This window comes from Mojavia sp., from assembly GCF_059505145.1.
Genome location: NZ_JCACKA010000063.1, coordinates 1 through 57,671 on the forward strand (window position 1 = coordinate 1; position 57,671 = coordinate 57,671).

The following is a 57,671-nucleotide window of genomic DNA, read 5'->3' on the forward strand; positions in this document are numbered from 1 at the left end:
CTCGTTCATCCACCTCAAAGACTCGTTCACGAGTATTAAAGACTCATTCATCCACCTCAAAGACTCATTAACGAGTATTAAAGACTCATCAGCCAGTAGAATGTGTTATATCATTTCACTTTAATAATGATACAAATACGCGGGGTAGGGGTTTAGCAGTGCTAAACCCCTACGAAAAATTTATGTCTACAGGATTTTCGTGAATTGGTATTAGCAACAGCGTAACGCACCATCTTTATTTGTGACAGTGCGTTAGACCTTCCTTAATTACGAATTATTATCAGTGTTGATGTACTCGCTCAAGTAGCCACAGTGAAGAGACAGTGCCTACAAAATGAGCTACGATTCCATTAAAGTTTGCTACCGCCACAAACACATCAAGCGCTCGAATAATTTTATAAGGGTCAGTGATTGCTACTCCTGGAGGTTGGGAGATAGATTTTGCTACCAGTACTCCTAATGTTGAACCACCACCCAAAATAGTTAATAATATACCCACCAAACCTACGATCACTCCTAGCCGAATAGCACTAACTGTATCTACCTTACTAGGATGAAGTGCCGGATTAGGATTTGCTAAACGCTTGCCTATCCGCGTGTAACGAAAATCCCAATAGACACTAAATAATAGCGCCACAATTCCACACGCGGCCCAAAATATACCTACCCCAAGACCTGCATTCTGTTGTTCGGTAAAACCACGACCAGTTGCAGCAAACAACAAAGCTATGCCACAAACTACGGCCAGTCCCAATTGTATCCAAAAGGCAATCCAGCCTGTGAAGTGAATAGTATTAGCAATTCCTTTAATTTCGGGTGCTGGCGATCGCACTTCTGATTCGGTTTGCATATTACTTTTTATCTAATTACCATATCCCTATTCACTAAGCATATTTCTACTACTACGCCTCATACCCCCATCTCCAGACAGAAACATCACAAAATCTGGGGGAATACAATCGCAACTAATAGGCCTGGGAACTCTCAAAGCGGCATTAATTTTTTATGGCTAAACAGCGGCAAAATATTAACCAAATTGCTCAACAAACCTTTGGCTACGATCACTTGCGTCCCGGACAGGAAGAAGTTATCAAAGCAATTCTTGAAGGATACGATACTTTAGCCGTAATGCCTACGGGTTCAGGTAAATCTGCAATCTACCAAATTGCTGCTTTGCTAATTCCCGGTGTCACAATAGTTATCTCCCCTCTACTGGCCCTGCAAAGTGACCAAGTAGAAAGTATTGCCGAACAGGATATCGCCGCAGCCGCAGCCGTCAACTCTACTATTTCCAATTCTCAACGCCAAGAAGTCTTTACTGATTTAGAACACCAACAGCTAGAATTTCTCTTTCTTTCTCCAGAACAATTCAATAATGAGGAAGTCCTAGCAAAACTGATAGATGCTAAACCTTCTTTATTTGTAGTTGATGAAGCTCACTGTATTAGTGAGTGGGGGCATGATTTCCGTCCCGACTACCTACGATTGGGTGCAGTCATTGCAGCACTTGGTCATCCCACTGTTTTAGCACTAACCGCCACCGCTTCTCCTTTAATTCGGGATGAGATTGTTGAACGCTTGGGGATGCGAGAAGCGCAGATATTTGTACGTGGTTTTGACAGACCAAATATTTGGCTGGGTGTTGAAAGATTCCACGAGGAAACCGAAAAACTTAAGGCTTTGCTCAAGTATGTTAGCGCCACCAAAAAACCAGGAATTATTTACGCAGCCACCCGAAAGCATACAGAAAAACTGGCGGCAATTTTGCGGAAGAAAGGTATAAAAGCTTTGCCCTACCATGCTGGCATGAAAACAGGAGAACGAGAGCAAGTACAAGCTGCATTCATGGCAGATCAAGCAGAAGTAATTGTAGCTACTTGCGCTTTTGGTATGGGTGTAGATAAACCAAATGTGCGCTTTGTTTTTCACTACGACATCAGCGATTCTCTGGACTCCTATTACCAAGAAATTGGGCGTTCTGGGCGAGATGGCGAGGAAGCACAAGCAATTTTGTTTTACCGTCCCGACGATTTGCAAATCCGCCGCTTTTTAGCTAGTGGCGGCAAAATAGATGTTGATGAAGTGTTGCAGGTAGTGGAAGCAGTACAACAAGCTGATGAACCAATTGATGTAGAAGATTTACAAGCAGCAACAGATTTATCCCAAAGCAAAGTCACAAAAGCTATCAGTCGCTTAGAAGAAGTAGACGCTGTGGAAGTTTTACCAACAGGTGAGGTAACAAAAAGCGAGGCAGAAGTTGACCAAACTACTTCAGTACAAGCAGCCACCTTAGCACATCAGCGCCGGCAACAATTCATGCGATCGCGTCTAGAAATGATGCGAAACTATGCAGAATTGCGTGATTGTCGTCGTGAGTATTTACTAAACTATTTTGGCGAACCCCTAGCTCAAAAATGCGGATTTTGTGACAACTGCCAAGCGGGAATCACCATTGAGGAAGATACATTTCAACCATTCCCCATCAATAGCTGTGTAATTCATACTCACTTTGGTAAAGGGCAAGTAATGCGCTATGAAGCAGACAAAATGGTGGTTTTATTTGAAAAAGTCGGCTACAAAACCCTCGCCATTGAACTAGTGCAGAGACTGTTAAAGCAGCTTTGAAAATAAAGGGGCTGGGGACTGGGGACAAGGGGACTGGGGACTGGGGACTAGGGACAAGGGGACTAGGGACAAGGGGACTGGGGACTGGGGACTGGGGAAGAAATGATGAGTGAGCATTAACTCTTAGCCTTTGGCTATTGCCCAATGCCCCTTACTGTAATATCCCCACCTGATAGCAAGTGATCAAACTCAGGGATGATGAGAAAACAGCGCCAAATTGCCAATATTGCAGTACATAGCTTGGTATTTAGATAATTGCTAGCGATCGCAAAGGATAAGGCGGCATGATTAAATCTTGGTTGGTAATTGGGGGTGTAGCTTTCGTAGTTGCCTTAGCAGCTAACTTAATTACACCCAGCGATCGTAAGTGGTTTGAGCGATTGCGAAGACCCAGATGGCTAATTTTTGAACCAGCAATTCCCATCATCTGGACTGTAATCTTTATTTGTGGTGCTTGGTCAGCTTATATTATTTGGGAAAGCAGCCCTGGAACTACTAATACTTGGTTGCTCATGGGTTTATACTTACTTCTAGAAATTGTGACTATTGCTTACACGCCTGTCATGTTCCGGCTTCGCAGTCTCAAGGTTGGTACGATTATTGGTGGCACAGGCTTTATTGTCGGTCTTTTACTAACACTTGCAGTCTTACGTACCTCTGCTTGGGCAGCATTATTATTAGTGCCTTATTTACTATGGAGTCCAATTGGTACTTATACCACTTGGGAGATGCTTAAGCTCAATCCTCAAGACGCTTAATTAACCAGAGATTCTCACCAGCGACTGATTAAACTTATACCTTAAATTGCCAAACTTGCATTGTACAAGCCTTCTTAAGGGTGAACAGCATGATTCAATCTTGGATGGTGATTGGGGCTGTAACATTCATAATCGCATTGGGAAGCTTTTTCATCACACCTCGTGATGTCAAATGGTTCGCATTGTTAAGCCGCCCCCGATGGCTAATTTTTGAGCCATTAATTCCCGTAATTTGGACTGTAATTTTTATTTGCGGTGCTGCTTCAGCTAATATTGTCTGGGAAAAAAACCCAGGAAGCATTATTACTTGGCTGCTAATGGGATTGTACATTTTAGTAGAAATTATCACCGTCGCCTACATACCTTTAATGCTGAGGTTACGCAGTCTCAAAGCAGGAGAGGTAGTTGGGCTAGTCGGGATAATTTTCGGTGCTATTCTCACTGTTTGTGTTGCACCAATTTCTGGTTGGGCAGCACTTTTGCTCGTTCCTTATTTAGTTTGGTATCCTGTTGGAACCTACACAACTGACGAGTTGAGACAACTAAATCCTGAAGATGCGTAGCATCGCACCTATAACAAACGTCCATAGCGGGCTGTGAAAGAATTATCTGGATGAGATTGATTATTCAACCAAGCCCACATTTGATCGCCATAGGAAAAATGCCACCATTCTCTGGGATTACGTTGAAATCCCGCTTTTAACATAACATCTTGTAATAACTGACGCTGGCTGTGATACTGTTTTGCCTCTGGGTACTCACTATTGGCATAGTAATCGGGAAGCGATCGCTCTGACAATTCATCAATCGGCGAACCCATATTTACGATTTGCCCTGTATCATCTACCAGCGTCACATCTACTGCTGCACCCGTACTATGGGGAGGGGGAGTTTTTTCATCCAAGCTGGGTACAGCCCAAATTTGATAAACCAACTCCCAAATTTCTTGGCGTTGGTTGGGTGATAACTCCGCCTCAATTAAACTCCTCTGCTGTAGCGCCTCTGCAAAGCTGTAATCTACCATAAACTGCTGCACAGCTACTGGGCGATAGGCATCAAAGATTTGAATGTACCAGTTAGGGTGCAATAGTTGCAGATAATTTTGTGCTGCGATCAAACGGTCAATCACACTTTGCCGCAGATAATAAGGAGAGTGTTCACCATAAGGCGCACCGAGTTTTTCATAAGGATGGGGAGATTCCACCGCAAATAGTTTTAAAGGAATCTCCACCAAGGGTTCACCACACTCGACAATCGGTATTTGATGATAAGGTCTCATCTTCTAGTTTTAAAATGGGAATTGGGAATTGGGAATTGGGAATTGGGCATCGGGCATTGGGCATTAAATATTGATTTTCATGCCTTAGTTGTGGGATTTTCCTGTGGGGGGCTGTCTTGAAAATAAGGCAGAGGCCAGAAGGAATAAAAATTTTAACGCGATCGTTTTGTAATTTATTACATGAGTTCTAACTTGAAAATACTACTTCGACCAATATTGATGTAGATAATTAAATGCCCCATGCCCATTTAATTTATGACTGCTACTTATCCGTTACTTTGTCTACAACCTCTGGTACTGGATCATAACCACCTGGATGAAATGGATGACAGCGCAAGATGCGTCGAATCCCCATCCAGCCACCACGCCAAGGGCCAAATCTTTCAACTGCTTGCAAGGTATACATCGAACAAGTTGGTTGAAAACGACAAGTTGGCGGAAACAACGGCGAAATAAACATTCGGTAGCCCCGAATCAGCCAAATCAATAATAATTTCATAGCAGTAACCCAAATCTAATAAAGTAGTAACAAAGACTCAAATTTCCTAGTGGCATCTTTATTAAGTAAATTTCCCGGTTTAGAGTCAATTCCCCCTTTATGGCTAAAAATTGCCATCGTTGCGATTTGGGTATTACTCATTCTGATCATCGCATGGGGGATTAATCGCTTTGCCAAGAATGACCCAGAAGTTGTACGAAAGGTAGTTCATATTGGCACTGGTAATGTAATATTGCTCGCCTGGTGGCTGGATATTCCTGCAAGCGTAGGCATTACAGCCTCAATTTTAGCGAGCGCTGTAACCTTATTGTCTTACCGCCTACCAATTCTCCCTGGAATTAATAGTGTTGGCCGTCAAAGTTTGGGAACCTTTTTTTACTCTGTCAGTTTCGGCATTTTAGTTGCCTACTTTTGGTATGTGCAACAACCCCAGTACGCAGCGCTAGGAATTTTAGTGATGACATGGGGAGATGGACTAGCCGCTTTGATTGGGCAACGCTTTGGTAAGCATAAGTATAAAGTCTTCGGGGGGCAAAAAAGCTGGGAAGGCTCCTTGACGATGGCCCTTGCTAGTTATCTCGCCAGTAGTTTAGTTTTACTCGGTGTGCAAGGGAATATTTGGCAAACTTGGGTAATATCATTGCTAGTTGCATTGGTGGCTACGGGTTTAGAAGCCTTTTCGTTTTTAGGAATTGATAATCTCACAGTTCCTTTAGGTAGCGCAGCCCTGGCATATACACTAATTCAGCTACTTTGATGTAACTCAATGAATTGACAATAGTAAAAATTAAAAATTAGCAATAATTACAATCTCAACTCCCAATAAATTTTAAGAACATTAATAGTTTATTAGTTAAGTTTTTTAAACACAAAGCTCAACTTCTACCAATCCAATATACATAGGCAAAATTAAAAGTTGCTTTTAAGCAATGCTGCCAACCTACTACCGAAACAGGCTTTAGCACAGCTTCAAAAATAAACGGTATTAGCCAATACTTTTAGCTAAAAATACTGCATTGGTAAGATAAGCATAATCTTTTTACCATCTCTTTAGATGAGTATTAGATAAGAGATAAAGCTAATCTCTAGTCTCAGTTAGCTGAAAAAAAGAAATCTGCACCTGTTATAGTGTTGCAATTTCAAAAAAAGTTGTGATTTTGGAATCTAAAATTAGCCCACGGAAGGAATCTTCTTCATTTGGGACTATTTATATTGATTGTACTTTTTCCGTAAAAATAACCACAGAATTACAACCAAATAGAGATTATAAAATAGCTAAGTTTAACACTAAAGAGAGAGTAGATAAAGGCGCAAATGAATTTATATATAAAACAAATACAATAATTTACTGTTAAAAAATTAAGTTTTTTAAATGACTTTTTTTAATTATTCAAATCCGCCTCTGCGTCGCAAGCAGCCATCTGTAGAAATTCAAGAACTAGAAGGAATTTGGTACATTAACTGGCAAGTTGGTAAACTTAAACTTTATTCAACTTTTTATACCTGTATAGATCAAGCTTGTATATTTTGGAGTTTGCTCCTAATTACAATATTTTGGACTGCTCAATTTTTCCCGATAAGTTGGAGTTTACAAGCTACTTGGTGGTCAATCCTTAGCTGTATTGGCATCATAGCAATGGTTAATTGGACTAGTTACTGGGTAAAGTCTAAACAAGTTAGCTGGGTCTTATATTGTTGGGTACTGCTGATGCTTTGCGGCCTAATATTAACTGACTTAGGCATTTTTCTTGGTTGGCCTTTGATACTGCTGAATTTATGTGCATTGTGGTTAGGATTAAGCACAATCGGATACATTTGTACTGGTTTAGCAGTGCGATCGCGTGCCCTAATCTTCGCTGGTATACTTCATCTACTGTTAATTTTCTTACTACCTTATATTGCAGCTTGGCAGTTTCTCACCACTGGCGCATTCATGGCTTTATGCTTATTAATGTTGGCTGAATTTCAGTGGGACGGCTTATAAATCTTATAAATATAGAATAGAAAATTTCCTACTCAAACCTTTATTTAATCTACTAAAAATTAAAATAATTAAATTTTCCGTCAATACTACTTGAGAGATAAATAAAACGCCTAAATCTTACAAAAATTATCCCCATAGGTAGAGGATACCATAAAAAAATTGTCCAACTGTTAACAGTATACTAACAGCCTATTTTTCAGTAAAATCAAGATACTAAGATTAATCTTACAAATTTTATAAGTATCAAAAAATGAGATTTAGGGACTGGGCGACTAGAGTAATGCTAATTTTTCTGATGTTCGCCGCTCTCATTTTGGCGCTGTTTGCAGGGAAAGCAAAAAACTTACAAAATAATACAACAGCATCAAATCCAGAGATGACAAATTGGATTCAATATCCAAACATGGAACTCCAATCAGTAGAAAAGCCGGAGAGCAAATCTCAGGATATGCTTAAATCTCAAACTAAAACGAATCGGGTTGCAGCAAAATACATTACCACTCAAGCTTTTGCAAGCTATAAGCCTAAATATGAAATTGCACAGATACACCCAAGCAATTATGGAGAGCGGTATCCCAAAGACATTAATGGCGTACCTGTAAATAATGAACCAATTATCGTACTCCATGAAACCGGCAATTCTGCATCAAGCGCACTCCATTTTTTTCAAACACCCCATGATAATGAAAATATTCAAGCAAGTTATCATTCCTTAATTAAGCTAGATGGAACTGTGGTCTATTTAATTCCGCCAGACAAGCGAGCCTTTGGTGCAGGTAACTCAGTGTTTGATGGCCCCAACGGGCTGGAAACCGTAAAAACTAATCCTAATTTGCCACCGTCTGTAAATAACTTTGCTTACCACGTTTCTTTAGAAACACCACCAGACGCTTGGGGCAATAATAATAATCAACAAACTCACAGCGGCTATACAGAAGCTCAATATGATTCTCTTGCTTGGTTAATTGCTCAAAGTCAAGTTCCAGAAGATAGAATTACTACTCATCAAGCAGTAGATCGCTCTGGTCAAAAAGTTGATCCAATAAATTTTGATTTTGACAAGTTTCTGAACTTACTTAATATTTATCGCCAATTAAGGCCAATCAGTTAGGTAAACATCAAAAAATCTCAGGTAAAGACTTAAACATTAAATAGACTTTAGGTCTTTACTTGAGATTTTAAAGAGAATTAGCTTGCCTTATTTACTAAAGCTATAGATTTTTTGAGTTTCTAAGCGATCGCATATAGAAGAAGGCAGTGTATCAGCTAAGAAAGTCTGGCGATCAAGTTGGACTTGTAAATTAGTTAGGGGGTCGCTACCAGAAGAAATCAAAAATTCTAACTTTTGGATGTAAGGCAAAGTAGCTAGCTTGTCCAAAATTTGGAAGATTGCTTCTAGGTAAGGATGACCGCTTTGTTGATACCAATCACAGGCAGCAATTTTTGCTTGATCAAAACCCAAGTGTACAGTCAAGGATGGCTTGTCAAATAAAGCGATCGCTAGCGGACGCGCTTCTTCTTGGAGCAATAAATGATGATCTTTCGCTAAATGGCGCAATTTCTCCAAGCGTTCATAGCGTTTTGTCACCAATTGCGGATCATCTTGCCAGTGAATCGCCACTGTCACCAGATAAGTCTGCAACAGCATATGGCCTAGCTTTTTCGCTTTCGTTTCCAGGTAATAGGAGTTGTGGTCATTAGCCTCAATCAATAGCGGTACGCGATCAACAACTTCCAAACCATAGCCTTTGACTCCGGCAATCTTGCGAGGATTATTAGTAATTAAGCGAATCTTTTTCATGCCCAAGTCCATGAGCATTTGCGCGCCCATACCATAATCTCGCAAGTCAGCGGGAAATCCCAAGCGCTCGTTTGCCTCGACGGTATCCAGTCCCATATCCTGCAACGAGTAAGCTTTGAGCTTATTAATCAATCCAATTCCCCGGCCTTCTTGCCGTAGGTAGACCACTACACCTTGACCAGCAGATTCAATCATTTTCAGTGCTGCTTCCAACTGCATTCGACAGTCACAGCGCAAAGAACCCAAAGCGTCGCCAGTTAAACATTCTGAATGCATCCGCACCATCACTGGCTCGTTTTTAAAACTTGCGGGATCGCCTTTGACAATGGCAACGTGTTCGGAATTATCTAAGGTGTGGCGGTAAGCGTAGATTTTGAAATGACCGAACTGGGTAGGCAGATCGGCAATAGTTTCGCGGGTAATTAAGCGATCATGTTGTAGGCGGTAACTGATTAAATCAGCAATACTAATAATTTTGAGATGGTGAAGGTGAGCATACTCAATTAGCTGAGGCAATCGCGCCATTGAACCATTGGAGTTTTGAATTTCACAAATTACCCCAGCTGGGTATAGTCCTGCTAACCGAGATAAGTCTACAGCCGCTTCTGTATGCCCTGCCCGTTTCAGTACGCCTCCCGCCTTCGCGCGAATCGGGAAAATGTGGCCAGGACGACGTAAATCTGTGGGTTTTGTAGCTGGGTTAAGAGCAACTTGGATAGTGCGAGCGCGGTCTTCTGCTGAGATCCCAGTAGTTACGCCCAAATCAGGGCCTGCGTCAATACTGACGGTGAAAGCAGTTTGGTTAGTATCTGTTATATTACTCACCATTAATGGCAAGTCTAGTTCATCTAGGCGATCGCCTGTCATCGCCAGACAAATTAGCCCTCTTGCCTCCACCGCCATGAAATTGATCATATCAGGCGTAGCAAATTGAGCAGCACAAATCAAGTCACCTTCATTCTCTCTATTTTCGTCATCTACTACTACGATGACACGACCAGCTTTCAACTCTGCTAAGGCAGCGTCAATAGAATCAAACTTAAAAGGTTGGTTTGAGACGTTAGTAACGTCTTGGGTCGATGCTGCGGGAACCTTTCCCGACCCAGACGATTTTTGAAAGGCTTTCCCTACTTGAGGAGCCACTCCAGTGCTCTGGTCGCCAGAGTTTAGGGGAGTGGCGTGCGGCTGCCGTCTAGTCTTAGGCTTTGACACAGAGAATTTCCAGCTTCCAAAAGTAAATTTTTTTAACAATTTCTTCTTTTAGATTGTAGCTCCTTTACAAGGCAGAGAAGTAGACTAGCAATGATTTGATAACATGGCGAAAATTTCTGCCTAAAATTGGGACTTAGTACTCAATTGCAGTAATAAGCCGTCAGCGAGGGTATACCGCGATCGCTCATTCCATCCCAAAGGATGAGGTATTTAGCGAAATTGGGATTTTCCCAATACCCTATTCCCAACGTTCTAAGCCGGTGGACAGCATTTTCTCCATATATTTGGAAGAAGCAAGCTCAAAAACCGACTTTTTCTGAAAGTGTAAAATCTATTTACTATTTAAGTGCGGAGTCACCTCCAGCTTAAGTTTGTGGTGATTGTGCGCTACGCGTCTGGTCGCTGATATTGTTGATAGCTAAGAACTGATTAAACAAAAGTGGATAAGGATCTCAAATCATGAGCGAATTTAGACGCGTACCCGTTGGGATTGTTGGCGCGTCAGGCTATGGCGGAGTGCAGCTAGTACGACTACTGATGGATCATCCAGAAGTCGAACTAGTTTATTTAGGCGGTGAGAGCAGTGCTGGCAAATCCTTTGGGGATCTCTACCCACATTTGGCTCATGCAGTTAAGCTGCCAATAGAGGCAGTAGAACCAGAACTCATTGCTCACCGTTGTGAAGTGGTGTTTCTCTCTTTACCAAATGGTCTGGCTTGCCAAATTACACCTAAACTCTTAGAAAAAGGATGTAAAGTACTAGATCTAAGTGCCGACTATCGATTTAGTGATTTGGCAACCTATACCACTTGGTATGGCACTGAAAGAAGCGATCAAACAACTGCTGCTACAGCAGTATACGGATTACCAGAACTTTACCGCGATCGCATTGCCGAATCACAGCTTGTTGGCTGTCCTGGTTGCTATCCTACCGCTAGCCTTCTGGCACTTTCACCACTCCTGAAGCAAGGCTTAATTGTGCCCGAAACTGCGATTATCGATGCTAAGTCTGGTACTTCCGGTGGTGGACGGCAAGCCAAAGTCAATTTTTTACTAGCTGAGGCAGATAACTCTCTGGCAGCATACGGTGTAGGACGTCACCGCCATACCCCGGAAATTGAGCAGGTTTGCAGCGATCTCGCAGGGCACGAAGTCACAATTCAATTTACACCACACTTAATCCCAATGGTGCGCGGAATTTTAGCCACTGTATATGCCACACTGCGAGATCCCGGTTTAGTGCGCGATGACCTGATCACAATTTTCACAGCCTTCTACCGTAACTCTCCTTGGGTGAAAATTTGCGATAGTGGTATTTACCCCCAAACCAAATGGGCTAGTGGCAGTAATCTTTGTTATATCGGTTTAGAAGTGGATCGGCGCACTGGTCGTGTGATTGCCATGTCAGCAATTGATAACTTAATCAAAGGACAGGCAGGCCAAGCAATTCAGTGTTTAAATCTTATGATGGGTTGGGATGAAACCTTGGGGTTGCCCAAGTTGGGATTTTATCCGTAGATCGGGATTGGGGATTAGGGATTGGGTATTGGGTATTGGGTATTGGATAAAGAAGACACGGAGCAAGAGTTAATCATGGTTCTTTCCCCTTGTCCCCTTGTCTCCCCTGCTCCCTGCACAAGCTGCTTTTTCCTAGTCCCCAGTCCCCAGTCCCTAGTCCCCAATTCCCAGTCCCTAGTCCCCAATTCCCAATCCCCAGCCTCTACTTCGGCCCTAAATTCACCGTACCAGCATAAAGGGCGCGATCGCCTAGTTCATCCTCAATTCGTAGCAAGCGATTGTATTTTGCTACTCTTTCACTACGACAGAGGGAACCTGTTTTGATTTGACCTGCACGGGTAGCTACAGCTAAATCGGCGATCGTTGTGTCCTCTGTTTCACCCGAACGATGGCTAATAACTGACCGGAAACCATTGCGAGTAGCCAAGTCAATTGTTTCCAAAGTTTCAGTCAAAGAACCAATTTGATTGAGCTTAATCAAAATGGCATTACCAGCTTTTTGCTCAATGCCTTTTTGCAAGCGGGTGGCGTTAGTGACAAACAAATCATCTCCTACCAACTGTACCCGCGAACCAATCTTCTGAGTTAGTAACTGCCAATTTTGCCAATCTTCCTCATGCAAGCCATCCTCAATTGATACAATGGGGTATTGGTCAACTAGTTGCGCTAAATAATCAATAAACTCTACAGGGGCATGGGGTTTCCCATCGTAGACGTATTGTCCATCTTTGTAAAACTCACTAGCTGCCACATCCAACGCCAAAGCCACTTGTTCCCCTGGCTTATAACCAGCCTTCTCAATGGCAGCAACCAGCAATTCCAAAGCTACCTGATTCGACTCTAGGTTAGGAGCAAAGCCGCCTTCATCGCCCACGCCAGTCAGTAAACCCTTGTCATCCAATACTTGGCTAAGGGTAGCAAACACCTCCGCACCCCAGCGCAATGCTTCTCGAAAAGAAGACGCCCCAACGGGAACAATCATAAACTCTTGAAAATCCACGTTGTTAGCTGCATGAGCACCGCCGTTAATTACGTTCATCAACGGTACTGGCAATAAATTCGCTAAAGGGCCACCCAAGTAGCGGTATAGGGGAATTCCCAAAGACTCAGCACCTGCTTTAGCTGCTGCTAGCGAAACCGCCAAAATCGCATTAGCACCCAAATTCGATTTGTTAGCAGAACCATCGAGGGCAATCATTGTGCGGTCTAGCAGTTCTTGGTTAAGGGCATCCAGGTTTAACAACTTTGGCGCTAATGCCTCTTTCACATTTTGCACCGCCTTCAGCACCCCTTTGCCCCCGTAACGGCTTTTATCCTGATCCCGAAGTTCATGCGCCTCAAAAGTGCCAGTAGACGCACCACTAGGAACCTGTGCCAGTCCCACAGCACCGTTGAGTAAATGCACTTCTGCTTCAATTGTTGGCCTGCCGCGGGAATCGAGAATTTCACGCGCAACAATTGCCTCAATAGCAGTATCTAGAATTGTACTCATGTGTTCTTTATCCTTTGTTTCCTTTGTATGAGTGCGTTCTTACGGTCGATCGCATCCAGACCAGTGGTTTAGCCCAATCGCTAGCATAGGCGTTTAGGGGACTTTGTTGGCTGAGATTAAAGAAGATTTTCAAAGATTTTAGAATTCAATTTTTAAATTCACTGTTTGATTAAACCTGTGGATAAATTTAGGATGCCTTCAATCTCCCTCCATCAGCCCCTTGTAAAATGTTGGCAGAAATAACTATTCAACAGAGCAAAAACAAAAGGTCATTATGCGCTTACTACACACGATGCTACGAGTGGGCAATCTTGAAGAGTCTCTGAAATTCTACGGTGATGTCCTGGGAATGAAATTGTTACGTCGAAAAGATTATCCAGAGGGAAAATTTACGCTAGCTTTTGTTGGCTATGGAGACGAAAGCGACAATACAGTTCTAGAACTAACCTACAACTGGGGGACAGAAAAGTATGAATTGGGTAATGCTTACGGTCACATTGCTATTGGTGTTGATGATATTTATGCAACCTGTGAAGAAATCCGAAATCGTGGCGGTAAAGTAGTGCGCGAACCAGGCCCAATGAAACACGGTTCAACGGTAATTGCTTTTGTGGAAGATCCAGATGGGTATAAAGTTGAACTTATTCAAGTAGGTACTCAAGGATCGGCTGTTAAACAGGAATCAGAAAAACTTGTGACGCAGTAAAGTTCAATAATCCCACAGGTGATCAAGTTAAGCGTGAAGCAATGCCTGCACTCCAAAATTTTTTTGAGCTATTTAATTTTAATTTCAAGCTAAGAGGCTGAGTTTGTCAGGCATTGCGATCGCTATCAAGGATCATGCTGGTGTAGTATTTGCTATTACTAGGCAAAAATCAACCAAATTCAATCATAGATAGTGGTTTATTTAGCCATATCCTTCCCAAACAAGTCTAAAAATAAAAGATTTATCAAGTAACAAATTCACCTGACATTTCCTAAGCTGGGCAATTGGTTTGATTCAATAACATTATCATCTGGCGAAGTAACCCCAGAATGCTGTTTTCGTTTTAGATTAGAAAATAGATGATGAGTCAAGCTATTAGCAATTACCGATTTTAAATTGCAACTACAGATACACGCGGATACATACCGAGAATGTTTGGATATTTATTGGGGGGGTGGAAACTAGCAACTTTGAAGTATGTAGCAGCATTTTCATTTTAGGCTAGAGCTATAAGAGTATCGCTACGCAACTTGTGCGTCTTGTGCCTTTATCCAGCCCCAATCGTCACTTCCTACAATAAAATCCCAAAATCTAAATTCCAAACTAAAAAATTCTAAAGATGCAACCTACAGATCCCAATAAATTTACTGATAAAGCCTGGGAAGCAATTGTAAAATCCCAAGATATAGTCCGTGCTTATCAACAACAGCAATTAGACGTTGAACATTTAATTATTGCTCTGTTAGAAGAACCAACTAGTCTAGCAATACGTATTCTCGCAAGAGCTGAGGTCGATCCGCTGCGCTTACAACAGCAACTAGAAGCATTTACCCAACGTCAGCCCAAAGTTGGCAAAAGCGATCAGCTCTACCTCGGTCGTAGTTTAGATGTGATGCTTGACCGCGCCGAGGAAATTAGAGTGCGGATGAAAGATTCCTACATTTCTGTAGAACATATACTCTTGGCTTTTGCCGATGATGAACGCATCGGGCGAAGGCTACTCAAGGGTTTTAACGCGGAACCCGCCAAACTAGAAGCTACGATTAAAAACGTTCGCGGTAGCCAAAAGGTTACAGATCAAAGTCCAGAGTCTCGTTATGAAGCCTTACAAAAATTTGGCAGAGACTTGACAGAACAGGCAAAAGCTGGAAAGCTCGACCCAGTAATTGGGCGTGATGACGAAATTCGTCGGGTAATCCAAGTATTATCCCGCCGTAGTAAAAATAATCCAGTATTAATTGGTGAACCTGGGGTAGGAAAAACAGCGATCGCTGAAGCTTTGGCACAACGTATGGTCAACGGGGACGTTCCTGAGTCCTTAAAAAACCGCCAGCTCATCTCTTTAGATATTGGGAGTTTAATTGCTGGAGCCAAATATCGAGGTGAATTTGAAGACCGCTTAAAAGCTGTCCTCCGGGAAGTTACGGAATCGAACGGTCAAATAGTTCTATTTATCGATGAACTGCACACCGTTGTTGGTACTGGTTCCAATCAGCAAGGGGCGATGGATGCGGGTAATTTACTTAAACCAATGCTGGCAAGAGGAGAATTGCGTTGTATTGGGGCTACTACCCTTGATGAATACCGCAAATATATCGAAAAAGATGCAGCCCTAGAACGTCGCTTTCAGCAAGTGTTTGTCGATCAGCCAAGTGTGGAAAATACTATTTCCATTCTTCGGGGATTGAAAGAACGTTATGAAGTTCATCACAACGTTAAAATTTCTGATTCCGCATTGGTAGCAGCAGCAACTCTATCAGCACGTTACATTTCTGACCGCTTCTTGCCAGATAAAGCCATTGACTTGGTGGATGAGGCAGCAGCACAGCTAAAAATGGAGATTACCTCCAAACCCGCAGAGTTGGAAACTATTGATCGCCGCCTGATGCAGCTAGAAATGGAAAAGCTGTCATTGGCGGGAGAAGACAAAGTGGCTGCGCCAACGAGAGAGCGTTTGCAGCGAATTGAAGATGAAATCGCCAATCTAACCGAAAAGCAGCAAGATTTAAATGGACAATGGCAAGGTGAAAAGCAGCTATTGGAAGCGATCAGTGCCTTAAAGAAAGAAGAAGATGCACTGCGAGTCCAAATTGAGCAAGCAGAACGAGCCTATGATTTAAATAAAGCTGCCCAGCTGAAGTATGGCAAATTGGAGGGAGTGCAGCGCGATCGCGAAGCCAAAGAAGCGGAACTTTTAGAAATTCAAAGCGCAGGTTCGACTCTACTTAGGGAACAAGTCACCGAAGCTGATATTGCCGAAATCGTCGCTAAGTGGACAGGAATCCCTGTCAATCGCCTACTAGAGTCAGAACGGCAAAAATTGCTGCAACTAGAAAGCCATTTGCATCAACGAGTCATTGGACAACAAGAAGCCGTAGCAGCCGTAGCAGCGGCAATTCGACGCGCCCGTGCTGGAATGAAAGACCCCGGCCGCCCGATTGGTTCATTTCTGTTTATGGGTCCCACAGGTGTAGGCAAAACCGAACTAGCCCGTGCTTTAGCTCAGTTTCTCTTTGATTCTGATGATGCACTAGTGCGCCTAGATATGTCCGAGTATATGGAAAAACACTCGGTTTCCCGCCTTGTAGGAGCGCCTCCAGGATATGTTGGTTATGAAGAAGGTGGTCAACTTTCCGAGGTGGTTCGCCGTCATCCCTATTCAGTCGTGCTATTGGATGAAGTAGAAAAGGCACATCCAGATGTGTTCAATATTTTATTACAAGTGTTAGATGATGGTAGAATTACTGACTCGCAAGGCAGAACAGTAGATTTCCGCAACACCGTCATAGTAATGACTAGTAACATCGGCAGTGAATATATCTTAGATGTGTCTGGCGATGATAGTAAGTATGAATTGATGCGGAGCCGGGTGACAGATGCCCTGCGATCGCACTTCCGCCCAGAATTTCTCAACCGTGTCGATGACATCATCCTCTTCCACACCCTCAGCCGTTCAGAAATGCGGCATATTATCCGCATTCAACTTAAGCGAGTAGAAAATCTTCTCAGAGAGCAAAAAATCTCTTTTGATATTTCTGCACCTGCCTGTGACTACCTTGTAGAGGCAGGCTATGATCCAGTTTATGGCGCACGCCCCTTGAAACGGGCTATACAGAGAGAAATCGAAAACCCCATTGCCACCAAGTTATTGGAGAATACCTTTATCTCTGGAGACACAATTTACATTGACAAGGGAGAAAACGGGCTGACTTTTAGCAAAAAAATGCTTGTTAAGGTATCAGCCGCGCAAAATACTGTTAAGTTGTTGGGGTCATCACCTGAGTCGTGAACTCAATACATCACCTAAACAGTGCTGAGTTAAAAGTGCTGAGTACGGAAGCACTTTTAACTCAGTACATATAGCATTTACTATATTTGGGTAATAAAGAATACAGTGAATAAAATAGCAAGAGCAAATTGACCGTCTTGGAGGCGTCAATTATGAAAATTATTCAAGCTCTTGCTCGTTATTTCCCTGATCAATGTGGCGGAATTCAAGTCAACCTGAACGAGTTAATCCCAGAACTGCGATCGCATGGCATAGAAATCAAGATAGCAGCGGCTAGTAATGGTTCACCACTCTTACCCAATCCCCAATCCCTAATCCCCATTACCCCTTATCCCCAGAGGGGGCCCCACCTTCCCCAGCCCGTTTTATTTTTTAAAGCATCTCTAAAAGTAACTGTTTAGCTGTACTACCAGCAACTTCCCAGTTAAGACGATATAAATACTCATTGAATGATGACATAGCTAATCGTTCATATTCGTGGTAGTGAGTTAAATAGTGAACTATATAATTACAATAGTCTTCAATTGGTGCATCAACAGCAAAAGTTTTCCCATTAATATCATCTTTAATTACAGTTGGTATCCCTGCTATTTTTGTTGTTAAACAAGGTACACCAAAAGCGTTTGCTTCTACCAAAACATGAGGATTAGTATCTGCTCTAGTAGGTAACATCAGAAAATGAGAATCACCTATCAATTTACGCATCCGAGATAACCCATCGGGTGTAGACTTATTAATATATCCCAATGGCTTCACAAAACTTGGTAATGGTTCTTCAGAAACAGGTTGGCATCCTATAATTGTTAATTCTGCTTCAAAACCTATTTTGTTTAATTGTTTAGTTACTGCGAGGGCAATATCTCCACCTTTTCTATGCCAAAATACACCAGAGAAAAGTAATTTGCATGTTGTTTTGACCCTTGATTTAACTAAATTTCTAATATCTGAAAATGTTCTTTCTGGCTTGATTTCTATATTGGCCCCTCTAGGTATTACACGAATTTTTGACCTATCTATTTCATAAGTTTTAACTACAGTTTCCACCGCCCATTCTGAGGTAACTATAAGTAATTTACATTTTTCCAATGCAGCTTTTTCTATTTTATAAATGTTATTTTTAGTTTCCTGGCAAAGATTACTCAGATAAGGAAAAAAATTAATTAACTCTGCTAAGGTTGTATCTATCCACAAAACTATTGGCTGCTGACATTCTAGGTAGGCAGTAGGGGTTGCTCCTTCTGGAGAAATAATAATATCGCTATCCAAATGAGCTAATTTTTGGGCTATCTGTTTGGCATAATTTTGACAAACAATTGGTTCAACCCAATTGTAGTAATCTGTTTTAAATAAGTGGTGATAAAATAACCATTTACTTCTGGTTAACCAAGTCAAATTATTTTGTAGTGGCCCTAAATAGTCAATAAAAATATCTTGATTTGTTAATGTTTTAGCAATAAAATTACTTGCGCCATAATTACCGCCATGATATCTGGGCCAACTAGCAGGATTTTGGACATCATAAGTCGTAACATAAGCAATTTTCATAAACTACATTTGCTGTGATTTTTTTTAGTACAAATATTTTCAAAGTATTGGATAGTTTTCTTGGCTAAAACTTGCCATTCTAAATTCTCTAGATTAGCTTGTAGCGATCGCTCTCCTTGAATAGCCCAATCTAAGGCTGTAGCCAAAACTTCTGTAGTCAACTCTCCAGAGTACAATTTCACCCACTCTACCCCCACCAGTTCTTGTAGTTCTTTCATTGAACCCTTATCAGGCACTAATATAGGAGAATCAAAAGACAAAGCAAGTATTGCACTACCTGAGTTCAAAATTTCTTGAAAAGGTAATACTACTAAATCAGCTGCATGGAAATATATTTGTAATTGTTCATCAGGAATAAAAGAGAAACGCAATTTTACCTTGGAATCATTACCTGCTAAGTTCGATATCTGAGTACCTAGCTCTGGAGCTTCAATTTTACCTGCTATCAACAATATCCAAGCAGCGGGATCTAACTCTCGAAAAACCTGCACTAAATGAGGAACGTTTTTGTAGTAGTCAATATATCCTAAGAATAAAAGTAAATGATAATTAGGAGGAATATCTAAATTTGATCTAGCTGCTTCACGAGTAATTTTATTAGGGTAAATCTGCCGATAATGACCATGAATAATAACGCTATGAGGAATATATTGCAAACTAGGAAAAGTTTTTTCTGCTAATTCTTTACCCATTTTGCTATGACTAATACAACCATCCACCTGCTTAATGAACTTCGACTGAAACCAATCCGCTAGTTGAGGATGTAATAGAGAATGAGGATACTCATCGTGAATAGTCCAAATAATTTTTGTCCCCCTAACCTTAGCCCAATTTATAGCTAATAATAGTGTAATTGCCCGCAAAAGAGCCACAACTGATTTAGGGTGACGCAATATAGTTTCAGTTGGCCAGTGCAAATGAAAAATATCATAGTGTTGGCGAAAAAGCTTACTAAAAGTAAATTCTTCAACTATCACGCCCTGTTCAAGTATATGTGAATACAATAGCCAGTTATAGGGATTTTTGTACTTAGTTTTAAATGCTGGCCAGGCAATAATTTTCATCAAAAATTACCTATTTAATTCAATCATTAATGATTGTGCGATACTTCTTTACGAGATACTTTACGAACTGTCGGCTTCGCTATCACTGTTTCCCCGCTACTATAAACGAGTAGGGAAATCCGCATCAGTAATATGGTGTAAACAAACCTTGATCGGGCAAACGATCGCCACTATTATGCTCTTAAAATTCCCAGTAGGCAAATTTTATTAAACTAGAGTTATGCTAGAACAAGGCACCATCAGTATTCATACCGAGAATATTTTCCCAATTATCAAGAAGTCTCTCTATTCCGATCACCAAATCTTCTTACGGGAACTGGTATCCAACGCTGTAGACGCCATCCAAAAGCTGAACATGGTATCCCGCGCAGGGGAATTTACGGGTGAGATTGGAGAACCAGAAATTCAAATTGCCATCGATAAAGATAAAAAAACCCTTTCCATTACTGACAATGGTATCGGGATGACCGCAGAGGAAGTGAAAAAATACATCAATCAGGTTGCTTTCTCTAGCGCTGAAGAATTTATTCACAAATATCAAGGCAAATCAGACCAACCAATTATCGGTCACTTTGGTCTAGGTTTCTACTCTTCCTTCATGGTGGCGCAAAAAGTCGAAATTGATACTCTCTCATATCAAGAAGGAGCGCAAGCTGTTCACTGGAGTTGTGATGGTTCTCCAGAATTCACCTTAGTAGATTCACCCCGCACAACTCGCGGTACTACCATTACCCTCACTCTGCAAGCTGAAGAAGAGGAATTTTTAGAATCAGCACGCATTAAGAATCTTGTCAAGACCTACTGCGACTTCATGCCAGTCCCCATCAAACTGGAAGGTGAAGTATTAAATAAACAAAAAGCACCTTGGCGAGAGTCTCCCAGTAACCTGAGTAAGGAAGAGTATTTAGAGTTTTATCGCTACCTGTACCCTTTTCAGGAAGAGCCGCTATTGTGGGTACATCTAAATACTGATTATCCCTTTATTATCAACGGGATTTTATATTTTCCCAAAATGAAGCCCGATGTTGATGTGACAAAAGGGCAAATCAAGCTCTTTTGCAATCAAGTTTTTGTTAGCGATAACTGCGAAGAAATTATCCCGCAATTTCTCATGCCAATGCGGGGGGTAATTGATAGCACCGATATTCCTTTGAACGTATCGCGTAGCGCATTGCAAGGCGATCGCACTGTGCGGAAAATAGGCGACTACATTGCCAAAAAAGTAGGCGATCGCCTCAAAGAACTTTACCGCGACAACCGCGAACAATACATTAGCGCCTGGAAAGACCTCGGCACTTTTATTAAATTTGGTGTTCTCAACGACGAGAAATTTAAAAAGCAAGTCGAAGATATTATCATCTTCCGCACCACTGCGAAACTTACCGAAAAACCTGCTGAGACTCCAACCGTTGAAGTACAGTCTTCAGAAGGGGATGTTTGGCAAGATGTTACTCCACCTTCACCCAGCGCTGAGGGTTCAGCACTCAGCACTCTTTACACCACGCTGAAGGAGTATTTAGAACGCAATAAAGAACGCCACGAAAACAAGGTGTTTTACTGCACCGATGAAGCAACACAAGCAACCTATGTAGAATTACATAAAAGTCAAGGCCTAGAAGTCCTATTTATGGACTCCTTCATCGATACCCATTTCATTAACTTCCTAGAGCGGGAATATAATGATGTCAAATTCACACGGGTAGATTCCGACTTGGATAATACCCTACTGGATAAAGATAAGGCTGGGGAAATTGTTGATCCTAAAACCAACAAAACCAGAAGTGAGGTTATTAAAGAGCTATTTGAGAAAGCCCTCAATAAACCTAGACTCAATATCCGCACTGAAGCTTTAAAATCTGACAATCCCCAAGGAACACCGCCAGCAATGGTGTTACTACCAGAGATTCTCCGCCGCTTGCGAGACATGAACGCCATGATGCAACAGCAGACAGCAGAGTTTCCCGAAGACCACATTTTGCTGGTAAATACTGCTCACCCCCTGATTCAAAATCTCGCCAACCTTAACCAAGGTAGTATTATTCAGGGTGATGGTCAGTCATCTACAGATCATTTAGCGACGATGATTTGCCAACACGTCTACGATTTAGCCTTAATGTCCCAAAAAGGATTTGACGCTGAAGGGATGAAATCCTTTGTTGAACGCTCAAACGAAGTACTTACTAAACTCACAGAACAAGCCAGCAAGTAAAAACATTCTGTGTACCTTTGTGCCTTCCTGCCTTCGGGTGGCGTTCGCAAGGCTCGCAAGGCTCGCAAAGCTCGCTAACGCTGCGCTAACACCAGTCGCCTGCGGAGGGAAACCCTCCCGCAGCGCCGGTTCACCGTGTGCCTCTGCGTTTAAGCAAAGCTGTACTAAGGGACTAAAATAGAAAGGTTGTATTCAAATAGTCATCTGGAGCTACTTGTTATGTCTCGTCGCTGTGAACTAACTGGTAAAAAGGCAAATAACGCCTTTGCAATTTCTCACTCTCACCGCCGTACCAAACGCCTTCAACATGCAAATCTGCAAGACAAGCGTGTTTGGTGGCCAACTGGCAATCGCTGGGTAAGACTCAAGCTGTCTACCAAAGCAATCAAAACCTTAGAAACCAAAGGTATAGAAGCAATGGCAAAAGAAGCAGGAATTAATTTGAATCATTACTAAACTAGAACTTACGCACTCAGATCCCCCAACCCCCTTCAAAAGGGGGCTTTAGACGTTCCCCCCTTTTGAAGGGGGGTTAGGGGGGATCAAGGTTTCAGGCTTGAGTGCGTAAGTCCTATAAACTTTTGAACAAGGTATAGACTAGCAAACTTAATTCCTCAGTATTAACCTGTAAGAAAATATTTGCTCCAGCAACCTCCTCATTCCGGGGAGGTTTTTAATTGTTGATGTTATTTTGTACCTAGATAGAAGGTTGGGCTGAACGAAGTGAAACCTAACAAACCCCGAAAATTTTAGGTTTCGTTCCTTAATTGAACCGTATTCATTTTTAGCCTGCGTAGGCAGGCTTTGTTTGTTGATCCTGACCCTTCTAGGGTGTAAGTGCAAAATATAAGCAAATGAAAGAAGCACATTTTTCCTTATTAGTTAATTCTATTGAGAATCTATCTAGGCGCAAAGTAACATTATTCTAAATAAGATTACTGGAGATATAAAAACTTTTTTTCTTTATTAAGTTAAAACTTTACACAATTTCAGTATTTTCCAGTTTAAAGGTAAGGTTTCAATAATGCTATAAACGAACAGTACCTATATCAATTGTTTTTCGTTGTGTAACTACTTAATTTGCCATTGAGCAAACATACAGCTGTTACATAAACATCAACCTGGACTTTGGCATTGATAGTTTGATAATTTCAGGCTATTAAGAAAACTCCAACACAAAATATATTTACATCACTTCACTGGACAGGGGAGCAGCTATGTCTAGAAGAAAACATCCAGCCAAGAAAATAACCAGAATTTCACAAAAAATCGCTCATAAATTATTACAAACCAGCGAAAAAAAGATTGTTTGGTTACTACGATCCATTTCTGGTCTCAATAGAAGACGAGAAACAACTAATGCAGGGTTTGTATTACCAACAGTAGCAATGGTATCAATAGTGGTTGTTCTCCTAACCACAGCCATTATGTTCCGGTCATTTGACCGTGCTAAAAATGCCAGCAATGTCCGTGTCAATGAAGCTGTTTTAAGTGCTGCAACTCCAGCAATTGATAGAGGTAGAGCTAAATTAAATAAGCTATTTCAAGATAAAGGATTACCACGGGCTACACCAACGGATGAAGCCTTATACAATGTTTTGACAGATAAGTTAACAGAATATACCTTTGGTGACGAAACCCCATTGGAACTAGGTTTTGATATTAATGGTAATAACAAAATTGATCCACCAGGAGAAAATACACCAATATATGAAAATGAAACTCTCAAAACTGCTTGGAAGTTTCCTGTTGATACCGATAACAACGGTAAATTTGATAGCTACACCTTGTATGGAATTTACTTTAGAACTCCTGAAGTAAGTAGTGATAATAAATATGAGCGTGCCAGAAATGCTTTAGAAGCCAGAACTCCACCAATGGTAGAAGGTACTCTAGATACAAGTTGTGGTGCAAATACGAGTGCCGTTTTAGTAGGTAATACGGGATGGGTTAAACAAAATAATGAGTTAAAGAAATCCTTTTTTGTTTATACTGCCACAGTACCAATTACATCCAAACCGCAAGATGATACCACTATAGCTACGGAAGATAAAGATAAATATGAGCAGTACAAAGGCAACAAAGGTTTTGCATCTGTAGAATATCAACAAGATCGGTTACAACTACCACCGAATAACTACGCTGTTGTTTACGAAGATGACGTAGAAATTACTCCAGGTGCAGCATTAAATCTAAATGGGGCAATTTTTACTAATAGTAACTTTCTCACTACCAATACTATCAGGTTATACCAAGTTAGTGCCTTAAAATCCTGTTTTTATGAACCTAGCAATGCAAAAATTGTAGTTGGTGGCAATTTAGCTATTGATAAATTTACATCTGGTTCTAGCAGCAATACTTCAAGCACTGAAGTCGATTTATTCCAAGGAAAGTCTACTAATCCGACTAAGACAACATGGATAAGATCAGTTACTGCAACTCCTCAAAATACAGCCTATAACAATCAAGCCTATGTGAGTCGCATAAATCGATTAGTTGCTGCTCAAATAAGCAATTCAGATACTACTGATCCATCAGAAGTAAAAGACGGTATTGAAAAGAAAAAGAAAAGTTTAGGTTTATCCAGTTTCACGACACTAGAACTTGAGAAAATTCGCCGTCAACAGCTGGAACTGTATTTTAAAAGACGCACCCGTCGTGTACCTTTTGCAGAAGTGGCTTTTAATGCTACAGATGCAAGTCCTAGCCCACTATTGCAAGGAAGTGCTGATACATTACGTGCTAATGATAAATGGATTTATCCTACAAAACCAGAAGACGGTAAAACAGATACTGATACATACACCAAACTAGCGCTCAATATCAGTAGTACATCCTTAGAGCCAAAGGCCACAGAGCCAAAAGAACTCAAAAAAAATAGTGGAAAAGAAGCAGAATTAGGTGACAGAGTTGTAGTTGGTAACAACTTGCCTGAACTTTGGTGGGATAAAACTAAAGAGCAGTTTGTAGGGTCAGGTGTTGAGGATACGCAACAAATTGATGGTATTAAATGGGACAAGCCGGACAATACCACAGAAATTCGTACCCGACGTTCTTTAGTGCAGACATTGGCTGATGTCGGATCTACAGAAAGAGATGGAGACTGGGAACTAGACGCAGCTAAAAATCCAGCAGACCCCACAGTACCTGTAGGTGGTTTGCGAGTAATCACTGGTGCGGGTATTTATTTTAATCAAGGTGGTACTCCTAGTACTTTTGATAACACTATCAAAACTATTTGGCCGGATACAATGCCAGTGCCGGGTACAGCACCAACTCAAAAGACTATCCAGCCCTATTGGATGTATGCTTACATAACAGGCGCTTCTAACGATATAGCCTCCCTGAAATATACATGGCCTGAGATTACTGATAACCCAAGCACTACAACAGTAGATGAATCTAAAACTCCATATCTGCAAATGCGGGCTACGGCAGTTTATCACTACAAATCTGCTAGCTACAATGCACAAACGCCAAAACCCATAGCCTGTGTAAGTAGCTATTATGTTCCGACTAACAGCACTACAGCTAAGAATAAAACAACATTTGCAGGTAAAACAATACCTGGGAGTACTGATGCAAATGGTTTATCCAACAACGGTATAGTTTACCCCGCGCCTACCAAGACTGTCACCGATTATTCAACAGCGCTGACTTACCAATCTCAATTAAGGTATCCAAATGGACGTTTAATAGACGATGGACTACTGGCAAGAGCGTTAGCTAAAACAGCGAATCGTACTTTATCAGAGCAGTCTGCTATTGATGCTCAGATATGCGCCCTGCAAATTCTATATGACTCAAGTTTTTTGCCTGTAACTAGCAGTCTTGCCATTCCTCACGGTGCAATTAGAGAGATATCCTTTTTAGATCCAAGAGAAGTTCAAGGTAATAGTGGGGCTAGTAATAATGTTGTGCCAACTGATACCTATAATCGTGATGTCATAGATAGACAACCACTAGAAATTCGTGCCACTGTCCTGAACCTTGACCTCCTGCGTCAACAAACTATTGGTGGAGCCACCCCATCCCAAGAATACTTACTACCCAATAGCGGTATTATTTATGCGACTCGTGATGATGCTCTGTTAGACATGAGTGCAGATATCACAGCACTTCCTTTGCTTTCAAGTAATTCAACTCCAACAGAGGCAAACAAGCTAGTCAGTCCTGTGGACTTTAAACTTGATCCTACCCGTCGCCCTAACGCCATTATGCTAGAAAAAGGTGACAAACTGGGGCGCACATCAACTTACCGAGATGTAGAAAAAGGATTGATTTTAGCTACCAATTTGCCTGTGTATATTAAAGGTAACTTTAATCGCCATCAAGACTCTGCTTCTCCAAGTAACGAACAACAAGAGTTTACACAAAAACTCGTGGGGGATTGGACTACTAAAACGTTCTATGAAGATCGCATTACACTCAATTCCAACTTTGCCTGTCGTAAGAGCGACCCCAGGTTACCCAGTTGTACTACTGGTGACGAATGGCGGCCTGCCACTGTATTAGCAGATACCGTTACCTTACTTTCTGACAGTTTTATATTTGGATTCCGTGATCAAGGTGATTATGACTGGAGCCAAAGTCCCCTAGCTTCAGTACCAAGTGGTTTCTCAAAATACAATAACTTTGTTACCCAAGCTCAATGGTATGACAGTACGGGTAAACCCAACTATTTCAGTTCCTATTTAAATAACTTTGTTACACCCATTGTTCGTAGGGCAATACCAGGTGCATATTTGACAGAAGTTTGTCCTGTAACCAATGGAAAAGGAACAATAGGAAAAGGAAAAGATGCAATAGAAGTAGATGCAGAAACATTCTGTAGCGATCCTAAAAACTGGACTATTCAGACATCCTGTAGTGATAACGGTGGAGGTAATACCTATCTCAATGACAAAATTGTAGATAAAAATGGAGATCCTGGTAACAGTAGGATTAAAACCGGATATATTTTCGATGATCCAGAAAGCTTTGGAAGTGAAAATAACAAAGGGCCAAAATGTTTTGATGATAATGCTCCCCGCAGGATAGCCTTTGTTAGAGATTTAAATACGGGAAACATAGTCGAACCACTTAAAGTTTTAGGTGTTAATAAAAGCGGGAACGTCAAAATATTCGATTTTGGAGATCCTGGTTCAGATCTCATGTCCCCACCAAACGGTGTATCTATGCCTTGGTTAAATCCAACTATAAGCGGTGGTAATATCACAGCATTTACACCAATCTTGCAAATTAAGTATCCTTTTGCTACATCTTCTAACCCAACTAATTCCAACAAGATCGGTGGTGCAGGTGGTAATCAAGATACAAATAAATGGCTACAACCAGTAGTTGCTGATACTACTTTCAACTTAATTGTTGCTGCCGGAGATAGTCCAGCCCGTCCTACAGAAGATAACGGTGGTTTGCACAACTTTGTTCGCTTTATGGAAAACTGGCAACCTCCTAGCGTTACGAGAACAGCTACAATTAGCGGTTCTTTTATGCAGGTGAAAAAGAGCGCTTACGCCACAGGCCCATATAACGGAGCATCTAACAATGGTTACGCGATTGATATTGATAACGGTAGAGGTACTGGCTTTATTCCTCCTAAAAGACAGTGGGGTTATGATGTAGCCCTGCTGTCTCAAGCGCCTGACTTATTTGCCAGCAAACTGGTACTGACCCCACCTGATTTACCAGATGAATACTTCCGTGAAGTTGGCCGAGATGACAAATGGGTAGAGACATTGTTATGCGCTAGAAATGGCACTGACAATACTAAATTTGCCATAGATACAAATCAGCATCCTTCTAACTGCCCATCATATAACTAGAAGCTGGTGAGAAGTCATGATTAAACGCAAACTACAGCAAAAAACTTCATCTTCCAGTGATTCTGGTTTTACGATTATTGAGTCACTTATAGGCATAGTTGTAGTTGCCATTTTATTGGCAGCTATATCCCCTGTCCTTGTCATGTCAACAGCTATTCGTGTCCAATCTCGGCGAATAGAAAAAGCAACTCAAGCTGCAAGTACATTCATTGATGGAGTTAGAACCAATTCAATTAAAACACCTGGAGAATACAGTAACGACAACAAAATTCCATTAGACCCAGCAACCGCAGCTGATCCGAGACTCCTGGAAGATAATTTAATTAGTCTCACCCAAATGCCTGTTCCTGATACTAAAGATGATAATGATTTGTATCTCTTTAAAAAAGATGGCATTATTTGCCATACCAGTGAGATAGGTTGTACAAAAAACTCAGACAGCCCATTTGAAGAGTTTTACATTCAAGCACGTCAAATTATAGTCACAGGAAGTGGAGCAAATGACGGTTATCGTCTAGCACTTAGGGTTTATCGAGCAGATGTTGATTTTGAGAAACCTCTCCTAGCTAGTTCAAAAGACGATTCAGGCAATACCACTAAACAAACAGCATCAGTTGTGACTGAAGGGCTGGGTAACCAGCAAGCACCAGCAATAGAAAGAACAGTGGATATTGGCAATGTTAGCACTACATTTCAGGCTTTATGTAATCGTCTTGGCCTAGCACCAGACAAGGATGGAAACAACCAAGACTGTCAATAATTAGCCAAATATTATTCCAAGTCAATTAAAAAATTTGTTTGTAGTGAGGGATAAATCCCTACTGGAAATTATTTTTAGGACTAAAATCCTTACTACAAACTTTTTCCTCGTTAGAAATTGGAAAACCTGACAATGTACAAACGGTGCATCTTCAATAAAAAGATAAACCCATGATGAAGACAATCCAAATTATACTTAGGAGCCATATCAAAAGCTCCAAAGTCATTCAGAAACATGGCGGTTTTACTCTCATTGAATTGTTAGTAGCTTTATTGCTCGCATTTTTAATCATTACACCATTATTAGGCTTCATGATTAATGTGTTGAGTACAGACCGACAAGAGCAAGCTAAAGCAAATTCTGAGCAAGAAATCCAAACTGCACTCAATTACATTTCCCGCGATTTACAGCAGGCGGTGTATATCTATGACACTGCTGGTATTGAGGCAATAAAATCTCAATTGCGTTATCCAGATGATGCAGAAAAGTTGCCTTTACTAGTTTTTTGGAAACGAGAATTAGTTAGTGATGTAATAGCAGCCGCCACTGGTTCAAAAAAAGATGATACTTTTGTTTACTCATTAGTTGCTTACTATTTAATCAAAGATAGTAATACTACTAATGCTACTTGGTCAAAAGCTGCTCGTATCGCTAGATGGCAAATTAAAGATGGTGTGAAAGCTATAAGTGGTGGTGTAACTTGTACAGGATATACTGCCAATTATATCAATGCTGATAACTGCCCCAGCCCAGGTTTTGCTCCCTTTGAAGACCAGTTTGATGAGGCTGACAGTTTAGAGCAAGGGATGAACAAATGGAAAAAATCATCTGTAGCTTATAGTTCTAATAATACTGCTACAGTGCTGATTGACTATGTTGATCAAAGTACAGATTCACCACGACCAGCTGCAACTTGCCCTCCTAACTCCACAACGCCTCCAATTACATGGTCAACAATAGCACCATCAAATAGTATTACAGGCTTTTATGTTTGTGTGGATAGAGCTAACACAACAGCACAGGTATTCATCCGAGGTAATGCACTGGCTCGTATCGAAAGCGATACAAATAGAATCAAATACAATGCTGGTAATAAAACTTATTTCCCCACAACAAGTGTAAGAATTCAAGGACGGGGATACTTATTTAGGTAAATATTGCAAATTCAAGGGGCAACCAATGGCTGCTGATTACATAATAGAAAAGATGAATGTCAAACTATTACAGCTTCACAGCAAAAATGCAAAAAATAAACTACGAAGTTTAGTATGTGAACATAATCAGCAAGATGCTGGTTTCACTTTGCTAGAAGTATTAGTAGTGGTACTAATCATAGGAATTTTATCAGCTATAGCAGCTCCTAGCTGGCTGGGGTTTGTCAACCGTCAGCGATTAAGTAAAGCTAATGATGCTGTTTTAGCCGCACTACAGGAAGCACATCGAGAAGCTAAAAGGACAAAAACTAGTTACAGTGTCAGTTTTAAAGTAGAAAATAAAATTCCTAAAATAGCCGTTTATCCTTCTTCTTCTAGTCCTGAATGGCAGACTTTGGGAGGTGACTTAGAATTTAAGTCTGGACAAATCGCACTTTTGACAAATCTGACTGATCAAAATAAAACTAATGACAATGGTACTTTAGATTTAAGCTACAACTTTTTAGCTACTGCTAAGACCATTACTTTTGATTACATGGCAAGTCTACCAAATGCTTATTTTGGTATAAAAAATGAAAGTTCTCAAGAAACCCCAGGCTTAAAAATTGCTGTAGTTATACCGACTTCTGCTACTTCTGCATCCACTAATGACATGAAGCGATGTGTAATAGTCAAAACTCTTATAGGTGCAATGATTACAGAGAAAGATACTAAATGTAATTAAATCCATTGCTCACCTTTTTATATAGAGCTATCAACTTATATCAATGAAAAATTGCTTGGATTTAACAGTAGCTATTCCCACTTACAACGGTGAACATCGTTTACCTGAACTACTAGAAGGACTAAAAAATCAAATTAATACCGAAAATTTATCTTGGGAAATTATTGTTGTAGACAATAACAGTACTGATAAGACATCTCAAGTTATTAAAACTTATCAAGAAAATTGGCAGTGTTCTTATTCCTTAAAGTATTGTTTTGAAAGAAAACAAGGAGCAGCGTATGCACGAAAACGGGCAGTTACAGAAGCTAGAGGTAGATTTATAGGTTTTTTAGATGATGATAATTACCCTACACCCACCTGGGTATCAGCTGCTTATGCTTTTGGTGAACAATATCCCAAAGTGGGAGCTTATGGTAGCCAAATTCATCCTGATTGGGAAGTAGAACCACCCAAAAATTTTGAGAGAATTGCCCCATTTCTAGCAATTACAGAACGAGGAAACTTACCTTTGTTATATAAAGCTAGTAACAAATTACTGCCTCCTTCTGCTGGACTTGTCGTGCGTCGTCAAGCTTGGCTAGATAGTGTACCTGAGCAACCTATTTTAACTGGTAGAGTAGCAGGTAATATGCTTACTAGCGAAGACTTAGAAATGTTATCTTATATCCAAAAATCCGGGTGGCAAATTTGGTATAACCCTGCAATGGAAATTTACCATAAAATTCCTAGTTTTCGTTTAACTAAAGAATATTTAATACCCTTTTTTCGTGGGATTGGACTTAGCCGCTATGTAATTCGTATGCTGAATGTAAGCCCTCAAATAAAACCATTTTTATTTATAGCTTATATGCTTAATGATTTACGTAAAATAACTTTTTATTTGCTCAAGTATGGATATCATTTGCAAACTGATTTAGTAAAAACTTGTGAATTTCAACTATTCTTAAGTAGTTTAATCAGTCCTTTTTATCTTTGGAAAAATGGGTATTTTAAGCAAAACAAAACTAACCTGATTTAATTCCTGATTTAATTTAAAATTATATAAATGTTCACAAAATATAAATAATAAATACTTTATATAAGATTTAAAAAGCGAATATATAAAAATGAATGTATACAGAAATTTATATAATTACTTACAAATAATAAAATATTCCAATATCAACTTTAGTAGTGGTTTTACTCTGCTAGAAACCTTAACAGTTATTTTGATGATTGGCATATTATCTGCTATAGCAGCACCCAGTTGGCTAACTGTTGTAGACACTCAACGTCTTAAGACTGCTCAAAGTGAAGTTTACAGTGCTATGCGACAAGCCCAAAGCCAAGCCAAAAAAGAAAAATTGGCCTGGCAAACCAGTTTTCGTAACAATAACGGTATTGTGCAATGGGCGGTTCACCCTGCAAGTGTTAATCCTGCCAATGCTAACTGGAATAATTTAGATGCCAATGTTCGCTTAGACGAGGAAACAACCTTACAACAGTCAGGCGGGGTAAGGCGAATCCAATTTGATTACATGGGTAATGTTGATAAACCTCCTCTAGGGAGGATTACTCTATCTAGTAAACATGGTGGCAGAGCTAAACGCTGCGTTTTTGTCTCTACAATTTTAGGCGCAATGCGGACAAGTAAAGAGCGTACTACAGCCCAAGATGGCAAGTATTGCTATTAAGATATTCTTTGTTGAATCGAATAACCTATGGCGTGCTAAATTCACCAGAAATCGCAAAACAGCATCTGATTATTTTTACTCGTTATCCAGAACCAGGGAAAACAAAAACTCGGTTGATACCTGCTTTGGGAAGTGAAGGCGCTGCTCATCTTCAAAGGCAGATGACTGAATATACTGTATTTCAGGCTCAAGAATTGCAAAAGTTAACTCCCCTTACTTTTGAAGTGCGGTTTGCAGGTGGCAATTTACAGCTAATGCAAGATTGGCTAGGGTTCGCTTTAAATTACCAGTCTCAAGGCGAAGGGGATTTGGGCGAACGAATGACGCGATCGCTTTTTGATGCTTTTCAAAGAAGTGCAGAACAAGTTATCATCATCGGCACAGATTGTCCTGGAGTGAATTCCCAGCTTTTAGCAACGGCATTTGAACAACTGCATAGTTTTGATCTAGTCGTTGGCCCAGCGATTGATGGTGGCTATTATTTAATTGGTTTGCGTCGTTTGATTGCCCAACTATTTACTAACATCAGCTGGGGAACTTCTCAAGTATTGCAACAGACTATAAACATTGTTCAAAAGCTTAATTTATCACATATTTACTTACCTCCTTTAGGTGATGTTGACCGTCCAGAGGATTTACCAATTTGGCAACAAACTCTTGATAGAGAAGTTGGTAATTGGAAAGATTACAAAGCAGAAACTTGAAAGAAGATAGGTTAGCTGGAGAGTTCAAAAGAAAAACTTAAAATTTTTTCGTGTTTTACTCCTGCGCTCACGCAAACCTCAGTATATTGAATCACCAAGTATTTCCTGAAGACACCATAGATTACAGATGCTAGCGTGGTGTAGTTTCAAACCAATAAATAGAAAATCTGCACTAGTACTGTATCCATCTTTGGTAGCTACGCAACAGATAGGTCATGGTAACAATATTCAAGTAACTTTAAATAGGACAATCACTCTGATTTACAACAAGACCGAAAAAATATGGTTAACCGTTCTGCTTCCGTAAATACTGCCCTCATCCTAAAAGTGGTCGGCATAATTTTAATTTTGTCCTTTTTGGTTGACTTTTTAATTTTCTTGTTACCCTTTCAACCAACTGACCGAGGATGGCAAATCAACTTGGCAACAGCCGTAGTTGATAGAGGAATTGTGCCGTTGGTAGGCTTGGGGATGTTGTTCGCTGCATATTGGTTTGAGAATGTAGAGGATGGCGATCGCCCACAAGGTATAGATTTAAGATTTCCAGCCTTGATATTAGCAAGTATCTTAGGGTTGCTATTCTTGCTAATTTTTCCTCTGCATCTTAATAATGTTCGTCAAGCTAGCACACAAACAGTAACTCAAATTAACCAGGATGCTGAACAAGCAGAAAACCAACTAAAAAATCAACTAGCGCAATTCCAAGCTCAACTAAACAACGAACAAGGAAAAGCTCAGTTAGAACAATTGCGAAACCAAGCTAGATCCCAGTTTGCTGAACTGCTTAAAGATGAGCAGAAATATAAACAAGCACTTGAAAATCCGCAACTTCCCGCTGCTCAAAAAGAGTTACTCAGGAAGTTTAAAGCAAATCCCCAAGAACTTGATAAATTTATCGCCCAACAAACAGATCCTCAAGGGCTTGCAAATCAAAGGCTCAACCAAATTCGTCAGCGCAGGGAAGAAGCTGAAAAGCAAGCTAGAGACAATGCTTGGAAGTCTGGGCTACGGATTGGTATTAGTAGTTTGCTACTGTCCATTGGTTACATAATCATCGGCTGGACAGGATTAAAAAGTATGGGTGCTGCCAAGGGTGGTGGACGAAAAGCCTCTGTACGCTAGATAACTATTCACGGGCAGTAGAACGGTTCAAATATTTTTTAACTATTTTTGAAAGTTCATACTGCCAGTTATCTAAATAAGAAAAATAAGAAGTCAATCAAGCAATTAAAAATTTAAAGTTATCAAGATAGCTGAATATATACAAGTTAAGTATTATGCGGCTTAGTAATTAGTCAAATATCTATAATACAAAAAAATGTTTTCAATTTACATACTTACATATAACGAAGAGTTAGATATTGCTGCTTGTATAGAGTCGGCGATGCTATCGGATGACATTATTGTTGTAGATTCATGCAGTAGCGATCGCACTGTAGAAATCGCCAAAGGCTATCCTATTCGCGTTTTTCAACATCCTTTTGAAAGTCATGGACGGCAACGTACTTGGATGCTAGAGTCCATTACACCGAAGCATGAATGGGTTTACATTCTAGAAGCCGATGAACGCATAACGCCAGAACTGTTTGCAGAATGCGAAAAGGCAATTCAAAATCCAGACTATACCGGCTACTACGTTGCGGAACGTGTCATGTTCATGAATCGTTGGATTCGCCATAGCACCCAATATCCCCGTTACCAACTGCGCCTATTGCGTCACGGTCAAGTTTGGTTTACAGACTACGGTCATACTGAAAGAGAAGTTTGTAGCGGTGCAACTAGCTTTTTAAAGGAAACTTACCCCCACTACACTTGTAGCAAAGGCTTGAGCCGTTGGATTGAAAAGCACAACCGTTACTCTACAGATGAAGCCGCAGAGACTTTATATCAATTACAACAAGGTAGTGTTAACTGGCGAGATTTGTTTTTTGGCAAATCAGAAGTAGAAAGACGTCGCGCCCTGAAAGATTTATCCTTACGCTTACCCGCCAGACCCTTATTACGTTTTTTTTATATGTATTTTTTATTAGGTGGTTGCCTAGATGGACGCGCTGGGATAGCTTGGTGTACATTACAGGCATTCTACGAATATTTAATTTTGCTCAAAGTTTGGGAAATGAAGCACCTGCCCGTACCCAGAATAGATGCAACAGTACCTCTGACAGATCAAAGCACACAACAGTTGCAGCACGTGGCTTCAGAAAGCACACAGGCTGATGTGGCTTGAGTCAAGGATAGTCTTAAAAACTATGTTAATTAGCTTGCTTTAAGTTTTGTAACCACTAACAAGGTTTCTCAAGCAAATAGGGCTTACGCATTCGCAATCAGGACATACGCAAAAAGGTAGTGTCTTTAGGCTGGGTGTAAGCGTGTCTCACCGCGTCTTCCTTTCTTCGCGTCCCAGCCCAGCGTCTATTTTCAGGACAGCTTAGGTCTTATTCGCGGTTATGATAAGTTTATATTTTTCATCTAAATTTTTCAGAAAAGTTCCTCCCGCCTAACTGAGACTATTCACTGGATAAAACGTCCCTTTTGTTTACCTGATAATAGTTTCAAAAGTATGAGCAGCTTTTGATTACGCTCAGTAGGATGAGTACTATTTAGTAGACTTGCAACAATACTTTACAAGTCTTATAAAGAAAAGTAACAGCCTTTGAGAATAACCAGCCCCGATCCTAGGTGGTAAACATCTCATCTAAGTTTATGCACAAAAGCGCTGGATTTCCAGCAACAAGTGCGTGCCTTTAGGAAAGTTGCTTGCGGTATTGTGTGCCTTAAGTCATGTCTTCACAGTTTGACGAATCTGTTGGTATGAATACCGATAACAAAAGTTCCACTAGCCTAAAAAAGGAGAATAGGGATTTGGCAATTGATCGCTTAAAGCAGGATTTAAAAAATGACTTGATTGCCGGATTGTTAGTAGTAATTCCGCTAGCAACTACTATCTGGCTTACGATTACCATCGCTAGTTGGGTAATCAACTTTCTCACCCAAATTCCGAAACAACTGAATCCCTTTGAAGGGCTGCATCCTATACTAGTAAATATACTGAATCTCGTAGTTGGACTAGCTGTACCACTATTGAGTATTCTCTTGATTGGCTTGATGGCGCGGAATATAGCCGGGCGGTGGTTGCTGGATTTTGGTGAGCGCTTGTTGCAGGCGATTCCTTTGGCTGGGCAAGTATACAAAACCCTGAAGCAGCTTTTAGAAACACTTCTTAAAGATGCTAATGGTAAATTTCGCCGTGTAGTTTTACTAGAGTATCCCCGTCCAGGGGTGTGGGCGATCGCCTTCGTTACAGGAGTCATTAGCAGCGATATCCAAGCCCAGATGACTCGACCAATGCTGAGTGTTTTTATCCCCACTACCCCAAATCCTACTACAGGCTGGTATGCAATAGTACCTGAGGAAGAGGTATTAAACCTGCCAATATCGATAGAAGATGCTTTTAAAATAGTAGTCTCTGGTGGCATTGTCGCCCCTAATACAGCACTTCCTACACTAGTTATCTCTCAAGAGTGCAACCTGGAAGTACCACACTTAGAAACTACCTCACAGGTTATCCCCGTCGAAGAAACTTAAAATTACTCGGTAAATTTACAAGCAATATAGATAATATGGTTGTCTGGCTATGCCAAAATTTACCGTTTCTTAACTTCATTCTCTCTACCTAAATCACTTAACACTCATTCCAACTCACTTTTATGCAAGATCGTAAACCTCAGCAACTCGCTCGTGAACTGGCGCTTTTAAGCCTTAGCCAGTTGCCAGTAAATCCCAAGAAGCTCACAGAAGAACAACTACCCAAGTTAGTACTCGCAGCTGTACGCACCCTGAGATCGGAAGTACAAGATAATCTAGATCAGGCTGCTGGCGAACTCCAACGCAGTCAAGATCGCGTTTTAACTAGCCAAACTCGTGCTTCAGACCTTAATACTGCTCGCACAATGCTCCAAGAGGCAATTTCATATACCCAAACAGCAATCAATCAACTTGGTGCAGCTGTGGAGTTCCCAGAATTAATTCAGCTTGCAACTCAAGATAAGACAGTTAGCAAATATGCTATCCAAATTGTCAAGACAGTCAACGAGGAGCGAAATACTGTAGATGAACAAATTGCCTCTGCCTTGGTAGATTGGCAAGTTACTCGCTTGGCTCAAATCGACCGGGATATCCTCCGAATCGCTGTGGCAGAAATGCTGTTTTTAAACTTACCTGACAGTGTGGCTATCAACGAAGCTGTGGAATTAGCCAAACGCTACAGTGGAGATGAAGGGCATAGGTTTATTAATGGTGTTCTACGTCGATTTACAGAGCAAAAAAAGTCTGCCTAAAATTTTAGCGGAACGAAATAACCTTGATGAGTGCTAAGTTTTGAGTTGAACGTGAGAAGTGAGGATATCCTGGCGGTTTTCACACCAGAAAAGACTCAGGAGTTAAATTAAACTCATAACTTATAACTCATACTCACATAACAACTAATATCACTAGCTGCAATGGTTTTTAATTGGTTCCGTCGTCAACATAGCGATTCTTCTGATACTCCCTCAGAACAAAAACAGGGAGAAACTCCTCCTGCAAAAGAACCCCAACCAGAACCAGCCGAAACGTCAACGCCAACAGTAGAAACTACACCCGAAACAGCGGCAGACTTGTTGGCTTTTGCTAAAGCAGCTTACAAAAATATCCAGCAAAAACAGCAATCGCAGGCAGTAGAAAATCCGCCTGCCGCAGTAGATGCCCCAGAACAAATAACAGAAACTGAAGTAGTAGAAACATCTACTCCTGAAATTGAAACTACACAATCAGCCGCCGCCACAGAAACGGCATCACCAGAACCAGAATTAGATCCAAATCTTACACAAACAATTACTAAGCAACCTGCGGAAGTCGCAGAAACTACACCAATCCCAGAATTAAATGTAACTGCTGCCCAAACGACTCTTGAGGAATTATCTGGTACAGATGAAGAAAGTACAGCTAGCTCCTCAATAGCAGCCATTACTGAGACACCCGATGTCTCTAGTGCAGAATTAACGGTAAGTCAGGCAGAGTCAGCACAGCCAACAGCACCAACCACTTTATCTTTCTTAGAACGGGCAGCAGCTGAACAGCAAGCAAAGCAAGAAAGACTGCTAGCCAACGCGATTGAAGTCCCAGAACCTGAGACAATACAGCCAACAGCCGCCACTACAGTCTCAACCACCGCTACGCCACAGACAGCAGAGGAAACTCTGGGATTAACCTTTGATGAAGGGTTTGTATGGTCAGCAGAAGTTTTAGCAGCCCAAGGTAGACGTCCAGAAGACGTTTCGATTGAAGAAATTACTTGGCTCAAAAAGCTACGCCAAGGGTTAGACAAAACCCGTCGTAATATCCTGAACCAACTGAAGGCAATTGTTGGTCAAGGACCACTCAACCAAGCTGCTGTAGCGGAAATCGAAGCTTTGCTTCTACAAGCTGATGTGGGTGTAGAGGCTACAGATTTGATTATTAATTCGCTGCAGAAAAAATTGCGAGAAGAAGTTACCCCTCCAGATGAAGCGATCGCCTACCTCAAAAAAATTCTGCGGGATATGCTGGATGGCCCGGTGAGTAAAAACCATAAACCTAGCTTTGCCCCAGAAAAAGAAACACTGAACATTTGGTTGATCACTGGGGTGAATGGTGCAGGTAAAACAACAACCATTGGCAAAATCGCCCACTTAGCACAAAAATCCGGTTATAAATGCTTGATTGGTGCAGCAGACACCTTTCGTGCTGCTGCTGTCGAACAAGTAAAAGTTTGGGGTTCTAGAAGCGGTGTAGAAGTCATTTCTAACCCTGGCAAGAATACAGATCCGGCAGCAGTAGTATTTGATGCGATCGCAGCGGCCCAAGCCAGGGAAACTGAACTACTTTTAGTAGATACTGCGGGACGATTGCAAAACAAGAAAAACTTAATGGACGAACTTAGTAAAATTCGTCGGATTATCGACAAAAAAGCCCCTAATGCCAATGTAGAATCACTATTGGTTCTAGACTCCACTTTAGGCCAAAATGGATTGCGGCAAGCTGAGGTTTTCTCCCAAGCTGCCCAACTCAGTGGTGTAGTATTAACCAAGTTGGATGGTACTGCCAAAGGAGGTGTTGCTCTTGCTGTCGTACAGCAGCTAGGATTACCAATTCGCTTTATCGGTGCTGGTGAAGGAATTGAAGATTTGCGTCCTTTTTCCAGCTACGAGTTTGTCGAAGCGCTATTAAGTGGCTAGTTTAAAATTTTTTAGTTAAGATTTCTCTTTGAAAACTAATAAGTTTGGGACTTACTCCTCTGGTGTTGTCATTGCAAATTAATAGCAACAAAGTACTAGAAAAACGTAAGTCCTAAAATCGTTAGTTTGTCACAAATAAAGTATAGCTTTGCTAAAAACTTACTCTAATGCTGCATTTTTAGCCTTTAATGATGGGGTTATCAGATATCGCAGCACAGAGGACTTCTAAGATACAGCTTTCAATCTTGTTGTAGAGTGGTTAATTTTTAAACAACCGCACTTTCAAGTACCGTCTTCATCAGTATCCTGTTGACAAACAGGAAATTAGTGTAAACGAGACATAGAAGCACTCCTAGTTGATTGCAAGTTTTTGTTGTTTTAGAATTGTCAAATATTACTGCCAAAAATTTAGAAATGTAAAATATATTTGATAAGCTACAAAACTGTGTTTCACTTTTTGGTGTAAAAGTATTAGGAATGGATATTTTAACTTTAAATCAGATCAAAGTAATGTGTTTACGTGTTTTCCAGCTTAAAGATGAACTCTCTTGACTTGATACTCATCCCTACTCTAGAAACCCATACTCTGAAAGAGCTAGACCCACCAGCCCCAATAGTAAATATTTTGACAATGTAATATATTATTTTTTTTCAAAAGGATTTTATGTCTAAAGACATATGGAAGATCTGTAACTAAGTAATAAATTTATGAAAAAATCAAATTCTTGATGATGTCTGTCGGAAATTGCTGATTGTACTGAGTAGTTTCGGATGAAGAATACATTAGTTTAAATTTATATATTTAGTTAGAAATTTAAGCAGCAAATGCAATACTTATATAATTTAAGTCTTACGTCTTTATACTCTTGCTAAAATGACAAATCTTGTCCCAATATGGTTTAGCAATCGCAAAACCAAAATATTGATAAGTTACTAAGATTTACCTATCTTTTATCTTAAAGTGCAATAATACCCGTGCCTGTGTCTCAATTGCCCTCTCAACCCACTGACAGTAATAGTAGTGCCGCGACAGATGTTACTCCCGTCGTAGCGCTCAAAGAACTCGTGTCAAGGCTGCACCGGGAACAGAACAAAATTCAGGATTTGTTAAGTTCATTAGGATTTGCCCTCAGAAGCTTCAATAATTTAAATCAATTTTTGGAGCTAATCCCGCTGATGGCAACCAGAGTCACAGATGGGGACGGCAGCGCCCTATTTCTTTACAAACCTAACGGTCAAGTTAGATTAGAACAATTACACTGGCAAGACAGTCGCCAGCGCAAGAACATCCGCAAAGCGCTAGAAACAGCTACTAGTCAAATCACACTTGTGCCCAGTAGTGCTCCTCTAGCAACTGCTACGGGGATGTTGGATGATCAGATGCATCGTTACTTGGGGCCAGATGTACAAATTTTTGGCACGGCTATTTTAGTAAAGCATACAGAACGAGGCTGGCTATATGTCTTGAGCCGCGATCCAGAATATAGCTGGACAGAAACCAGACAAAAGTTAGTCAGGTTGGTGGCAGATCAAACAGCAGTAGCGATCGAAAACGATGAACTAGCAGTAGAATTACGGAAAAAAGAACGCCTAGATCAAGAACTAGAAATTGGCGCAGAAATTCAACGGCGACTACTACCACGCCAATGTCCCTACATCCCGGGTGCAGTGCTGGCTGCACGCTGTAAACCAGCTAATCGTGTGGGTGGGGACTACTACGACTTTATTGCCACTAATAAAAATCAGATTCAGCTACATACTACAAACGGTTTGGAAGCTGGTTCTTGGGGCTTGGTAATTGGAGATGTCATGGGCAAAGGCGTTCCCGCAGGGCTAATTATGACAATGATGCGGGGAATGCTACGGGGAGAGGTATTACATGGTAATTCCCCATCCAAAATCTTGCAAAACTTAAATCGAGTCATGTATGCGGATTTGGAAAATTCCCACCGCTTTGTGACGTTATTTTACTCAGAATATAATCCCCAAACCCGAATTTTGTCTTATAGCAATGCTGCACATAATCCTCCTTTGTGGTGGCATGCAGCAACCAAAACTGTAACCCGATTAGATACCTTGGGAATGCTTATTGGTTTAGATGCCAATAGCCAATATGAAGATGCCCACGCACAACTAGAGCCTGGGGATACAATTATTTACTATACAGATGGCTTGACTGATGCCGCAGCTGCGGGTGGCGATCGCTTCGATGAAGAAAACTTCGTCGCTTCCTTCAGTGCTGCTTGTAGGTATTGCGACGGGCCGGAAGAAATTGTAGATTATTTGTTTGACCAAGTTCAGCAATTCGTTGGTGATGAAAAACAAAACACCGATGACATGACATTAGTTGTTCTACAAATCGAATAGTTCTTAGCCATTAGTTCTTCAAAACACAATTGACCAACCCTGCTTTTGAGAATCTTGCTTGGTATAAGAGACACCATCAATCTTGATTCCATTGTTATCAAGTAGGGTAATAATGCCGCCATTATTATCTAGTTGGATGCCGTTTTTGTCTAAAGGTACTTTGACAACTTCGCCCGCATTGATAGTACCACTGAGGCGTTGTTTGCGTTTAAGGCGATCGGCAATTGCCCAACCACTCAAATCAACTTGATCGGGTGAGGTATTGATTAAAGTCACAGTCTCCTTACCGACGTCATCGCCATAAGGATTTACCAAAGCAGCAATAATACGGACTGCCGCAGTTGCCGCGATCGGTGTAATATCATCTATTCTGTTACCAGTAATATCGTCAGTATGGAAAGATTGGGACTGAAAAGCTAAAAAGATGCCTACCCACTGATTCCGAGCCGGATAGTGTATTAACAGTCCACCATCTTGCCAAACACCATTGTCTTTTTGAAATTGACCGACACTACCCTGGTTAAAGTGGATGTCGTGAATACCGTTACCAGGAAGAAAACCAAAATACTTGTCCTTCAAATCTTCTTCCGGGCCCCACCTTTCACCAAAGGGATATAAAACGGCTTCTGGTGAAGCGATCGCTCTGGCAATATATAATTCTAGCAACTCGTTAAGGTCATTGTCCGGCCCTGGAACGTTGTATGGCAAAGCCTTCATCAGCTTCGGGTCAAACAAGTTTCCTCGAATGTAATCTAAAGCTACTCCCCCAGGTTTGCTTTCTAATTCGTTGAAACCGAAATCTAACTCTTGCAATTCCTTAGTAATGGGATGCGAAAAGTTTTCGTCGATAAAGTAAAGCAATTCTGAAGGACTTTGCTTGGATTTGACATTGATGGCGATGCGATACTTATTTTTCTTGTCGTCAGTCACCAGAACTTGGTAATGAGGAGTCGGGCCTTCACCAAGCTTGCGATCTACAGCCTGGGATTTTAGAACACCGTAATTTTTTAAGGGCATCTATGTTCTCCAAAATTGTTTGCTGCTACGAACAACATTTCTAGGACTTACGCACTGATGAGTTTGTCTGTTGAGGCTGGGGGTTAAGGGTATGAAATATAAAGCTTTTGAACACTTTTGTCTTTAAATCCTCATATCTTACCTACCAAAGCCTTTTATGTAATTTAAGTACAAGTTAAATTACTAGGACTTACGCACTGAAGTCTGAAACCCTGATCCCCCCTAACCCCCCTTCAAAAAGGGGGAACGTCTAAAGCCCCCCTTTTTAAGGGGGTTGGGGGATCTGAGTGCGTAAGTTCTGATTACTTAGATTAATACGCATATTTTCAATTTATTAATCATGTAACATCACAATCTTGCCTAAGTATGATTAGATACGGTAGTACCCTGGAGGGTGATTTGTTGAGTCTGTAAGCACTTACCGATAAACCAACCCTAACCAATGGGGGTAAGCATAAGAATCTATAATTAGCAATCTTGTCCCTTGATAAGTATTGAATACCCAGCTGGCTGTGGCTTGAAGATTTTCCATCAGATAGTTATTTTCGCCAAAAGCTTCAAAGGCAAGACTCCACCAAGCATTCTCTTGAATCACCAAATTAGTAATTTCTACACGGCAACCATTAGCGATACGTTCCTGATCTGAAACAGGTTGTGCTGTCAAATCAGCTAAAACTTGAAAAAGTTGCGAATAGCGAACTTTCTGCACACTCACCCACAAAGGGTTCCCCAAAACCATTGCAGGCTGAAAACTTTCTTGTGTCGAGTCCTCACACAACCATTTTCCCCATTTCTCTGGCTGACCTGCAACTGATTCCCCAAAACGCACAACGCTGAATTCTGCTTGCCGCCATTTGACTTCCAGCCTTCCTTGCCGCAGTTTTATACCGAGATAATCACATCCTGGCGAGTAAAGATAAATGTCTTCCCGTGCTTCTGGTGATTGTAACGGATCAATCAAACAATTTTGCTGAAACCAAAGTTTAATATCTTCGGGAAGCTTGCCAGGATAAAACCAGCGCAATTCGTTACTGATCAACATAGATTAGGTTTTAGATTTTTGTGCATCTGTCTTGATGCATCTTCTCATTTCCCCAGGTAGGGTATCATCCGAAGCGTACCTGTTGATGGGACAATGAGAAATTGTGCTTGCCTTGTTTTGCTTCCAGGCCAAAGGAATCTATAAAAAATGTGGAAACGAATTGCATTAATGTTGCTATTAGTATTGAGCTTCAGTCTGAGTAATTCTGGTGTAGCGGCTGCGGCTGGACTCAAAAGCTTTGTAAACACTAGTAATGGCTATGAGTTCTCATATCCTAATGGCTGGGTGCAAGTTAAAGTTGCTAACGGCCCTGATGTGGTGTTCCACGATTTAATAGAGATCAGTGAAAATGTCTCAGTAGTGATTAGTCCTGTTCCTGAAGGCGAAACTTTAGCACAACTGGGAACACCAACAGAAGTAGGGTATAAGCTGGGTAAAGCTGCTCTCGCTCCTGCTGACTCTGGACGTACAGCTGAGTTAGTCAATGCCTTTGAGCGGGAATCTAACGGTAAGACATACTATATTTTAGAGTACGCAGTTAAACTGCCCAATCAACAGCAACGGCACAACATTGCTAGCGTCGCTGTTAGCCGTGGTAAACTTTTTACTTTTAATGCCTCAATTCCTGAAAAACGTTGGCAGAAACTTAAACCAGCTATAGAAGAAGTTGTCAGTTCTTTTTTGGTTTATTAATTGATAATGGGGAATGGGTCAAGGTTAATAGGTAATTTTTAATTCGTCTTTTCCCCTTTTCTTTCTAGTTTAGATATGGGCATTCCATCTTTTGTACTTGCCTCTGCTTCGCCGGCGCGACGCCGTTTACTGCAAACTGTTGGTATTGAACCGATAGTTTGTCCTAGTGACTTTGATGAGTCACAAATCCAATTAGATGATCCTGGCCAATTGGTGCAAACTTTATCCCAGCGCAAGGCGGAAACTGTGGTTCCGCAGTTTGAAGCAGCTTTGATCATGGGTTGTGATTCGGTTTTGGCTGTCAATGGCGAGATTCATGGTAAACCCGCAAACTCTACCGAAGCGATCGCCCGTTGGCAGATAATGCAAGGTAACTTTGGCGACCTCTACACTGGTCATACCTTGATTGACCTTGCTAAAAACCGCACGGTGGTCAAATGTCAGGTTACCAGAGTTTATTTTGCTCAAATGAGCGATCGCGACATTCAAGCTTATGTTGCTACAGGCGAACCCCTCAAATGTGCTGGGGCCTTTGCCTTAGAAGGTTTCGGTAGTCTATTCGTGGAAAAAATAGAAGGTTGTCACAGCAACGTCATTGGCTTAAGTCTACCGTTGCTGCGGCACATGCTAGCCGAACTAGGATACAACGTGATTGATTTTTGGCAATAAGTTATTTGTCTACAACTAATAACAAAACTGCCTAGTATGCAGTATTGCTTCTCCATGATCTGGAATCCAAGCTAGCCACTCATCTTGTGAAACCGGACACAATAATAGTGCTTCCTCAAAACTAAAGGGATTGGGAAGTTGCAACAGTTTCACCCAGGTAGAAGCTGCAAACTTCTGTGGTGACTCGTTGGAGTAAAACTTGTTGGTAACATCCAGATTCTGCCTTCTGAGTTGCACTGCAAAATCTGGTTTCTCAGAATCTAGTTTCATAGCTGATGGACTAATTTCAAATTATTTCTGTAACTCAGGATACAAAATAAATAATCCTGTTGAAAAGCAACCGTTTTATAACTTTACAGAAAGTCGGCGATTCATCCCATCCTTAGAAGAAGTGGGATTTCGCGGGCATGGCGAATGGGGCATAGGAAAGAATGCCAATGCCCAATCACGCCAGTTGCCTCAAGTCGGGAAACCCGCCTAGGGCAGTGGCTCCCCAATGCCCCAAGTCAAGGGGAAGATTCATCTCACCCCTAGAAGAAGTGGGTCTTTCCCGCGCCGACTTTCTGTAAGTGTTTGCTTATGTTGCAAGCCAGAATAGGTATGACGCGGCTAGTTGTAGACTGGCAAATAGACCACATTCCCCAGCTAGAATATGTCATTTACTTCTACTCCCTCGCTGCGCGAGCAACAACATCCCTTAATTCGCCAGCTGGCTGATTGCATTGAGGCGGCTTGGCATAAACATTTAGATTTGTCGCCTTACAACTTGCCGGCTGAATTGGGATATGTGGAAGGTAGACTGGAGGGTGAGAAATTGACGATTGAAAATCGCTGCTATCAAACACCCCAGTTTCGGAAAATGCACTTGGAACTGGCAAAGGTGGGAAATATGCTGGATATTTTGCACTGCGTCATGTTTCCCCGCCCAGAATACAACCTACCGATGTTTGGTTGCGATTTAGTAGGTGGGAGGGGTCAAATTAGCGCGGCGATCGCAGACCTTTCTCCTGTGAGTTTAGATCGCACCTTACCAGAATCTTATACATCTGCACTGACACCCTTAAAAGTGCTAAACTTCTCCCAACCGCGTGAATTGCCGGAATGGGGACACATCTTTTCTGATTTTTGCATCTTTGTTCGCCCCAGCTCCCCAGAAGAAGAAACGCTATTTCTCTCACGTGTACAGGAATTTTTAGACATTCATTGCACCCAGGCGATCGCCTCTATTCCAGTTTCACCCGAAAAGACGGCACAAATCCTTGCAGGACAACGCAACTACTGCACCCAGCAGCAACAAAACGACAAAACCCGTCGTGTACTCGAAAAAGCCTTTGGCCCAGTTTGGGCAGAAAATTACATGACTACGGTTTTATTTGATCTTCCAGATTAAGCATTTCTTTATCTTTCCTGAAGTTCCGATGGCTATCTGTCGGACTTCTCTCTATATCTTCATCTGTAGGCTCTGTTACGTTTTCCAGCAACTGATAAATGTAGAATTCATTTAACTAAAGTTTGATGGAGTTAGAAAACAACAGCAGAGAGAGCAGTTAAGTTTTTGGTATAGATATCCAGAGATAGTTGGTTGTCTTGGTAGAGATTAGCAACAAACTCTGCTCTCGGTTTAACCAGAAAGTTAAGGAAAATGTGATGTTAGGAATACTTTATTGATCGATATTTTTTAGTTAGTCGTTAACTGACTCAATAAAAACTTACTTTAGACAGTTTAAAAGATTTCGGTGATCGAGATTTGCTGCTGTCTACTTATAAGGTAATCAACTTTACCAGTTTATCCATAATTGGGTGCAGTTTCAAACATTAAGTCAAATTAACGCAGTTCTTTCGCCACCCATCATCAACATCAAAGACTTTATGAGAGTTAGGGCGACAGTTGTAAGGGGCTTTAATCAAAGTCACATTTATTAAACTGATAACAGTAATTGTGCCTTTGCTTTAATGAATACATAGTATAGATCCATCAAACTCTACAGCATCGTCTCAATCAGCCAGACGTATTTCAATCGATTAGCCAAAGCATCTATCCCGTAGGCTAAAACTTTTAAATTGTAGAAGTCTTTGAAGCTACGAGCATCTTTGACCATCACAGGCTATGTCAAAGACATCTGCCATAAAAGCCTCTACGCAATTGTCATCATTTCATCCTAAGCAGCGGTCTCAAGCCAAATACCTTAATTCTAAGGAATTGGTAATTTTTCCTAACTAATAGTCAATTGTAAGTTACCTATTATCAGCCTAATTAATGTGTATTGATTAGCAAATTTACACTTGCGGCTGCAACTTGGTATAGGGATCTGGCTGTCTACTAAAAATCCTTCTTAAATAGTCCAACTGCGCGTAACTCGCTTTTTACTTGCATCAGCACATTCAGATAAACGGGCAATATACTATGTCAAGGGTGACTGAGAAGCCAAAATTAAGGGAGCAGCCACTTGAACAACCTAAAGTTTGGTGGAGCATTGCTGTAGCCCTGCCAATAGTAATTGCAGCTGGGGTACTAGGCACAGCCAAAGTCGAACAATTAAAAAAACTAGCTTCATCCGTACCCATTAGACCAATTGCCAACAGTATTACTGCTGTAGGGCGTTTGGAGCCACGAAGTGAAGTAATAAAGTTATCTGCTCCCACTACAGGAATGCAAGGGGGGTCACGAATTCAGCAACTCCTTATTAGAGAAGGAGAGCAGGTAAAGCAAGGTCAAATAGTTGCAATTTTGGATAGCCACGATACTCAAGTAGCAGCAGTGGAAGAGGCAAAAGCAAAATTGCAAGAAGCCCGCGCCAATCTAGCGCAAATCAGAGCTGGGTCACCTAGAGATATTCAAGCCCAAACGTCTGTGATTGCTCGTTTACAGGCCCAGTTACGCGGAGAAAGGGATGCTCAACAAGCAATGATTACTCGAATTGCAGCTCAGTTAAGCGGGGAAAAACTTGCCCAACAAGCAACGGTTAATCGCCTAGAAGCTGAACTGCTAGGACAAAAAGATACTTTAAGAGCAACACTCACACGTATACAAGCTGAACAACGTAATGCCCAAGTCGATGCTCAACGCTATGAGATGTTATATAGAGAAGGTGCAATTTCTCAACAAGAACGAGATAGAAGACGCCTAAGTGCCGTAAGTAGTAATCAACAGGTCGTTGAAGGTCAAGCTACTCTCCGCCAGACTATTGCAACTATACGCCAACAAATTGCTGAGGCCAGAGCTAACCAAATCAAAACTTTATCGACTTTGCAACAGCAGTTGATCGAAGCTAAAGTTAACCGCGACAAAACTATAGCAACTTTACAAAGGCAAATCGACGAAGAAAAAGCCAGACTCAACAGGCTTCTAGAAGTTCGTCCTACTGATATGCAAATGGCACAAGCTCAAATCAGCAATGCGATCGCACTAGTCAGAAAGGCGGAAGCAGAACTGAAGTTGAGCTACGTCAAAGCACCAATTAATGGTGAGATTCTCAAAATTCATACTAAGTCCGGTGAAGCCATAAATCAAATGGGCATTGCTGAGATTGGACAAACTAATCAAATGATTGCGATCGCTGAAGTAGCCGAAGATAGTATTGGTAAAGTGCGTCTCGGTCAAAACACTACAATCACTAGTGATAACGGAGCATTTTCTGGCGAATTAAAGGGAACAGTCACTGAGATTGGTAGAAAAATTGGCAAAAAAGATGTGCTGAATACAGATCCAGCAGCAGATGTAGATGCCAGAGTTGTAGAAGTAAAAATTGCCCTCGCTCCAGAAGATAGCCAAAAAGTTGCAGGTTTAACCTACGCTAAAGTTGTTGCTGAAATTAATAACTAATACCGCTTCAAGAAATTCAAAAAACTAGAGCAAAATGCTTTTGATTTTAAAACTTAATGTATTTACTGAAATTACCAAAGTATGCTTTGGTCACCAATTTAGCCTAAATACAAAATTGATATGAATAATGATTAATGAACTAATTACTAACATTTTTCATTCTAAAAACAATAGAAAAATACCTCTATCATGGCTACAATTGACAAGAGAAAAAACACGTTTAGCTGTGGCTATAGCAGGAATTGGCTTTGCAGATATATTGATGTTTATGCAGATCGGTTTCCGGGATGCTTTATATTATAGTAACGTTCGATTCCACACTAGCTTGCAAGGCGAGATTATTTTAATTAATAGTCAATCTAACGCTGTACTGTCGATGAAAAGTTTTTCTCAAAGGCGTTTGTATAAAGCTTTAGATTTACCAGCAGTACAATCAGTACATCCTATATATTTAGACTATACAAGTTGGAAAAATCCTGTAACAGGTCGCCCTCGAAGTATTCTTGTATTTGGCTTTAATCCAGAAGTTAACTTATTTAACTTACCTGGAGTTCCGGAAAATTTAGAGCAACTTAAACTGCCTGATGTAGTTTTATACGACCGTTCTTCTAGGGTAGAGTATGGGCCAATTGCTACCAATTTCGAGGAAGGAAAAACTGTGACGGCGGAAGTACGTAGAAGGCGCATCAAAGTAGGGGGGCTATTTACCCTAGGCGCATCATTTGGGGCTGACGGTAATTTAATTACTAGTGATGTTAACTTTTTGCGGATATTTAACAACCGTCAACGAGGCTTAATTGATATTGGAGTAATTAGATTAAAACCAGGAGCCGATATAATTGCTGTAACCCAGAGTTTAAGAAGTTATTTGCCAGAAGAAATCAATGTTTTAACTAAAGAAGAATTTATAGAATTTGAGCGCAATTACTGGGCTAGTAGCACAGCTATTGGGTTTATTTTTACTTTAGGTACAATTATGGGTTTCATTGTAGGGACAGTGATTGTTTATCAAATTCTTTATACTGAAGTTGCTGATCATCTGGCTGAATATGCTACCCTCAAAGCAATAGGATATACACAAAACTATTTATTAACTGTTATTTTACAAGAAGCTTTCATTCTAGCAGTCATTGGATATTTACCCGGATTTACTTTTGCTTTATTTATGTATAAAGCTGCTAGAGATGCCACACTTTTGCCAGTTTTTATGAGTGTTGGACGTGCAGTTACAGTATTAATTCTAACTATGGTAATGTGCTTTATTTCTGGAGCTATTGCTGTACGTAAATTACGCTCTGCCGATCCAGCAGATATATTTTAAGTGTGATTTATTAACTAATACGTAATTACTGCTAATTCATAAATAGTAAAATCAATATAAATGAACAGTAATTATCAAATTATATATTTTATAATTAATAAATCATAACTCTTTATGGGCACTACAGTTCCGTCTCGGAACTGCTAACTTATAGCTATTCACTTTATGATGAGACAAGAACCTGTAATTGCCATTAAAAATCTCAATCACTACTATGGCAGAGGCGCGCTGAAAAGACAGATTTTATTTGATATAAACCTGGAAATATATCCTGGTGAAATTGTCATTATGACTGGCCCATCGGGTTCAGGAAAAACAACATTACTGAGCTTGATTGGCGGTTTACGGTCTGTACAAGAGGGTAGTTTAAAATTTTTAGGTACAGAACTAATTGGTGCTAGCCAAAACCAATTAGTGCAGGCCAGGCGCAAAATCGGTTATATTTTTCAAGCTCACAATTTGCTGGGATTTTTAACTGCTAGACAAAATGTGCAAATGGCAGTGGAGTTAAATGACGAGATTGCTCAAAGTGAAGCAATTGCTAAATCAGAAACTATGCTTGGGGCAGTTGGTTTAGAGGAGAAAATCAATTATTATCCAGATAATCTTTCTGGTGGACAAAAACAAAGGATTGCGATCGCTCGTGCATTGGTCAATCGTCCCCCACTAGTACTCGCAGACGAACCAACCGCCGCTTTAGACAAACAATCTGGACGTGATGTTGTGGAAATCATGCAGAGTCTTGCCAAAGACCAAGGAACTTCTATCTTGTTGGTGACCCATGATAACCGTATTCTAGATATAGCCGATCGCATCGTCGAAATGGAAGATGGTCTTTTGGCGCGTGATTCTCAAAGTATGGTTAGCCGTTATGATTCTGGAGTTAAGAATCATAACTCATAACTATGATAGAACTGCACCCTAAAACCGGATGATTAATTAGCAGAGCCTGATTGTTTGGTTCTAGGCAAATGCTACTATTTTAAGCTATTAGGTTGACGACTAGTGCGGAAAGTAACATTGACACCTTCATTTGATTGTTCCAGCACTAGTAGAGGTGTAGGTTTAGCCTTTTGATCCCAATGCATATGGGCAACACGACCTTGAATTGTTGGTTGCCAATTATCTTCATCTTGTATAGGACTAAGGTAAGTTTCAATACAATCAATGATTTGGCTAATAGTAGCAGAAGTTGTTTGTGTTGGTAACTTCATTAACCGAATTTGAATACGAAACAGCACTCGTTTAGCAGTGTTTGGTGGAGTGCCAGTCTCATACTCTACATCAAAAATTTCATCTACCTGCCGTCCAGTACTAGCAATCCCTAGTGTCCCTTGTTGGGCTTGATTTGGACGCAGAGCTTGAGAAATTTTATCTTTAGCCATGATTTTAATTTGATTAACGATCGCATAATGGAATACCTCCTCTGACATCCTCATTCGGAGATAATCTAGGTTAAAGTCCCGTGAGTTAACCAAGTCGGGGTTGGTTTCCATGTTGCGAATTGTTTCCAGGGCTAGCTTAAACTTTTTCTCTAGTTCTCGGGCCCGGAATTGTTCAAATTTAAGTTTTTTCTCCAGCCGATTCATCAAAATTTTGATATAGACAATCAAAGCAATTACCATCAAAGCCAGTCCTCCAGAGGTTACCACCAAGAATGGCGGTGTTTGAGGATCGTTTAGTGGCACTTCCTGGGATGCTTTTTTAATCTTTGTCCCGGAGGATTGGGCAAGAAACAACGAAGAGGGCATAGTTGGCAAACTAAAAAACTTGACTCCTGATTTTTAGGATGCCCAAATTCATGATGTCATCTTGCTGTATCATTATTATTTTTTACAGCTTTTCCTCAACAGCCTATGTATAGACACCTAAACGTCCCTGCTGGGCGTTCCCTAAACCTGGGGCAACTGTCAGAGGTTTCATCCACCTGCTTGAGCAATATTCGTCTGGTTGCCACAGATATGGACGGTACTCTGACTAGGCAAGGCAAATTTACAACTCCACTGCTGCAAGCTTTAGAAGATTTGGCAGCAGCCAACATCAAAGTATTGATTGTCACAGGACGTTCAGCTGGGTGGGTGAGTGGACTGAGTAGCTTGATGCCAGTCGTGGGTGCTATTGCAGAAAACGGCGGTTTATTCTATTTATCTGGGAGTGATAAACCAGCAACTTTAACGCCAATACCCGACTTAACTAGCCATCGCCAGCAATTGGCAGCTGCTTTTTTGCAATTACAGACTCAATTTCCCCAAATCCAAGAATCTGCCGATAACCGCTTTCGGATTACTGACTGGACTTTTGATGTAGCTTCTTTAAGTCCAAGTGAACTACAAACTTTAGGCCATTTCTGTCAGGAAATGAGTTGGGGATTTACCTACAGCAATGTGCAGTGCCATATTAAACCCCAAAGACAAGATAAGGCTGTTGGTTTGCTGCGGGTATTGCAGGAACACTTCCAACCATACTCTCCAGAACAGATTGTCACAGTTGGTGATAGCCCTAATGATGAAAGTTTATTTGATCGGCGTTATTTTCCGATTTCTGTAGGTGTGGCGAATGTATTGGAGTATGCCAATCAGTTACAGCATCAGCCCGCTTATATTACCAATGCTGCGGAAGTGGAAGGATTTTGTGAGTTGACGCGAATGATTTTACAAAGCACTACAGTTAATCTAGTGGATTAGAGTTGAGATAAATATTGGACTATGAGGGAAAGCGATCGCGCTTTGCAAAGTTAAGAGAATTATTGTTCTAAAATGAGTTAGTAGCACTGAATTTATAATCATGACAGCTATTGTACCTGTCAGCATCGAATCTGAAATCTTCTACCCCAGTGCTGATGGTCAACCAGTGGCGGAAACCTATGACCACCTTTATGTCTTGCTAACCACCTTAGCAGTACTCAAACAATATCTGGCGGGTCGTCAGGCGACAGTGTTGGGTAATCAATTTCTTTACTATGCACAAGGCTTTCCCAAGTTACGGGTTGCTCCAGATGTGATGGTAATTTTTGATGTGACACCTGGCGGTCGAGACAATTATAAAATCTGGGAAGAAGGTCAAGTACCCACAGTAATTTTTGAAATGACATCTGTAGGTACTAAGGATCAAGACCAAATCTTTAAAAAAACCCTCTACGAACAGCTAGGAGTCAAGGAATACTGGCTATTTGACCCCAAAGGCGAATGGGTAGAACAGCAATTACACGGTTATCGCCTGCGGGGAGAAACTTACGAACCGATCTCAGATAGTCGCAGTGAACAGTTACAACTGCGTTTACAGGTTGAAGGACGGCTGATAGGGTTTTATCGAGAGGATACAGGAGAAAAGCTGCTGATCCCCGATGAACTGGCAGAAGCTTTACGGCAAGAAGTTTTAGCCAGACAACAGGCAGAAGAACGGGCAGAACAAGAACACCAACGAGCAGAACAGGAACGCCAACGAGCAGAACAGGAACGCCAACGAGCAGAACAAGCACAATTACAAGTAGAACAATTAAAGGCAAGGTTGCGATCGCTCGGTGTTGATCCTGATACTCTGCAATCAGGAGCAACTTAACTACTTTGCAGAGTCAGAAATCGCGGCAGTTTTCAGAATCGGTTATACAGTGGTTTATGCATTAAGATTTTTTGGTTGAGCAGATCGGCTTAACCTACTGGCGTATGTTGCTAATTCCACGTCAGTTCGATGAACCTCTGCCTTGAAAAGTTCTAATTAATCTTTATTTTTTGATACAAAAAAGTTGCCTTACATTCAGGTTGTTTAGCGCCTACTAAACTTTGATGAAATATTTGAAACGTTGTATTAGCTTGCACTTATCAAAATATGTGTTGTTAACCGTATGAATTTTAATTAGATAAACTTATGTAATCTATGTAACTATATTACTAGATAATTATTACCTGAAAATTCTTAGGTATTATACAATAAAATTGGCGAAATCTGGCTGTAGTAAGAGCAAAACTGGATTTTCCTTCCTAAAAGTACATCTTAGGATACTATGCAGTTTTATAGCTATGCATTTAAATTCAATATATAAGATTGCTATGTGCAATATCAGTAATCAGTAACTTTGAAAGATACCATTTTTATATTTTCTTTGGTATTTTGTATTTAAGTCGACAGTTCTTCAGCATGTGGTGCGTTTAAATATCAATTAGTTGCACCATTTGCTTGCAACTTTCATGCAAATTAACTTATTGTGCTTATCTTAATTGTATTGCACTTAGCAAGACAATTGCAGATATAAGAGCATAGTAATACTACATATTGGTAAATAGTTCATATACACCAAAATACCTTAATCCCAATTATGAACAACACAACAACTAAGCATATTATTCTCCCTGCTTTTGTTAACGCTGTTGAGGAAAAGAAACAAGCAGGTAATGACAAACAATTTGCTCAACTTAAATTTGATTTACTGCAACCGCTACGTGAATGGCTTGATCAACTAGAAATACAAAATCGTAAATTAGCTAAATTTATTGCTAAACTAGTACCGGCACAGTGCCCCTTTGAGCGCGATATTATGCTTTTTGGACGCAAAATCGCCCATATTCCTCCTATGTGTAAGCTTAATCCGCTTTACGAGCAATTAGTAGGCTTGCGTTTTCGCGCTCTATGCTATTTAGTAGATCAATGTGGAGAGGATATCCAATCTTATTGCTAACTAAATTTGAGAAATCCCAGCATGGAAATAAAAATTGAGCATCAACCCAGTCAAGAACGCCTCAATTTTGATTAGTCAAAATGTAAAGTGGTTCCCCGTGCCTCCTCCATTATCTAAAAAACCAACAACTTATAAATCAATTTTGATGTCGATTATATAGGGGTTCGCAACGAGTGTTGTAGGATAAAGTGGCAGAATCTGTAAATTGCTTATATCCGTATCTATCAAAAGTCGTTGCAACTCCATCTCCCAGACAATACTCATAAAAACATACAGTTTCATTACCACCAAATTTGGCAGAAATCTCTTACCAAATTGGTGGTTGATATCCAAATATATAGTTTTAGAATTTTATTGCTTCAGCTTTATCATAATTAAAGCTGCCTGAATATTTATAAAAATCTCCGTTAAAATTTAAAGTAATATATTTTGCTTGGTTGTTGATAAAAGTGATCGAAAAATTACTTTTAGGGAACTGGGGAAATAGCCGTCGGAAGCTTTTTGGAGCATAAGTATACGTGATAACCTTACCATTAGATTTTTTGGTATTATAACGCCCAAAATAGCGTTCAATTGTTTGGGGGGTTTGGTTGAAAACATAGCGTCCCGCCCAAGCAGGAGAAGGGATAACACTGTTAAGCAAAAGAAATTCTAACGCTAATCCGGTAAAGTTTTGCCAAATACGAGAGTATTTCATAGCGATTACCTCCACCTGAAACAAAGAGGTTCATAATCTTGTTATGGGTGGTTATTTATAGAATGATGCTACCTAGCAGAAAAAGGTTGCTACCTACTGCAATTTTAAAAAGGAATTAAGCAAAAATGCTACTACATTTAAGTACCTGGCACGAAGTCGAAGCTTATTTACAGCAGTCTGGAGGTATTATTCTACCTATTGGTTCCACAGAGCAACATGGGCCAACCGGACTAATTGGCACTGATGCTATTTGTGCAGAAGCGATCGCCCGTGGTGTGGGCGAAGCAACCCAAGCAATGGTTGGCCCGACAATTAATGTTGGCATGGCACTGCACCATACCGCCTTTCCTGGAACAATAAGTCTGCGTCCCACTACTTTGATTCAGCTGGTGCGAGACTATGTAACTTGTTTAGCCAAAGCTGGTTTTACCAAGTTCTACTTTATCAACGGACATGGTGGCAATATCGCTACCCTCAAAGCAGCTTTCTCCGAGACTTATGCTCATTTAGAAGATTTGCAGATTGCCAATGCACATCGGGTACAATGCCAAGTAGCGAACTGGTTTATGTGCAGTTCTGTATACAAACTTGCTAAAGAATTATACGGTGATCAAGAAGGCTCCCATGCAACGCCAAGTGAAGTAGCCGTCACCCAGTATGTTTATCCAGAGGTGATAAAGCAAGCACCTCTCTCACCAGAAGTCGCAACTGGACACAATATTTATAGTGCGGCTGACTTTAGAGTACGTTACCCAGATGGACGCATGGGTTCAAATCCCGCTTTGGCTACTCCAGAACACGGTAAGCAGTTTTATGACTCGGCTGTGAAAGAACTCAGCAATGGCTATTTAGAATTTTTGAATGCAGAATAAAACCTATGCAAAGACGCTAATTTTGTTTGTAAATTAACGTCTTTGCGTGAGATAAAAAAGCTTAATTTCGCCAAGGAATTATAAATGGTTGTCCAAAAGCAAGAATCTGTTAAATTACCTCCTTTAGAAAATGGCGATCGCTTAACACGCGATGAATTTGAGCGACGTTATCAAGCAATGCCAAGCGTCAAAAAAGCTGAACTAATTGAAGGAAAAGTGTATATGCCATCGCCAGTGCGTGCAGCCAAGCATGGTAGACCCCACGCTCAAATTATCACTTGGTTAGGTTTCTACTGTGTGGCAACACCTGGTACTGATTTAATCGACAATGGTACTACTCGTATAGATTTGGATAACGAACCCCAGCCAGATGCGCTACTACGAATCGATAACGTGGGTACATCATATATTAGCGATGATGATTATGTTGAAGGCGCACCAGAATTAATTGTGGAAATTGCAGCCAGCAGTGCTTCCTACGATTTGCATGAAAAGCTGAATGTTTATCGCCGCAATGGAGTACAAGAGTATATTGTTTGGCAAACTTTTGATAAAAAACTTAATTGGTTCAAGTTGAGGGGACAAGAGTATGTCACCCTAGAACCTGATGCAGATGGTGCAATTAAAAGCGAAGTTTTTCCTGGTTTATGGTTAGCAGCAGATGCCTTAATTGAAGGAAATTTGGCAGAGGTTCTGGCTGTATTGCAGAAAGGACTAAACACCACAGAACACACTGCTTTTATTAATCAATTATCACAACAAAAATAACCTTTGTTTGTGGAGTCGGCATCTGGTTTGTGCCAATATTTTGGATTCATCACTATCTAAAATTACCCTTGACTTACCTGGGACAGGTAAGATACCCATCCCAGAATTTAATCAACTCCGAGCAATACCTTCTTGCCGTGCTGCTTGTTGTACAGCAGCAGCAACAGCAGTGACAACACGCGGATCGAAGACCGAAGGAATAATATGTTCCCGATCCAAATCTGAAGGTTTGACTAAGGACGCGATCGCACTTGCTGCTTCCAGATACATTGTGGCGGTAATTGTCTGGGCCCGACAATCTAAAGCACCGCGAAATACTCCCGGAAAAGCTAAGACGTTATTAATTTGATTTGGGTAATCACTGCGACCAGTGGCGATGACAGCGACATTGTTGTGAATTAATTCTGGCTGAATTTCTGGAATGGGATTTGCCATTGCAAACACAATTGGGTCTTTCGCCATTGATTGCACCATTTCTGGTGTCAAAACTCCTGGTGCGCTGACACCAATAAATACATCTGCGCCTTGCATCGCACCTGCTAGAGTACCTTGGGCTTTTACAGCAAACTCCCGCTTTTCCTCCGTCAGATCGGTGCGACTAGTAGAAATAATTCCTTTAGAGTCACACATCCAGATTTTTTCTGCTCCCGCT

49 protein-coding genes (1 of these 49 running past the window's edge) are annotated in these 57,671 nt (G+C 40.8%); 36 read left to right on the forward strand and 13 right to left on the reverse strand.

All coding sequences use genetic code 11. The features are described 5' to 3' along the window. Positions 1-280: 280 nt before the first annotated feature. Positions 281-850 carry a DUF3611 family protein gene (locus AC5JL8_RS12310; protein WP_495880063.1) on the reverse strand — a complete coding sequence of 190 codons (570 nt, stop codon included), beginning with the start codon at positions 848-850 and terminating at the stop codon, positions 281-283. A 155-nt stretch (positions 851-1,005) separates the two neighbouring features. On the opposite strand from AC5JL8_RS12310, the gene AC5JL8_RS12315 reads away from it, so the two are divergent. From AC5JL8_RS12315 to AC5JL8_RS12325, 3 genes are all read left to right on the forward strand, one after another. Next, entirely contained in the window at positions 1,006-2,625 is a 1,620-nt protein-coding gene (locus AC5JL8_RS12315; protein ID WP_495880064.1) for a RecQ family ATP-dependent DNA helicase, read from the forward strand. Positions 2,626-2,909: 284 nt separating this feature from the next. Next, complete coding sequence (locus AC5JL8_RS12320; RefSeq protein ID WP_495880065.1) at positions 2,910-3,383, forward strand: TspO/MBR family protein; 474 nt, start codon at positions 2,910-2,912, stop codon at positions 3,381-3,383. Between the two features lie 89 nt (positions 3,384-3,472). Then, positions 3,473-3,946 carry a TspO/MBR family protein gene (locus AC5JL8_RS12325; protein ID WP_495880066.1) on the forward strand — a complete coding sequence of 158 codons (474 nt, stop codon included), beginning with the start codon at positions 3,473-3,475 and terminating at the stop codon, positions 3,944-3,946. An 8-nt stretch (positions 3,947-3,954) separates the two neighbouring features. Here AC5JL8_RS12325 and AC5JL8_RS12330 read toward each other — a convergent pair whose 3' ends face one another. Both AC5JL8_RS12330 and yidD read right to left on the reverse strand, forming a co-directional pair. Next, positions 3,955-4,662 carry a M15 family metallopeptidase gene (locus AC5JL8_RS12330; RefSeq protein ID WP_495880067.1) on the reverse strand — a complete coding sequence of 236 codons (708 nt, stop codon included), beginning with the start codon at positions 4,660-4,662 and terminating at the stop codon, positions 3,955-3,957. A 262-nt stretch (positions 4,663-4,924) separates the two neighbouring features. Then, entirely contained in the window at positions 4,925-5,161 is a 237-nt protein-coding gene (yidD, locus tag AC5JL8_RS12335; RefSeq protein WP_495880068.1) for a membrane protein insertion efficiency factor YidD, read from the reverse strand. Between the two features lie 49 nt (positions 5,162-5,210). Here yidD and AC5JL8_RS12340 point away from each other — a divergent pair, with 49 nt between their 5' ends. The 3 genes from AC5JL8_RS12340 to AC5JL8_RS12350 all read left to right on the forward strand — a co-directional run bounded on the left by AC5JL8_RS12340 (position 5,211) and on the right by AC5JL8_RS12350 (position 8,256). Then, positions 5,211-5,918, forward strand: coding sequence for a diacylglycerol/polyprenol kinase family protein (locus AC5JL8_RS12340; RefSeq protein WP_495880069.1), 708 nt, complete (start codon positions 5,211-5,213; stop codon positions 5,916-5,918). Positions 5,919-6,533: 615 nt separating this feature from the next. Further along, positions 6,534-7,145, forward strand: coding sequence for a hypothetical protein (locus tag AC5JL8_RS12345; RefSeq protein ID WP_495880070.1), 612 nt, complete (start codon positions 6,534-6,536; stop codon positions 7,143-7,145). Between the two features lie 250 nt (positions 7,146-7,395). After that, positions 7,396-8,256: an N-acetylmuramoyl-L-alanine amidase gene (locus AC5JL8_RS12350; RefSeq protein WP_495880071.1), complete on the forward strand. Its 861-nt coding sequence runs from the start codon at positions 7,396-7,398 to the stop codon at positions 8,254-8,256. An 87-nt stretch (positions 8,257-8,343) separates the two neighbouring features. Here AC5JL8_RS12350 and ribBA read toward each other — a convergent pair whose 3' ends face one another. Next, a complete protein-coding gene (gene ribBA, locus AC5JL8_RS12355) occupies positions 8,344-10,158 on the reverse strand; it encodes a bifunctional 3,4-dihydroxy-2-butanone-4-phosphate synthase/GTP cyclohydrolase II (RefSeq protein WP_495880072.1) in 1,815 nt (604 codons plus the stop codon). Positions 10,159-10,617: 459 nt separating this feature from the next. On the opposite strand from ribBA, the gene argC reads away from it, so the two are divergent. Further along, a complete protein-coding gene (argC, locus tag AC5JL8_RS12360) occupies positions 10,618-11,676 on the forward strand; it encodes an N-acetyl-gamma-glutamyl-phosphate reductase (protein WP_495880073.1) in 1,059 nt (352 codons plus the stop codon). Positions 11,677-11,878: 202 nt separating this feature from the next. Here argC and eno read toward each other — a convergent pair whose 3' ends face one another. After that, positions 11,879-13,168 carry a phosphopyruvate hydratase gene (gene eno / locus AC5JL8_RS12365; protein ID WP_495880074.1) on the reverse strand — a complete coding sequence of 430 codons (1,290 nt, stop codon included), beginning with the start codon at positions 13,166-13,168 and terminating at the stop codon, positions 11,879-11,881. A 274-nt stretch (positions 13,169-13,442) separates the two neighbouring features. On the opposite strand from eno, the gene gloA reads away from it, so the two are divergent. From gloA to AC5JL8_RS12380, 3 genes are all read left to right on the forward strand, one after another. Further along, complete coding sequence (gene gloA / locus AC5JL8_RS12370; protein WP_495880075.1) at positions 13,443-13,874, forward strand: lactoylglutathione lyase; 432 nt, start codon at positions 13,443-13,445, stop codon at positions 13,872-13,874. 619 nt (positions 13,875-14,493) lie between these two features. Continuing rightward, positions 14,494-17,163: an ATP-dependent chaperone ClpB gene (gene clpB, locus AC5JL8_RS12375; protein WP_495880076.1), complete on the forward strand. Its 2,670-nt coding sequence runs from the start codon at positions 14,494-14,496 to the stop codon at positions 17,161-17,163. 152 nt (positions 17,164-17,315) lie between these two features. Then, positions 17,316-17,564 (forward strand): hypothetical protein, encoded by a 249-nt coding sequence (locus AC5JL8_RS12380; RefSeq protein WP_495880077.1) that lies wholly within the window; start codon positions 17,316-17,318, stop codon positions 17,562-17,564. Here AC5JL8_RS12380 and AC5JL8_RS12385 read toward each other — a convergent pair. Together AC5JL8_RS12385 and AC5JL8_RS12390 are read right to left on the reverse strand one after the other, a co-directional pair. Beyond that, positions 17,536-18,708 (reverse strand): glycosyltransferase family 4 protein, encoded by a 1,173-nt coding sequence (locus tag AC5JL8_RS12385; RefSeq protein ID WP_495880078.1) that lies wholly within the window; start codon positions 18,706-18,708, stop codon positions 17,536-17,538. The genes AC5JL8_RS12380 and AC5JL8_RS12385 overlap by 29 nt on opposite strands. Next, entirely contained in the window at positions 18,705-19,772 is a 1,068-nt protein-coding gene (locus AC5JL8_RS12390; RefSeq protein WP_495880079.1) for a glycosyltransferase, read from the reverse strand. Before AC5JL8_RS12390 ends, AC5JL8_RS12385 begins: the two co-directional genes overlap by 4 nt. 220 nt (positions 19,773-19,992) lie before the next feature. On the opposite strand from AC5JL8_RS12390, the gene htpG reads away from it, so the two are divergent. From htpG to AC5JL8_RS12465, 15 genes are all read left to right on the forward strand, one after another. Further along, positions 19,993-21,981: a molecular chaperone HtpG gene (gene htpG, locus AC5JL8_RS12395; protein ID WP_495880080.1), complete on the forward strand. Its 1,989-nt coding sequence runs from the start codon at positions 19,993-19,995 to the stop codon at positions 21,979-21,981. Positions 21,982-22,200: 219 nt separating this feature from the next. Next, positions 22,201-22,437 carry a 50S ribosomal protein L28 gene (rpmB, locus tag AC5JL8_RS12400; RefSeq protein WP_495880081.1) on the forward strand — a complete coding sequence of 79 codons (237 nt, stop codon included), beginning with the start codon at positions 22,201-22,203 and terminating at the stop codon, positions 22,435-22,437. 761 nt (positions 22,438-23,198) lie between these two features. Then, positions 23,199-27,806 carry a hormogonium polysaccharide biosynthesis protein HpsA gene (gene hpsA / locus AC5JL8_RS12405; RefSeq protein WP_495880082.1) on the forward strand — a complete coding sequence of 1,536 codons (4,608 nt, stop codon included), beginning with the start codon at positions 23,199-23,201 and terminating at the stop codon, positions 27,804-27,806. Between the two features lie 16 nt (positions 27,807-27,822). After that, entirely contained in the window at positions 27,823-28,566 is a 744-nt protein-coding gene (gene hpsB / locus AC5JL8_RS12410) for a hormogonium polysaccharide secretion pseudopilin HpsB (protein ID WP_495880083.1), read from the forward strand. Positions 28,567-28,739: 173 nt separating this feature from the next. Further along, on the forward strand, positions 28,740-29,720 hold the full coding sequence (gene hpsC, locus AC5JL8_RS12415; protein WP_495880484.1) for a hormogonium polysaccharide secretion pseudopilin HpsC: 981 nt from the start codon (positions 28,740-28,742) through the stop codon (positions 29,718-29,720). 25 nt (positions 29,721-29,745) lie between these two features. Continuing rightward, complete coding sequence (locus AC5JL8_RS12420; RefSeq protein ID WP_495880084.1) at positions 29,746-30,444, forward strand: pilus assembly FimT family protein; 699 nt, start codon at positions 29,746-29,748, stop codon at positions 30,442-30,444. Between the two features lie 43 nt (positions 30,445-30,487). Next, a complete protein-coding gene (hpsE, locus tag AC5JL8_RS12425; RefSeq protein ID WP_495880085.1) occupies positions 30,488-31,465 on the forward strand; it encodes a hormogonium polysaccharide biosynthesis glycosyltransferase HpsE in 978 nt (325 codons plus the stop codon). A gap of 88 nt (positions 31,466-31,553) precedes the next feature. Beyond that, complete coding sequence (locus AC5JL8_RS12430; RefSeq protein ID WP_495880086.1) at positions 31,554-32,120, forward strand: GspH/FimT family pseudopilin; 567 nt, start codon at positions 31,554-31,556, stop codon at positions 32,118-32,120. Positions 32,121-32,152: 32 nt separating this feature from the next. Next, entirely contained in the window at positions 32,153-32,824 is a 672-nt protein-coding gene (locus tag AC5JL8_RS12435) for a TIGR04282 family arsenosugar biosynthesis glycosyltransferase (protein ID WP_495880485.1), read from the forward strand. A gap of 282 nt (positions 32,825-33,106) precedes the next feature. Further along, entirely contained in the window at positions 33,107-33,946 is an 840-nt protein-coding gene (gene hpsJ-B, locus AC5JL8_RS12440) for a hormogonium polysaccharide biosynthesis protein HpsJ (RefSeq protein WP_495880087.1), read from the forward strand. A gap of 196 nt (positions 33,947-34,142) precedes the next feature. Continuing rightward, positions 34,143-35,051 carry a glycosyltransferase family 2 protein gene (locus AC5JL8_RS12445; RefSeq protein WP_495880088.1) on the forward strand — a complete coding sequence of 303 codons (909 nt, stop codon included), beginning with the start codon at positions 34,143-34,145 and terminating at the stop codon, positions 35,049-35,051. A gap of 584 nt (positions 35,052-35,635) precedes the next feature. Then, positions 35,636-36,409 (forward strand): DUF502 domain-containing protein, encoded by a 774-nt coding sequence (locus AC5JL8_RS12450; protein ID WP_495880486.1) that lies wholly within the window; start codon positions 35,636-35,638, stop codon positions 36,407-36,409. Between the two features lie 122 nt (positions 36,410-36,531). Continuing rightward, entirely contained in the window at positions 36,532-37,161 is a 630-nt protein-coding gene (gene nusB, locus AC5JL8_RS12455; RefSeq protein ID WP_495880089.1) for a transcription antitermination factor NusB, read from the forward strand. Positions 37,162-37,323: 162 nt separating this feature from the next. Continuing rightward, positions 37,324-39,078, forward strand: coding sequence for a signal recognition particle-docking protein FtsY (gene ftsY, locus AC5JL8_RS12460; protein WP_495880090.1), 1,755 nt, complete (start codon positions 37,324-37,326; stop codon positions 39,076-39,078). 975 nt (positions 39,079-40,053) lie between these two features. Further along, on the forward strand, positions 40,054-41,445 hold the full coding sequence (locus AC5JL8_RS12465; RefSeq protein ID WP_495880091.1) for a PP2C family protein-serine/threonine phosphatase: 1,392 nt from the start codon (positions 40,054-40,056) through the stop codon (positions 41,443-41,445). 18 nt (positions 41,446-41,463) lie between these two features. Here AC5JL8_RS12465 and AC5JL8_RS12470 read toward each other — a convergent pair whose 3' ends face one another. Together AC5JL8_RS12470 and AC5JL8_RS12475 are read right to left on the reverse strand one after the other, a co-directional pair. Beyond that, complete coding sequence (locus AC5JL8_RS12470; RefSeq protein ID WP_495880092.1) at positions 41,464-42,462, reverse strand: DUF2278 family protein; 999 nt, start codon at positions 42,460-42,462, stop codon at positions 41,464-41,466. 418 nt (positions 42,463-42,880) lie between these two features. Then, positions 42,881-43,504 carry a hypothetical protein gene (locus AC5JL8_RS12475; protein ID WP_495880093.1) on the reverse strand — a complete coding sequence of 208 codons (624 nt, stop codon included), beginning with the start codon at positions 43,502-43,504 and terminating at the stop codon, positions 42,881-42,883. 147 nt (positions 43,505-43,651) lie between these two features. Here AC5JL8_RS12475 and psbP point away from each other — a divergent pair, with 147 nt between their 5' ends. Both psbP and AC5JL8_RS12485 read left to right on the forward strand, forming a co-directional pair. Continuing rightward, complete coding sequence (gene psbP, locus AC5JL8_RS12480; RefSeq protein WP_495880094.1) at positions 43,652-44,197, forward strand: photosystem II reaction center PsbP; 546 nt, start codon at positions 43,652-43,654, stop codon at positions 44,195-44,197. Between the two features lie 75 nt (positions 44,198-44,272). After that, entirely contained in the window at positions 44,273-44,866 is a 594-nt protein-coding gene (locus AC5JL8_RS12485) for a Maf family protein (RefSeq protein ID WP_495880095.1), read from the forward strand. Positions 44,867-44,881: 15 nt separating this feature from the next. On the opposite strand, the gene AC5JL8_RS12490 is transcribed toward AC5JL8_RS12485, so the two are convergent. Further along, a complete protein-coding gene (locus AC5JL8_RS12490) occupies positions 44,882-45,136 on the reverse strand; it encodes a hypothetical protein (RefSeq protein WP_495880096.1) in 255 nt (84 codons plus the stop codon). Positions 45,137-45,518: 382 nt separating this feature from the next. Here AC5JL8_RS12490 and AC5JL8_RS12495 point away from each other — a divergent pair, with 382 nt between their 5' ends. The 4 genes from AC5JL8_RS12495 (at position 45,519) to AC5JL8_RS12510 (ending at position 50,913) form a co-directional block, all read left to right on the forward strand. Next, entirely contained in the window at positions 45,519-46,256 is a 738-nt protein-coding gene (locus AC5JL8_RS12495; RefSeq protein WP_495880097.1) for a phycocyanobilin:ferredoxin oxidoreductase, read from the forward strand. A 1,014-nt stretch (positions 46,257-47,270) separates the two neighbouring features. After that, positions 47,271-48,689: an HlyD family secretion protein gene (locus AC5JL8_RS12500; RefSeq protein WP_495880098.1), complete on the forward strand. Its 1,419-nt coding sequence runs from the start codon at positions 47,271-47,273 to the stop codon at positions 48,687-48,689. 127 nt (positions 48,690-48,816) lie between these two features. Beyond that, complete coding sequence (gene devC, locus AC5JL8_RS12505; RefSeq protein ID WP_495880099.1) at positions 48,817-50,010, forward strand: ABC transporter permease DevC; 1,194 nt, start codon at positions 48,817-48,819, stop codon at positions 50,008-50,010. Positions 50,011-50,178: 168 nt separating this feature from the next. Continuing rightward, positions 50,179-50,913, forward strand: a complete 735-nt coding sequence (locus tag AC5JL8_RS12510) for a DevA family ABC transporter ATP-binding protein (protein WP_495880487.1) — start codon at positions 50,179-50,181, stop codon at positions 50,911-50,913. A gap of 74 nt (positions 50,914-50,987) precedes the next feature. On the opposite strand, the gene AC5JL8_RS12515 is transcribed toward AC5JL8_RS12510, so the two are convergent. Further along, on the reverse strand, positions 50,988-51,761 hold the full coding sequence (locus AC5JL8_RS12515) for a hypothetical protein (protein WP_495880100.1): 774 nt from the start codon (positions 51,759-51,761) through the stop codon (positions 50,988-50,990). 105 nt (positions 51,762-51,866) lie between these two features. On the opposite strand from AC5JL8_RS12515, the gene AC5JL8_RS12520 reads away from it, so the two are divergent. The 3 genes from AC5JL8_RS12520 (at position 51,867) to AC5JL8_RS12530 (ending at position 54,682) form a co-directional block, all read left to right on the forward strand. Then, a complete protein-coding gene (locus AC5JL8_RS12520) occupies positions 51,867-52,694 on the forward strand; it encodes an HAD family hydrolase (RefSeq protein WP_495880101.1) in 828 nt (275 codons plus the stop codon). A gap of 100 nt (positions 52,695-52,794) precedes the next feature. Then, the gene (locus tag AC5JL8_RS12525; RefSeq protein WP_495880102.1) at positions 52,795-53,568 is read left to right on the forward strand and encodes a Uma2 family endonuclease; all 774 of its coding nucleotides are present in this window, start codon (positions 52,795-52,797) and stop codon (positions 53,566-53,568) included. A 754-nt stretch (positions 53,569-54,322) separates the two neighbouring features. Further along, positions 54,323-54,682, forward strand: coding sequence for a Mo-dependent nitrogenase C-terminal domain-containing protein (locus tag AC5JL8_RS12530; RefSeq protein WP_495880103.1), 360 nt, complete (start codon positions 54,323-54,325; stop codon positions 54,680-54,682). 343 nt (positions 54,683-55,025) lie between these two features. Here the strand turns inward: AC5JL8_RS12530 and AC5JL8_RS12535 are convergent, their stop codons facing one another. Beyond that, the gene (locus AC5JL8_RS12535; protein ID WP_495880104.1) at positions 55,026-55,379 is read right to left on the reverse strand and encodes a hypothetical protein; all 354 of its coding nucleotides are present in this window, start codon (positions 55,377-55,379) and stop codon (positions 55,026-55,028) included. A 125-nt stretch (positions 55,380-55,504) separates the two neighbouring features. On the opposite strand from AC5JL8_RS12535, the gene AC5JL8_RS12540 reads away from it, so the two are divergent. Next, positions 55,505-56,251 (forward strand): creatininase family protein, encoded by a 747-nt coding sequence (locus AC5JL8_RS12540; protein WP_495880105.1) that lies wholly within the window; start codon positions 55,505-55,507, stop codon positions 56,249-56,251. A gap of 84 nt (positions 56,252-56,335) precedes the next feature. Next, entirely contained in the window at positions 56,336-57,019 is a 684-nt protein-coding gene (locus AC5JL8_RS12545) for a Uma2 family endonuclease (protein WP_495880106.1), read from the forward strand. A gap of 111 nt (positions 57,020-57,130) precedes the next feature. Here AC5JL8_RS12545 and AC5JL8_RS12550 read toward each other — a convergent pair whose 3' ends face one another. Further along, positions 57,131-57,671, reverse strand: partial view of a malic enzyme-like NAD(P)-binding protein gene (locus AC5JL8_RS12550; RefSeq protein WP_495880107.1) — the 3' end only. 851 nt of this gene lie beyond the right edge of the window; the window shows 541 of its 1,392 coding nt (coding positions 852-1,392); the start codon falls outside the window, past its right edge; the stop codon is at positions 57,131-57,133.

Excerpts from the sequence above, each read along its gene's own strand:
- AC5JL8_RS12535 (WP_495880104.1), bottom strand. The coding sequence starts at position 55,379 with ATGAAATACTCTCGTATTTGGCAAAACTTTACCGGATTAGCGTTAGAA.
- AC5JL8_RS12510 (WP_495880487.1), top strand. The coding sequence starts at position 50,179 with ATGAGACAAGAACCTGTAATTGCCATTAAAAATCTCAATCACTACTAT.
- argC (WP_495880073.1), top strand. The coding sequence starts at position 10,618 with ATGAGCGAATTTAGACGCGTACCCGTTGGGATTGTTGGCGCGTCAGGC.
- AC5JL8_RS12350 (WP_495880071.1), top strand. The coding sequence starts at position 7,396 with ATGAGATTTAGGGACTGGGCGACTAGAGTAATGCTAATTTTTCTGATG.
- ftsY (WP_495880090.1), top strand. The coding sequence starts at position 37,324 with ATGGTTTTTAATTGGTTCCGTCGTCAACATAGCGATTCTTCTGATACT.
- AC5JL8_RS12430 (WP_495880086.1), top strand. The coding sequence starts at position 31,554 with ATGAATGTATACAGAAATTTATATAATTACTTACAAATAATAAAATAT.
- htpG (WP_495880080.1), top strand. The coding sequence starts at position 19,993 with ATGCTAGAACAAGGCACCATCAGTATTCATACCGAGAATATTTTCCCA.
- AC5JL8_RS12485 (WP_495880095.1), top strand. The coding sequence starts at position 44,273 with ATGGGCATTCCATCTTTTGTACTTGCCTCTGCTTCGCCGGCGCGACGC.
- AC5JL8_RS12515 (WP_495880100.1), bottom strand. The coding sequence starts at position 51,761 with ATGCCCTCTTCGTTGTTTCTTGCCCAATCCTCCGGGACAAAGATTAAA.
- AC5JL8_RS12445 (WP_495880088.1), top strand. The coding sequence starts at position 34,143 with ATGTTTTCAATTTACATACTTACATATAACGAAGAGTTAGATATTGCT.
- AC5JL8_RS12470 (WP_495880092.1), bottom strand. The coding sequence starts at position 42,462 with ATGCCCTTAAAAAATTACGGTGTTCTAAAATCCCAGGCTGTAGATCGC.
- devC (WP_495880099.1), top strand. The coding sequence starts at position 48,817 with ATGATTAATGAACTAATTACTAACATTTTTCATTCTAAAAACAATAGA.
- AC5JL8_RS12530 (WP_495880103.1), top strand. The coding sequence starts at position 54,323 with ATGAACAACACAACAACTAAGCATATTATTCTCCCTGCTTTTGTTAAC.
- gloA (WP_495880075.1), top strand. The coding sequence starts at position 13,443 with ATGCGCTTACTACACACGATGCTACGAGTGGGCAATCTTGAAGAGTCT.
- AC5JL8_RS12490 (WP_495880096.1), bottom strand. The coding sequence starts at position 45,136 with ATGAAACTAGATTCTGAGAAACCAGATTTTGCAGTGCAACTCAGAAGG.
- AC5JL8_RS12320 (WP_495880065.1), top strand. The coding sequence starts at position 2,910 with ATGATTAAATCTTGGTTGGTAATTGGGGGTGTAGCTTTCGTAGTTGCC.
- AC5JL8_RS12500 (WP_495880098.1), top strand. The coding sequence starts at position 47,271 with ATGTCAAGGGTGACTGAGAAGCCAAAATTAAGGGAGCAGCCACTTGAA.
- AC5JL8_RS12525 (WP_495880102.1), top strand. The coding sequence starts at position 52,795 with ATGACAGCTATTGTACCTGTCAGCATCGAATCTGAAATCTTCTACCCC.
- eno (WP_495880074.1), bottom strand. The coding sequence starts at position 13,168 with ATGAGTACAATTCTAGATACTGCTATTGAGGCAATTGTTGCGCGTGAA.
- hpsC (WP_495880484.1), top strand. The coding sequence starts at position 28,740 with ATGAAGACAATCCAAATTATACTTAGGAGCCATATCAAAAGCTCCAAA.
- AC5JL8_RS12540 (WP_495880105.1), top strand. The coding sequence starts at position 55,505 with ATGCTACTACATTTAAGTACCTGGCACGAAGTCGAAGCTTATTTACAG.
- AC5JL8_RS12380 (WP_495880077.1), top strand. The coding sequence starts at position 17,316 with ATGAAAATTATTCAAGCTCTTGCTCGTTATTTCCCTGATCAATGTGGC.
- nusB (WP_495880089.1), top strand. The coding sequence starts at position 36,532 with ATGCAAGATCGTAAACCTCAGCAACTCGCTCGTGAACTGGCGCTTTTA.
- AC5JL8_RS12475 (WP_495880093.1), bottom strand. The coding sequence starts at position 43,504 with ATGTTGATCAGTAACGAATTGCGCTGGTTTTATCCTGGCAAGCTTCCC.
- AC5JL8_RS12390 (WP_495880079.1), bottom strand. The coding sequence starts at position 19,772 with ATGAAAATTATTGCCTGGCCAGCATTTAAAACTAAGTACAAAAATCCC.
- hpsA (WP_495880082.1), top strand. The coding sequence starts at position 23,199 with ATGTCTAGAAGAAAACATCCAGCCAAGAAAATAACCAGAATTTCACAA.
- AC5JL8_RS12495 (WP_495880097.1), top strand. The coding sequence starts at position 45,519 with ATGTCATTTACTTCTACTCCCTCGCTGCGCGAGCAACAACATCCCTTA.
- AC5JL8_RS12385 (WP_495880078.1), bottom strand. The coding sequence starts at position 18,708 with ATGAAAATTGCTTATGTTACGACTTATGATGTCCAAAATCCTGCTAGT.
- AC5JL8_RS12345 (WP_495880070.1), top strand. The coding sequence starts at position 6,534 with ATGACTTTTTTTAATTATTCAAATCCGCCTCTGCGTCGCAAGCAGCCA.
- AC5JL8_RS12325 (WP_495880066.1), top strand. The coding sequence starts at position 3,473 with ATGATTCAATCTTGGATGGTGATTGGGGCTGTAACATTCATAATCGCA.
- rpmB (WP_495880081.1), top strand. The coding sequence starts at position 22,201 with ATGTCTCGTCGCTGTGAACTAACTGGTAAAAAGGCAAATAACGCCTTT.
- yidD (WP_495880068.1), bottom strand. The coding sequence starts at position 5,161 with ATGAAATTATTATTGATTTGGCTGATTCGGGGCTACCGAATGTTTATT.
- hpsE (WP_495880085.1), top strand. The coding sequence starts at position 30,488 with ATGAAAAATTGCTTGGATTTAACAGTAGCTATTCCCACTTACAACGGT.
- hpsJ-B (WP_495880087.1), top strand. The coding sequence starts at position 33,107 with ATGGTTAACCGTTCTGCTTCCGTAAATACTGCCCTCATCCTAAAAGTG.
- AC5JL8_RS12450 (WP_495880486.1), top strand. The coding sequence starts at position 35,636 with ATGAATACCGATAACAAAAGTTCCACTAGCCTAAAAAAGGAGAATAGG.
- AC5JL8_RS12315 (WP_495880064.1), top strand. The coding sequence starts at position 1,006 with ATGGCTAAACAGCGGCAAAATATTAACCAAATTGCTCAACAAACCTTT.
- AC5JL8_RS12520 (WP_495880101.1), top strand. The coding sequence starts at position 51,867 with ATGTATAGACACCTAAACGTCCCTGCTGGGCGTTCCCTAAACCTGGGG.
- AC5JL8_RS12545 (WP_495880106.1), top strand. The coding sequence starts at position 56,336 with ATGGTTGTCCAAAAGCAAGAATCTGTTAAATTACCTCCTTTAGAAAAT.
- psbP (WP_495880094.1), top strand. The coding sequence starts at position 43,652 with ATGTGGAAACGAATTGCATTAATGTTGCTATTAGTATTGAGCTTCAGT.
- AC5JL8_RS12420 (WP_495880084.1), top strand. The coding sequence starts at position 29,746 with ATGGCTGCTGATTACATAATAGAAAAGATGAATGTCAAACTATTACAG.
- clpB (WP_495880076.1), top strand. The coding sequence starts at position 14,494 with ATGCAACCTACAGATCCCAATAAATTTACTGATAAAGCCTGGGAAGCA.
- hpsB (WP_495880083.1), top strand. The coding sequence starts at position 27,823 with ATGATTAAACGCAAACTACAGCAAAAAACTTCATCTTCCAGTGATTCT.
- AC5JL8_RS12310 (WP_495880063.1), bottom strand. The coding sequence starts at position 850 with ATGCAAACCGAATCAGAAGTGCGATCGCCAGCACCCGAAATTAAAGGA.
- AC5JL8_RS12330 (WP_495880067.1), bottom strand. The coding sequence starts at position 4,662 with ATGAGACCTTATCATCAAATACCGATTGTCGAGTGTGGTGAACCCTTG.